Below are 51080 nucleotides of genomic sequence, written 5' to 3' on the forward strand. Positions count from 1 at the left end.
CCTTGCCAAGGTTGAGGTCACGAGTTCGAACCTCGTGTGTCGCTCCAGCTTTATAGCTTTCATTGTGCTTAACAGTGAATTGCGACACTCGCTCGTTTATAGAGCAAAAACTTGCCAAGGTTGAGGTCACGCCTTTCTATTATGAATAGGGAACCTCGTGTGTCGCTCCAATTCTTATTACTGCAAAAGCAGTGATACACGGACGCGGGATGGAGCAGCTTGGTAGCTCGTCGGGCTCATAACCCGAAGGTCGTCGGTTCAAATCCGGCCCCCGCAACCAATTCACATCGCTCTTTTCATAATGCTGCGAAGCATGAACCCCTGAAAAACAATATTTAATCCGCATCACTCGATGTCGGACGATTTCGTTTGTGTTTTAAACATGAGACGACTTGTCTGAACAGCGAATAATCTGGTGTTCGGGCCCCTTTCTGCTCTTTAATTAACAGAGTTATCCACATATGTCATTCTGTGGATAAGTTGGTTGATAAAGTGTTCTCAGCTTCAATTTGAAGGACTGTAAAGAAAGATCTTTTCTTTGTGAGGGGACAATAAAAGTTTCCTGTAACTGCGTAACTGCTTGTTTTATATAGTAAAGCTTGCTTTTATTGCGGATCGGATGCGTTAAATTAGGATCATTAATTTGTGTTTTTTTGATCCTAGTCATTTCTTCAGGTTGTGTTTAACTTTTTTATCTTCCCCGAATTCCTTCGACTCTATAATTTTTTTCCACATTACAGAATTGAGAACAAGGTCATGAATTGATCGTGCAAAAAGAGTTTTCAATCTCTTGCATATGAGCTACGCATTATGCGTCTCTTGGAAGTCCTTTTTCTACGATTCTGATTAAACGCTTTTTCTTGGTCTCAATAGAATCCGATTTATTTGCTGGAAGTTGGTTGAATTGTTGTGCAAGAGCCCATTCAATGTGTTCATCGAGCAGTTCACTTTCACCGCGTCTTGCTTCTAGGGCATCAATTGTTCTCTGGCTGTATTCTGCATTGCCAAGTGCGACAGAAATATTACGTAGCCATTGCAGGTGTCCAATTCTACGAATTGCTGACCCTTCCATTTGTTTTAGGAAGGTTGCCTCATCCCAGTTGAACATGGTAACGAGATCTGGGTCTTCAAAACTCTCGCGGCGATGAAAATCCTCTTGCTCAGTGATTTCTGCATATCGGTTCCAAGGACAAACTAATTGGCAATCGTCGCATCCATAGATACGGTTTCCCATCGGTTTGCGGAACTCTTCTGGGATCACACCATCAAATTCAATCGTGAGATATGAGATACAGCGCCTCGCATCCACGACTTTTTCATCGACAATCGCTTGTGTCGGACAAGATGTGATGCAAGCTTTACATTTGTCACATTGATCAACGCTTGGTTCATCAACAGGCAAAGGTAAGTCGATAAGCAGCTCACCAAGGAAAAACCAAGAGCCGCAATCTTTATCCAAAATCAGAGAGTGTTTGCCAGTCCAGCCTAATCCGGCTTTTTGCGCCAATGGACGTTCAAGGATCGGGGCTGAGTCGACAAAAGGGCGATAGCCAAATTGTCCGACTTCTTGCTCAATAAGTTTGCCAAGTTTATTAAGCTGTTTTCTCACCAATTTGTGATAGTCACGCCCGAGCGCGTAACGGCTGATATAAGCGTGGTTTTTGTTTGCCAGATTGGAAGCAAACTTTGCTTCGGGTGGCAAGTAATCCATACGTACGCTAATCACTCGCACGGTTCCCGGCAAAAGTTCATTTGGTCTGGCGCGCATCATGCCGTGACGAGCCATCCAGTCCATTGAACCGTGGTAGCCTTGATCAAGCCATTTTTGCAGAGCCGCTTCATGTTCACTAAGATCAACATCGCAGATACCGACTTTCTGAAAGCCGAGCTCTTTACCCCAAATTTTGATTTGTTGAGCGAGTTGTTCGAAGTTCATGTTTTATCACCGAGATAAAGGGGGGCGGATCTTACCGGATCTTATGAATTGGTGCTACCAGAAAGTCTAGACATAAAGTCGAGAAATAGATTTTGAAACAAAGTCATCAAAAGTTGACGCAGGCATGAGCAATTTTGTTTATGCATTCAATAGAATCAGGTAATTAGGTTTTGCCTTATTGGCTACTTTTTTCGCACATATGACATTTGAAAGCTTGTCTCTCAAAACCAACACAGTTTACTATTCCTGTTCTTTTGATTTTTATATAGTCAACGATCATTAGTTAGAGAAACATCAATGAGCACGAAACAATTTAACCTGAAAGATGAGCATGAAACGGTAGCACTAGGTACCGCGTTGGCTCAACTTTGTTCCCAACAAACCACTATTTATCTGCATGGCGATCTGGGTGCGGGTAAAACAACCTTTAGTCGTGGTTTTGTCCGTGCTCTTGGCCATCAAGGAAACGTAAAAAGCCCGACCTATACTTTGGTTGAACCTTATCAGCTGGATAAGTGGCAAGTTTACCACTTTGATCTATACCGACTGGCAGATCCTGAAGAGTTAGAATTCATGGGGATTCGCGATTACTTCACGGATGATGCGATTTGTTTGGTTGAATGGCCAGAAAAAGGGCAAGGAATGCTGCCACAACCGGATCTTGATGTGGATATTCGCTACCAAGGCGAGCAGCGCGTAGCCGAACTTACGGCAAATAATGAATATGGTGTGCAGTTACTCAGTCGATTGGAGCTATGTTGAGTCTTTCAAAATTTAGAGTAGTGGCGGCATTTGTCGCCACTTTTCTCCTTATCATCCCCAATTTAGCATTTGCTAACGTCGTTAAAAGTTTCCGAGTTTGGCCTTCACCAGATGAGACTCGTGTTGTCATCGATTTAAGCGCGGAAGCTGACTATTCCTATTTCTCTTTATCTGAACCGGATCGCTTGGTCGTGGATATTAAAAACACGTCTATGCAAGCTAAGTTGCCTGTTACGGTAACGAACAGTCCTGTGTTGAAGCGTGTTCGTAAAAGCTCTCCGCCAAACAAAAGCACATACCGTTTGGTTTTTGAGTTGAAGAAGAGCGTCAAAGCTGAACTGTTTACGCTAAAACCAACGCCAGGTGGTCAGTATGGTCATCGTTTGGTGATTGATTTGCCACATGGGGCGAAAACATCAGCGGCGGCGAGTAATACTTCTAAGCCGAGCAAACCGGCAAAACCAAGCAAAGACATGAGTACGGTCCAACGTGCACAAGAGATTCTGATCGTGATCGACCCAGGCCACGGTGGTGAAGATCCTGGTTCAATTGGTCCATCACGTCGAAAGTATGAAAAAGACGCGGTATTGAGCATCTCTCGTAAGCTTTCTGCTCAGCTAAATGCAGTACCTGGCATCAAAACTCGCATGACTCGTACTGGTGACTACTTCGTCAACTTGAATCGCCGTGTTGCGATTGCTCGTGAACATGACGCACACTTATTAATTTCGATTCACGCCGATGCGTTTACTTCTCCTAAACCTCGTGGTGGTTCGGTGTTCGTGTTAAATACTCGTCGTGCCAATACCGAAATTGCACGTTGGGTAGAGAATCACGAGAAACAATCTGAGCTACTTGGTGGCTCTGGAACGGCATTTGTGAGCAATTCAAATGACCGTAACGTCAACCAAACTTTGTTAGATCTTCAGTTCAGCCATTCGCAAAAAGAAGGTTATAAGTTAGCGACAAACATTTTAGGTGAGATGGGCAAAGTTGCTCGCCTGCATAACTCGAAACCAATCAATACCAGCTTGGCAGTTTTGCGTTCTCCGCAGATTCCTTCTGTTTTGGTTGAAACGGGCTTTATCTCGAACCCAACGGAAGAGAAGTTACTATTCCAACGCTCTCACCAAGATAAGCTAGCGCGTGCGATCACTAAAGCTGTCGTACAGTACTTGAAAGATAATCCTCCAGAAGGCACGGTGTTCTCGTCTTCTGCGAAACCTGTTGTTCATACCGTGAAGCGTGGTGAATCGCTTTCTGTGATTGCACAGAAATATGGCTCGTCGACCAAAGCGATCATGAGTGCGAACAAGCTCAAATCAAGCGGTTTAGCCGTCGGTCAGAAGCTGAAAATCCCGGGTACAGGTGCCGTTTCAGTATCCATCCCGAATAAACCTAACACGGTAGAAACTGAGACAATTACGCACACTGTTAAATCTGGCGAGTTCCTCGGTAAGATCGCAAGCCACTACAAAGTGAGGATTGCTGATATCCGCCGTGAAAATAATTTGAAATCAGATACGCTTTGGGTCGGTCAGAAGTTGAAGATCACCGTTGCGGTGAAAGACAAACCAATTCGCAAACACAAGGTTGCTCGTGGAGAATACCTAGGCAAGATTGCGTCGAAATATGGTGTCAGTGTCTCTAGCATTCGCAAAGCGAACAACTTGCGCTCTGATGAGCTTGCCGTCGGGCAGGTACTGATTATTCCAAACAAGTAAGTGAACTGATAACTCATCATGACCATTAAGATTTTGCCAGCACGATTGGCAAACCAAATCGCGGCAGGGGAGGTAGTTGAAAGACCTGCCTCTGTCGTGAAAGAACTGGTAGAAAACAGTCTCGACTCTGGTGCAACCCGTATCGATATTGATATCGAGAAAGGTGGCGCTAAGCTAATTCGTGTGCGCGATAACGGCAAAGGGATTGTGAAAGATGAGTTAGGTTTGGCGCTAAGTCGCCATGCTACGTCTAAGATCCATACATTGGACGATCTCGAAGCCATCATGAGTTTGGGGTTCCGCGGTGAGGCGTTAGCGAGTATTAGCTCGGTGTCGCGCTTGACCATGACTTCTCGTCCAGCCGCACAGGAACAAGCGTGGAGTGCCTATTCTGAAGGGCGTGACATGAAGGTCAAACTCCAACCGACGGCGCATCCAATTGGTACCTCAGTTGAAGTCTTAGACCTGTTCTTTAATACGCCTGCGCGCCGTAAATTCCTCCGCACGGAAAAAACCGAATTTGCTCACATCGACGAGCTGCTAAAGCGTATTGCGTTAAGTCGCTTTGATGTCACTATCAATGTTCGCCACAACGGTAAAATGATTCGCCAGTACCGCGCGGCAAAAAATCAGCTTCAAACAGAAAAACGCATTGCTGCGGTATGTGGTAATGCTTTTGTGCGTAATATGCTGCGCATCGAACTGGAACATCAAGGGCTCAAGCTTCATGGTTGGATTACAACGCCAGAAGGGGCTAGGCAGCAAAGTGATCTACAATATTGCTACGTGAATGGCCGCATGATGCGTGACAAATTGATCAATCACGCGATTCGTCAAAGTTACGAAACCAGCCTCAAACCTGATCAATTCGCGGCGTATGTATTGTTTATTGAGCTCGATCCGCACCAAGTGGATGTTAACGTGCACCCTGCAAAGCATGAAGTGCGTTTCCATCAAGCACGTCTGGTGCATGATTTCATCTATCAAGCGTTGGCAGATGCCCTTGCGCAAAGTTCAGTGATTGATAAGCCACATGTGAATGAATCTGCATTCCACCACGCAGATCCTGTTGAGGCAGCAGAGTCACTTGAGGCAATGACGTCTCTCCCTGAACCAGAAAGTTCACCTGAGGCAACTAGCACTCCAGAACTAACTGGTGCTCCAGAGCATATCGCTTCCCCAGTGCCAGAACGCGTGTATCAAGCGATTGATAATACCCCAGCCTATCCGGGGCGCTCAGACTACGAAACGAAACCTCGCGATCGTATGCCAAGCGATTCCTCTGTGCGAGAAGCGCGCGTAGCGGACTCGTTCAAGAGAACAGATTGGATTGAATCAAAACCTGCGCCTAAACCGAGTGTACACAAAGAACAGCGTCATGCTGAGCCAACACCAAGCAAACAAGAGGTGCGTGCGTATCATGAATTGCTACAGACACCTGATTTTGAACCTCGAAGCGAAACCAGTGCGGCTGCGCTCACTAATCAAGCAGAGGCAGCTTTAACCTCAGTGATGGCGCTGAGCAAAGCTTTAGCTGTGGTCGATGAGCAGTACGTATTAATGAGCAGCGACAGTGGTGTGGCTTTGGTTGCGCTACCAAGAGCTGAGTTCTATCGAACCAAAGGGCAACTCACACCAAGTGATGGTGCATTAAAAGCGCAACCACTACTGGTACCATTATCGGTGAAATTGGAACCGGAGTTGGTTCAACTTGCGCAGGATTACCAACAAGATTTTGCTCAGTTAGGCATTCAGCTAAAAGCTCGAAATGATAAAGCCTTGATGGTCATGGGCGTACCTTCACCATTGCGTCAACAAAACTTACAAAATTTGATACCAGATCTGTTATCTTACGCGCAAACTCGCGTGACGAGGGAAGTGGCAACGGCTCAGTTATTATCTGAGCTGATAGATTGGCTTGCTTTGCAGGTCACCACAGTTAAGAGCAACTATACTCTTTCCGAAGCCATCCAAATTATTGCGGAACTTGAACAGCTAAGACATGGTCAATTGCCATTAGAAGACACGAAATTTGTGTCTGCTGTTGATTTCTCTGCCACGATTGCCAAATTAAGACCATGACAGACAAACTACCTTTGGCGCTATTTTTAATGGGGCCAACTGCATCAGGTAAAACAGAGCTAGCGATTCGTCTTCGCCAGAAATATCCGGTTGAGATCATCAGCGTGGATTCGGCGTTGATCTACAAAGACATGAACATTGGTACGGCGAAACCTGATGAGCGCGAGCTGAGTCTAGCGCCGCATCGTCTCATCGATATTCTTGACCCGAGCGAATCGTACTCTGCGGCGGACTTCCGTCGTGATGCACTACAAGCAATGGATGACATTGTTGCAGAAGGAAAAATTCCGCTCTTGGTTGGCGGTACAATGCTGTATTACAAAGCGTTACTTGAAGGCTTATCACCTCTTCCTGCTGCAAATCCTGAAATTCGTCAGCAAATTGAGCAAGAGGCATTGACTAAAGGTTGGTCGGTGTTGCACGATGAGCTGAAAGAGATTGATCCTGTATCAGCTGCGAGAATTCATCCAAACGATCCTCAACGTTTATCGAGAGCGTTGGAAGTCTTCCGTATTTCAGGTAAAACTCTTACTGAGTTGACTCAAACTAAAGGCGACAGCTTGCCTTACCGAGTCAAACAGTTTGCAATAGCTCCCAAGGACAGGGCAGAACTTCACCGTCGAATTGAACTGCGTTTCGATAAGATGATGGAAGCGGGTTTTGAAGAGGAAATGAAAGCGTTGTATGCGCGCAAGGATCTTCACCCTGATCTTCCTTCTATCCGTTGCGTTGGCTACAGACAGATGTGGGAGTACTTAGATGGGGACTGCACACGCGACGAAGCCGTTTTTCGTGGCATTTGTGCAACTCGTCAATTGGCCAAGCGTCAAATCACCTGGTTACGCAGCTGGAATGATTTAACTTGGTTGGATAGCGATAACATTGAACAGGCACTTGAAACCATGTCAGAAGCAATAGCATCTGATTGAGATAGCTGTGTATAATGTGATCGTTTTTGCGTGAACGCACTCTCAAAGGATCTGTTATTGGCGGTTTTTATACTATGCTGCTAATTACTTAGGGTGCATTTTTGATTCGTTTAGCTCAGATGCAAAAAGCAGTACCTTTTGCATTGCACCACTAGCTAAATAATTACAACTACAAATTAAATAAGGAAAATAAAATGGCTAAGGGGCAATCTCTACAAGACCCATTCCTAAATGCGCTACGTCGTGAGCGTATCCCGGTATCTATCTACCTTGTGAACGGTATCAAACTGCAAGGTCAGATCGAATCTTTCGATCAATTCGTGATCCTATTGAAGAACACTGTTAACCAAATGGTGTACAAGCACGCAATCTCTACAGTTGTGCCGGCTCGTCCAGTAAGCCACCACAGCGGTGATCGTGCTCAAGGTGATCGTCCACAAGAGAAATCTGAAGATTAATTCTTCATTTAGTATTTTTACAATAAGGAGTTGATTGCTTGTTTGACCGTTATGAATCCGGTGAGCGAGCCGTACTTGTTCATATCAACTTCACGCAAGAAGGTGAATGGGAAGATCTAGCTGAATTCGAAATGCTGGTTTCTTCCGCTGGGGTAGAGACGCTACAAGTTGTGACTGGTAGTCGTCAATCCCCACACCCGAAATACTATGTCGGAGAGGGTAAGGCACAAGAAATTGCTACTGCGGTGCAATTAACTGGTGCTGAAATTGTGATTTTTAATCACTCCCTCTCTCCTGCCCAAGAACGTAACCTCGAAGCACTGTGCAAATGTCGAGTTCTCGACCGCACCGGTCTCATCCTCGATATCTTTGCTCAACGAGCACGAACACACGAAGGTAAGCTACAAGTTGAGCTAGCCCAACTTCGCCATATTTCTACTCGTTTGATTCGCGGTTGGACGCACCTTGAAAGGCAGAAAGGCGGTATCGGTCTACGTGGTCCAGGTGAAACCCAATTAGAAACCGACCGTCGTTTATTGCGTGACAGAATCAAAGCTATCTTGCGTCGACTTGAAAAAGTGGCCAAGCAGCGTGAACAAGGACGCCGTGCCCGAAACCGAGCTGAAATACCAACCATTTCTCTCGTGGGCTACACCAACGCGGGTAAGTCGACACTCTTCAACCGTATTACAGAAGCTGGCGTTTACGCGGCAGATCAACTGTTTGCTACTCTTGACCCAACTTTACGTAAGATAGAGTTAGCAGATGTAGGACCTGCAATACTTGCAGATACTGTTGGTTTTATCCGACACCTGCCTCACGATTTGGTTGCTGCCTTCAAAGCAACCTTGCAGGAAACGCAAGAAGCTGACATTTTGTTACATGTTGTTGATGCCAGTGACGAGCGTTTTCGTGAGAATATTCAAGCTGTTCATGAAGTCTTAGAAGAGATCGATGCACATGAAGTGCCGACGCTCGTAGTAATGAACAAGATTGACAATCTAGAAGAGCAGAAACCACGTATAGAACGAGATGAGGAAGGCGTGCCTCGCGCGGTCTGGGTTTCTGCAATGGATGGATTAGGCATTGATCTTCTGTTTGACGCGCTGACCGAGCGTTTAGCGTCGCAAATGGTTGAGCATCAGTTGCGAATTCCTCCACAGTATCAAGGACGATTCCGTAGTACATTCTTCCAAATGAAGTGTATTCAACGTGAGGAATATGACCAGGAAGGTAACTTGTTGATCGATATTCGAATGCAACAGGTAGATTGGTCTAGACTTGAAAAAAGAGAAGGGGCAGTTTTAGTCGACTTTATAGTCACTTAAAGGACTGCTACAGTATAACGTCATATCAAATGATGGAGCTTTCTAATGGCGTGGAATGAGCCTGGAAATAACAACGGCAACAATGGCCGCGATAATGACCCTTGGGGTAATAATAATCGTGGTGGCCAGCGTCCTGGTGGCCGAGATCAAGGTCCGCCAGATTTAGATGAAGTGTTCAGCAAACTGAGTCAAAAGCTGGGTGGCAAGTTTGGTAAAAAAGGCGGCGGTGGTTCTTCTATCGGCGGTGGCGGTGGCGCAATTGGCTTCGGCGTAATTGCGGTTATTGCGATTGCGGTGTGGTTCTTCGCTGGTTTTTACACCATCGGTGAAGCAGAACGTGGTGTTGTGCTGCGTTTAGGTAAATACGACCGTATCGTAGACCCAGGTCTGAACTGGCGTCCTCGTTTTATCGACGAATACGAAGCGGTTAACGTGCAAGCGATTCGTTCGCTACGTGCATCTGGTTTAATGCTGACAAAAGATGAAAACGTAGTAACAGTAGCAATGGACGTTCAATACCGTGTTGCTGACCCATACAAATATCTATACCGCGTAACCAATGCAGACGACAGCTTGCGTCAAGCAACAGATTCGGCGCTACGTGCGGTAATTGGTGACTCACTGATGGATAGCATCCTAACAAGTGGTCGTCAGCAAATCCGTCAAACGACACAAGAAACGCTAAATCAAATCATCGATAGCTACGATATGGGTATCGTGATTGTTGATGTGAACTTCCAGTCTGCGCGTCCGCCAGAGCAAGTTAAAGATGCGTTTGATGATGCAATCGCTGCGCGTGAGGATGAAGAGCGTTTCATCCGTGAAGCAGAAGCTTACAAGAACGAAATCTTGCCGAAAGCAACAGGTCGTGCAGAGCGTTTGAAGAAAGAAGCGCAAGGTTACAACGAGCGTGTAACCAACGAAGCTCTTGGTCAAGTAGCTCAGTTTGAAAAACTACTGCCTGAATACCAAGCGGCACCTGGTGTAACTCGTGACCGTCTGTACCTAGACGCGATGGAAGAGGTTTACTCAAGCACATCGAAAGTGTTGATTGACTCTGAATCTAGCGGCAACCTTCTTTACCTTCCAATCGATAAACTGGCTGGTCAAGATGGTCAAACAGACACTAAACGTAAATCGAAATCGACTTCAACGTACGATCACATCCAATTGGAATCTGAGCGTTCGCAAGAAGACACTTCGAACACGCAGTCTCGTTCAACTGGTACACGTCAAGGGAGATACTAAGAATGCGTAAGTTAATGATCCCTGTACTGGTCATCGCACTGGCATTAATGCTGATGTCACTGTTTGTGATTCCTGAAGGTGACCGCGGTATTGTGGTTCGATTTGGTCGTGTCTTGAAAGACAACAACGACATCACTCGTATTTACGAGCCGGGCCTGCACTTCAAAATGCCTTTGTTTGACCGCGTAAAAACACTTGATGCGCGTATCCAAACAATGGACGGCCGTGCTGACCGTTTCGTAACGTCTGAGAAAAAAGACGTAATCATCGATACCTACGTGAAGTGGCGTATTGAAGATTTCGGTCGTTACTACCTAGCAACTGGCGGCGGTAACACGCTGACTGCTGAAGCGCTTCTTGAGCGTAAAGTAACAGACGTTCTACGTGCAGAAATCGGTTCTCGTGAAATCAAGCAAATCGTATCTGGTCCACGTAATAACGACGTACTTCCAGAAGACGCAAGCAGTGATGAAGTGAGCACAGAGGCAGCTCGTGAAGCATTGGAAATCGATGGCGAACGTGACCTAATCATGTCTGAAGTGTTGAAAGACACGCGCGACAGCGCAATGAAAGACTTGGGTGTTCGTATCGTTGACTTCCGTATGAAGAAGATCAACCTACCAGATGAGATCAGTGAATCTATCTACCGTCGTATGCGCGCAGAGCGTGAGTCGGTAGCTCGTAAACACCGTTCTCAAGGTCGTGAGAAAGCAGAAGTTATCCGCGCACAAGCTGAGCTTGAAGTAGCGACGATTCTTGCTGAAGCAGACAAAACAGCTCGTGTAACGCGAGGTGAAGCGGATGCAGAAGCAGCGAAGATCTACGCAGATGCGTACAACAAAGATCCTGAGTTCTTCAGCTTCCTACGTTCTCTAAAGGCTTACGAGAAATCGTTCAGCTCTAAGAGTGACATCCTTGTTCTGGATCCGAAGAGTGAATTCTTCCAATACATGAACAACGCGAAAGGCGCAGAAGCGAAATAACCTAAGCGTTACTGCAAATTGAAAAGGCTCCGTTATGGAGCCTTTTTTGTATCTTTTGTTTCTAACGGTATCTGCTAGACAAATTCAAGATAGAGTCAGAAGCGTGATTAACTCATCATGATAGCGATGACAGCCCCTGCTACCACTAAGCAACCACCAATGCGGCGTAATTGGTTATCTGGCTGCTCACTCAACTGAGCCACCATGTTGCGCCAGCCATTTGGGGCGACCAATGGTCCAATACCTTCAACAATCAATACTAGCCCTATCGCTAGCCAAATAGACTCAGACATCATGATTCCTAGTTGAATTCTGAAAAGTAAATATTATCAGCGATGTAGTGATTTCGAAATGAGCAGGGGTGGCGAGTTTGCATTCTAGTATCAACTCTGTGAACAAAAAATGACTGCAAGAAGAGTGATTCGGTGCTAGAATCCATTTTTAACTAGCAATCAGACTTGGAAAGATGGGAAATAACGTAGTCGTTCTAGGCACCCAATGGGGTGACGAAGGTAAAGGTAAAATCGTAGACCTTTTAACTGAAGATGCAAAATACGTGGTACGCTACCAAGGCGGTCACAACGCAGGTCACACACTTGTAATTGACGGTGAAAAAACCGTTCTTCACTTAATTCCATCAGGTATCCTTCGCGATAACGTAAAATGCGTTATCGGTAACGGTGTTGTACTATCGCCTGAAGCTCTAATTAAAGAAATGAAACCTCTTGAAGAGCGCGGCATTCCAGTACGCGAACGTCTTTTCATTTCTGAAGCATGTCCTCTAATTCTTCCTTACCACGTTGCAATGGACCAAGCTCGCGAAATCGCTCGCGGTAAAAAAGCTATCGGTACAACGGGTCGTGGTATCGGTCCAGCATACGAAGATAAAGTTGCTCGTCGCGGTCTACGCGTTGGCGACCTATTCGATATGGCTACTTTTGCAGAGAAACTAAAAGAAGTAATGGAATTCCATAACTTCCAACTAGTTAACTTCTACAAAGCTGAGCCAGTAAGCTACGAAGAAGTACTTGAGCAAGCGAAAGGCTACGCTGAACTACTAACTTCAATGGTTATCGACGTAACTGACGAACTAGACGCAGCACGTAAGCGCGGCGACAAGATCATGTTCGAAGGTGCACAAGGTACTCTACTTGACATCGACCACGGTACTTACCCGTACGTAACTTCTTCTAACACGACTGCTGGTGGTGTTGCTGCAGGTTCTGGTTTCGGTCCTCGTCACATCGGTTACATCCTTGGTATCGCGAAAGCTTACTGTACTCGCGTTGGTGCAGGCCCATTCCCGACTGAGCTATACGACGGTCTAGATAAGCAAGATCCAGTAGGTAAACACCTAGGTGAAGTTGGTCACGAGTTCGGTGCGACAACAGGTCGTCTACGCCGTACTGGTTGGTTCGATGCTGTAGCTATGCGTCGTGCAATCCAAATCAACTCTGTATCTGGTTTCTGTCTAACTAAACTAGACGTACTAGATGGTCTAGAAGAGCTAAAAATCTGTACTGGTTACAAGATGGAAGATGGCTCTACGCTAGAAGTTTCTCCGATGGCTGCTGAAGCATTCGAAAAAGCAACGCCTATCTACGAAACAATGCCAGGTTGGTCTGAGAACACATTCGGTGCGAAATCAATCGAAGAGCTACCACAAGCTGCTCTAGATTACATCAAGCGTATCGAAGAGCTAACTGGCGTGCCAGTAGACATCATCTCTACAGGTCCTGACCGTAACGAAACTATCATTAAGGTTCACCCATTCGAAGCTTAATCGATACTCGTTAGAGATTATAAAAACCGGCTTTTATAGCCGGTTTTTTTGTATCTGTGAGTTGGGTTCACTGCCGAAAAATGCGACTCGCCGTGGCAAATATTTGCCGTTAAGCTTAAGTAGGAGGCAAAAATTGCCTAAAGCTTAACTGACCTTTGCCGATAAGGTTATCAAGCAGAGGAGATCCTTGGCTGATCTTTGGTTTCTTAGATACCTTAAAGAGTACATTTATGAAGTTACGAACAGTGGCTGCTTCACTGTTATTGATGCTGAGTGCGACATCGGCTTGGGCAGATGTTGCCGATGTAGGGGCGCCTGTCCCCATCTACACCGAAGCAGAGCTTATTAAGCTTATTGAGCAGAATAAGCACTTAGAACGCGTGCGCGCTGATAACTGCCAGCTAGTGGAAGATATCGTGGCACGTGCGACGCGCATTAACTTGCCGTCTTATGAATTCCTTTATGGCGATATGTTGGCGTGGGGCGTATGTGTAGAGCAAGACGTAGAGCTCGGTCTGTACTACATGGAAAACGCAGCCCACCAAGGCTTGCCAGCTGCACTAGAGCAGCTAGGTCGCTATTACTCTCGCGGTACTTTAGTCCAACAAGATAAAGAACGTGCAATCCCATACCTGCGAGAAGCGGCGGCAATGGGCAACTTAAATGCGCGTATTCATCTTGCTGAGCTATTGCTGCGTGATTACGGTAGCCCTTTGGATTACGAAGATGCCTACCGTTGGCTTTATAATTCGGTGACTGCCGATCAAAGAAAGCACAAACGTATTGCGATGCTGAGAAACGGTCTTGAGCAACGCATGCCACAAAACATTATTGCGCGCGCTAAGCGCCGCGACACCTTCTGGTAGGTGTACTTTTAAAACACCAGTAACTTCATAAAGCTCTGCCAATACATACAACAAAGCCCACATCATGTGGGCTTTGTTGTTTTTCCCGAAGCGTAATTGCAGGCGATTAAACGACTTTGTGTGGACCAAAGCACTCGTAATGGAACTGCTCTTGCGCTACGCCAAGCTCAAGTAATTGTTTCGCGACGTGCTGCATAAAGCCAACAGGACCACAGAAGTAGACTTGTACGTTGTCTTGCTTGAGGGCTGCTTCAATTTCAGTTAAGTTGACGAAACCAGTGAAGTGGAAGTCTTCACCAATCTTGTCTTCTGCTGTTGGTTGGTTGTACCAAACCAACGAGTTCATGTTCTCTTTAGCATTTACGAGCTGGTTTACGTGCTGTTTGAATGCGTGTTGTTGACCGTTTTCTGTAGCATGTACCCATGTGACTGGTGCTTGGTGCTCAGAAAGGCTCTCAAGCATTGATAGAGTCGGAGTTAGACCAACGCCCGCTGATACCAAAACAACCGGTGTAGCCGCGTCCACATCCATAAAGAAATCACCCGCAGGTGCTGCAAGTTGCACCTTATCGCCGATGCTCAACTCATCGTGAAGGAAGTTCGATACTTTACCGCCTTCTTCGCGTTTTACCGAGATACGGTAAGTGTTCTCTTGAACCGCAGAGGATAGGCTGTATTGGCGAATCTCTTGGTTTTCGAACTTATCACTGTTGATGTAGATACCTAGGTATTGACCAGGTTTGTACTCAGAAACCACTTCACCATCGGTTGGTTTGAAAACAAAGCTACAGATGTTTTCGCTCTCAAGCTGCTTGCCCACCAACTCAAATTCACGCAGGCCACGCCAGCCACCTTGCAGTGCTGCATTCTCTTGGTAGATTTGCTCTTCACGCTGAATAAATACATTGGCTAGCACGCCATAAGCTTCTGCCCATGCATCAATCACTTCCTGACCCGGAGAGAACAACTCGTCGATCGTCGCAAGTAGATGTGTGCCAACGATTTGGTACTGATCTTTGGTGATCATAAAACTGGTGTGTTTATGGGCGATTTTTTCTACTGCACCAAGCAGTGCTGGTAGGTTATCGATGTTGGTTGCGTAAGCGCAGATTGCATTAAATAGAGCTTCACGTTGGTCACCATTACGCTGATTGCTCATGTTGAAAATATCTTTCAACTCAGGGTTATGGGTGAACATACGATCGTAAAAGTGTGCCGTTAACTTCGGACCAGTTTCAGCAAGAAGTGGTGCGGTTGCTTTCACGATATCAATGGTTTGGTTGCTGAGCATAATGGCTTCCTATTTAAAGTTGTATTTGTAATGCATGTTTAAAGTTGTATCTCAAATGTATCTTTCGATCAAGAAAAGAATTACAATTTTGCTACTACAGAGGATAGCAACATGCAGTTAACTAGCTTTACCGATTATGCGCTCAGAACCTTGATTTACTTGGCTTCATTGCCAAAAGATGAGCTGACAAATATTACCGAAGTGACTGATTTATTTGGTGTATCACGTAACCATATGGTGAAAGTGATTAACCGCCTTGGCCAGCTTGGTTATGTGCATACGGTGCGCGGTAAAAATGGTGGTATCCGTTTGATGAAAGCGCCGCAAGAAATCACTGTCGGTGGTGTGGTGCGTGATTTAGAGCCATTAGATTTGGTGAATTGTTCTGTGGAATTTTGCCATATCACGCCGGCATGTCGTCTAAAAGAAAAGCTAGCGAAAGCGAAAATGGCGTTTTTGGCTGAATTAGATGGCTGCACGATTGAAGAGCTATTAAGTGATAATTCTGAACTGCTGATCTTACTTACCCGTCCTTAGCCTTCTTAACGTTCTATAAATCTTCTCACTGACACTCTTTTTTAAAGCAATTTCTGTAGCTTATCGAGAGACTCGGATATACTAGCTCTATACCTTCCTTGCTAGATAGGCGTGCCTATGTCAGACAATATTCCAAACGATCCTTTCGCAGATCGTGAATCCAAAAATTACGAAAATCCAATCCCAAGCCGAGAGTTCATTCTTGAGTTTCTAGAAGAAGCGGGCGTACCGATGAATCGCAATGATTTGTTTGAAGCGCTAAAACTTGAAGGTGAAGAGCATTACGAAGGTTTACGCCGTCGACTGCGCGCAATGGAGCGTGATGGTCAGCTCGTATTTACGCGCCGTCAGTGTTACGCGTTGCCAGAAAAACTTGAGATGGTGAAAGGTTACGTAATTGGTCACAAAGATGGTCATGGTTGGGTTCGTCCAGAAGGCAGTGTCGGCAAGGATAATGACATTGTACTGCCGCATCACCAGATGAAGCACATCATCCACGGTGACTACGTGTTGGTGCAACCAACTGACAACAGCAAGCGTGGTCGTCGTGAAGGTCGTCTTGTTCGTGTTTTAGAAGAGCGTAACACGCAGATCGTGGGGCGTTTCTTCCTTGAATACGGCTACTCATACGTTGTGCCAGATGACTCTCGCATTAGCCAAGATATTCTGATCCCAAATGAGCACAAAGCAGGTGCTCGTATGGGTAACGTGGTCGTTATTGAGATTACTGATCGCGGCTCTCGCTCACGTGGCATGATGGGTAAAGTGGTTGAAGTTCTTGGTGAGAACATGGCGCCGGGCATGGAAACGCAAATAGCAATCCGTACCCACCAAATTCCACACGATTGGCCAGCAGCCGTCGATAAACAGATCGAAAATCTGGGCGAAGAAGTTCCAGAAGAAGCAAAAGAAGGTCGTGTCGATCTACGTGACTTGCCGCTAGTAACCATTGATGGCGAAGACGCTCGTGACTTTGATGATGCTGTTTACTGTGAGAAGAAAAAGAGTGGCGGTTGGCGACTATGGGTCGCAATTGCTGACGTAAGTTACTACGTGCGTACAGACTCTGCGCTGGACAAAGAAGCCATCAACCGTGGTAACTCGGTATACTTCCCATCGCAAGTTGTGCCAATGCTACCTGAAGTGCTATCAAATGGTTTGTGTTCACTTAACCCTCAGGTTGATCGCTTGTGTATGGTATGTGAGATGACCATCTCTGACACCGGTAAGCTATCAGGCTATAAACACTACGAAGCTGTGATGAACTCGCATGCGCGTCTGACTTACAACAAAGTGGGTGCGATTCTAGAAGGGGATGAAGAGCTGCGCATGCGTTATCACGCTGTCGTTCCTCACCTTGAAGAGCTGCACGCGATGTACAAAGTACTTAAAGAAGCGCGTGATAACCGTGGTGCGATTGAATTCGAAACCGTTGAAGCTAAGTTCATCTTCAATGCGGATCGTAAGATTGAAAGCATCGAGCCGGTAATTCGTAACGACGCACATAAGATCATCGAAGAATGTATGATCCTAGCGAACATCGCTTCAGCGTCTTACGTTGAGAAAGCAAAAGAGCCAGCGTTGTACCGTGTTCACGAATCTCCGGGTGAATTGCGCCTGCAGGGGTTCCGTGATTTCCTCAGTGAACTAGGTCTGGATCTGAAAGGTGGTTTAGAGCCATCACCAACTGATTATGCAGATTTGGTAAAACAAATTGCAGAACGTCAGGACAAAGAACTGATTCAAACCATGTTACTGCGCTCAATGAAGCAAGCGGTATACAACGCAGACAATGCCGGTCACTTTGGTCTAGCGCTGAAACGTTACGCGCACTTCACGTCGCCAATTCGTCGTTACCCTGACCTGTTGCTGCACCGCGCAATCAAGTACCTGATTGCTAAAGAAGAAGGTCGCAACCAAGATCGTTGGACACCAACTGGTGGTTACCATTACTCGTTTGACGATATGGACTTCTACGGTGAGCAATGTTCGATGACAGAGCGCCGTGCAGACGACGCAACTCGTGAAGTGGCAGATTGGTTGAAGTGTGAATACATGCAAGACCATGTTGGCGACGAGCTGGATGGTGTTATTGCCAATGTAACCAGCTTTGGTTTCTTTGTTCGTCTGACGGAACTGCATATCGATGGTTTGGTGCATATTTCAACGCTAGCGAACGACTACTACCAATTTGATCCTATTGGTCAAAGACTTATCGGCGAAAGCTTCGGTAACATCTATCGCCTAGGCGATGCGGTAAAAGTGAAAGTGCTTGCGGTTAACTTAAATGACAAGCAAATTGACTTTGAATTAATCGAAACAAGCCGTAAGCTACGCGGCAAAGGTAAGACTGCGAAGAAACGCGCAGCGGATGCCAAACGCAAAGCGAAAGAGAAAAAACGTGCGGCAACCAAAGGCGGAACTCGCGCGAAGCCGATTATTGAACCTACCAAGCACCCAGAACCTGCGGAAGCAGGCAGTGCTCGCAAAGGTAGCGCGAAACGCGGTGACGCAGAAGGTACGAAAAAGCCGAAGAAAGCACGCAAGAAAAAGCCACACAGTAAGCCGAGAAAGACTAAGCGTACTAAGAGCGACGCTGAGTAGGCTGAATCGCCAATCTAGTCTGGATTTAAAGGGGGAGATTGGCGCAGGCAATACGACCAGAACAACAGGTTAAACAATGAGTAACGAATTTATCTACGGCATTCACGCAGTGAAGGCGGTATTGGAGCGCGAACCAGAGCGTTTTATCGAAGCATTTGTACTAAAAGGTCGTCAAGACGATCGCCTAATGCCAATTTTAAATGACCTTCAGGTATGTGGTGTTTCGATTCAGCAAATGACACGTAAAACCTTGGATGACAAAGCGCGTGGCGCAAACCACCAAGGCATCATCGCTCGCGTGAAGCCAGCGAAACAGCTGAACGAAAACGACATCGATGGCATCCTAGCGCAGCACGAGTCACCGCTACTATTGGTATTAGATGGCGTGACGGATCCGCATAACCTAGGTGCTTGTCTACGTAATGCCGACGCAGCTGGCGTAGCAGCGATCATCGTACCGAAAGATCGCTCTGCACCGATGAACGCAACTGTAAGCAAAGTAGCTTGTGGTGCAGCAGAAGTCGTGCCATTGATCCGAGTGACCAACTTGGCTCGTACTATGCGTACACTGCAAGAGCAAGGCATCTGGTTTGTTGGTACGGCGGGCGAAGCAACGCACGATATTTACCAAGCAAAACTAACGGGTCCTCTTGCTATCGTAATGGGTGCAGAAGGTGACGGCATGCGTCGTCTGACTCGCGAAACCTGTGATGATTTGATTAAGATCCCAATGGCAGGTAGCGTTTCAAGCTTGAACGTATCTGTGGCATCTGGCATTTGTTTGTTTGAAGCGGTTCGTCAGCGTATTGCTGCAAAGTAATTGCTAAATAAATTTATAATAAACAAATAGTTAATATAAAGTTAGACACGATGACAAAAACAAAGGATGGGGTGCCATCCTTTGTCGTTTTCACCGATTTATAAATAAAAATCTTCAGGGAAGTTATGACTCAACAAGACATTAAATTCATCGCCTTCGATCTTGATGGTACGTTGCTTGATAGCGTGCCAGATCTCGCGGTAGCGGCTGACCAAGCAGTACAAGCGCTTGGCTTTCCATCGGTTTCAGAAGAACAAGTTCGTGACTATGTTGGCAACGGCGCAGATGTGCTGATTGGACGCTCATTAAGCCAAAGCCTGATCATCAACCCTGAATTGAGCGAAGAGCTTCGTGCAAAAGCGCGTGTACTGTTTGATGATTACTACGAGCAAAGCGGTCACAAGCTAAGTCACCTTTACCCAACGGTAAAAGAGACACTGGAAGAGTTACACAAAGCCGGCTTTGTTATGGCATTGGTAACCAACAAGCCTTCGAAGTTTGTGCCTGATGTTTTAGAAAAGCACGACATCGCAAAATACTTTGTTGATGTTCTTGGCGGTGATGCATTTCCAGAGAAAAAACCAAACCCAGTCGCACTGAACTGGCTGATGGAAAAACACCAAATCCAACCTAGTGAAATGTTGATGGTCGGCGACTCGAAGAACGACATTCTCGCGGCAAAGAATGCAGGCTGTGCCTCATTTGGTCTGACTTATGGTTACAACCACGGTGAGTCTATCTCTGCATCAAATCCAGATTTTGTCGCTGACAGTTTGGCAGAATTATTGGACGTTGTAGCGGTTTCTGCATAACGGCTACAAAAGAGCTTCCAAAATACTCGTTAATGAGTACACTGAGTAAACCGTGCACCTATTACTGCACGGTTTTTTTCATTTAATTAGATTAAGAAGTCAAAGGAATCATTCTAATGAGCAAACCCATTGTATTGAGTGGTGTTCAACCTTCAGGTGAACTAAGTATCGGTAACTACTTGGGTGCTCTACGTCAATGGCAGCAGATGCAAGACGATTATGATTGCCAATACTGTGTGGTAGACCTTCACGCGATTACGGTTCGTCAGGACCCTAAAGCGCTGCATGAAGCGACTCTAGACGCACTGGCGATCTGTCTGGCAGTTGGTGTTGACCCGAAGAAGAGCACGCTATTTGTTCAGTCACACGTACCAGAGCATGCTCAACTTGGTTGGCTTCTTAACTGTTACACCCAAATGGGTGAACTGGGTCGTATGACGCAGTTTAAAGACAAATCTGCACGTTACTCAAACGACAGTTCGAGCCAGTTTGGTGATGTAAACGTTGGTCTGTTTGACTACCCAGTACTGATGGCGGCAGACATCCTGCTGTACGGCGCACACCAAGTGCCTGTAGGTAGCGACCAGAAGCAACACCTAGAGCTAGCGCGTGATATTGCTAACCGCTTTAACAACATCTACTCACCAGAGCAGCCAATCTTCCAAGTGCCAGAGCCTTACATTCCGACGGTAAATGCGCGTGTAATGAGCCTTCAAGACGCAACCAAGAAGATGTCTAAATCTGATGACAACCGTAAGAACGTTATCACGCTGTTGGAAGAGCCTAAGTCGATCATTAAGAAGATCAACAAAGCGCAAACCGACACAGAAACGCCACCGCGTATCGCTCACGACTGGGACAACAAGGCAGGTATCTCTAACCTAATGGGTCTGTACTCTGCGGCAACAGGTATGAGCTTTGAAGAGATTGAAGCAAAATACCAAGGCGTTGAAATGTACGGTCCATTCAAGAAAGACGTTGGTGAAGCGCTGGTGACTATGCTTGAGCCAATTCAGGCTGAATACCACCGCATTCGTGCTGACCGTGCTTACATGAACGAAGTGATGAAGCAAGGCGCTGAAAAAGCATCGGCACGTGCGGCTGAAACGTTGAAGAAAGCGTACGAAGCTGTAGGTTTTGTCGCTCGCCCATAGATAAAATTCGAATACAAAAAAGCTCCACCATTAGTGGAGCTTTTTTTATGCTTATTTTCTGGAAGAGGCTTCTTCCTCGCAACGTGCCATATTGTAGTACTCGGCACGTCCTCGTGGTCCTGCAAACCATGCTTTTATAACAAAACCGCGTTCCGTGAAGTAACGCAGATCCTCGCATGCGATTTGATAGCTTGATTCGGTAATCGAAACTGGATCCCAAGCGTAACGCGAGAATCGCGGCAACTGAGCGGTGAAAGTAATCATCCCCTCATCACTTACATCAAAGTGTTCATACTGGTTAAGCTCGGCTTTAGCGTTCTCAATTAAGTGTTGAGTTGTGTTCGGCTTTAATGGTTGGCTTGTCTTGAGTTCGTCTGGGATGGCTTGGCATCCAGCAAGAAATACCGAGCAAGCGAGAGTTAGCGCAACTGGTTGAAATCGTCTCATTTTCTGTCCTGTTTGTAATATGAGTTTTTATGGATATCCTGCTGCGTTGTTATAACCCCTGATTATCAAATTGACTAGGTGTTAGTGTCGAAAATAATGATTAATTTATAAAATCAGCCATTAAAAGGAGAATGATTCGCAATAAAATAAAGAAAATGAACCACTAAATTAGCAAGTGTTGATGTTTATTGCTCGGAAAATGACCTAAGTAATATACGAAACAGCCTTGTTAAAACCATTATTAATATTTTGCTTAACATTATAGGAAATATAAAACTGAGTAATTGATCTAATTTTACATATTTAAAGTTATTGTTAATTCTGTTAACAACAAAATCTGTTGAATGTATAAAACACCTCATAATAATAACTAAATATTTGTGAAACATTTCTCAATTAGCATGCCTTTTACTTTTCTTTTTGCATAAAAAAGAGAGATTTATCTAGTTAATAAATGAATCAAGTTGAACTGTGATCTTCCTCACAAGGAATAGGTCAGGAGACTTTTCGCGCTCAAAACTTACCGATTAAACACTCAATAGTAGTGGTTAAATAAACGCCAGAGCCCAGTTTGACATATAGAACGAAATTCCATTTGAAATTAAATACAACAAGGAAATAGGCATGCTGAAAAGAAATGCAGTGGCTATAGCGATCTCTTCGCTATTTATGGCGACAGCGGTCAATGCTGCGACCATATATGAAGATGACAACGGAGACTTTCTAAAACTGTATGGCGAAGTGGGTGTTGGCGGACATGTTGGCGCAAACTACGAATACGGTGAATTTTACACTGATGAAAAAAGCTACATCGATGACTCTTTCGCTACGTTAGGCGTCAAAGGTAAGCGAGACAAAATGCACTACCGTCTAGAGCTAGATTATGAACGTGAGAATTGGAAGCACGGTTCTGGCGATCTAGTTCTAACCATCGATAAATTATTTGTTGGCTACGATGTGTGGGAAAACCAGTACATTGAAGCCGGTCTGACGGATACAGCATTTGATGATTACGATAAGTGGGGTGACTTCACTTTTGATACAACTGTAGAAACTGGTGAAGCTGGTGACCAAGACGTAACAATCAAATACGAAGGTCGTTACTTTGATGATGTAAAAGTCGGTGCTTCATACACTTACGGTGGTAAGTCTTCATCTGGTTCTGAGCTGGGTGACATTGTGAACGGCTACATTGGCTACTTTGGCGATAGCTTCTCAGCTGTTGTTGGTTTAGAAGGGCGCGGTGGTTCTGATGGTAAGTCGAAGTACGGTGAACAACGTTTGGTTGGTTTTGGTATGCGTTACGCAGTTAATGACACCATTCACTTAGGCTTCAACGCGTTCTACGAAGAAGAAGATATTGCTCGCAAAGAAACGGTTATCGATAACACCGATAAAGAGAACAAGCAAAGCATCTTCAATGATTACCAAACCCAAGAAAACCAAGGTGCTTTGGTTTCTGCGAAATACATTTTCACCAAGCAGTGGGAGCTCGTGGGCTCTTACAACTACGAAGAATATGAAGCGTGGGATCCAAGCAGTGATGTTTGGGATGGTAAGCGATACAGCTGGGGTACAAGCCGCACATGGGGCACGCTAGGCGTGAACTACAAACCAACCAGCTCAAGCATTATTGCGCTTGAAATGAACGCTGGTGATGCTGCTCAAGACGCTTACGCTTATGCGCGCGTTTACTTCTAACCCACGATAGAGAGATTTCCCATGAATAAAAAAATGACCCTACTCGCGGGTGCGATTAGTAGTGTGCTAAGTGGCGCAGCATTTGCGGATATTAACGACATCATTATTTCTGAGTATGTTGAAGGCTCGGCATCAAATAAAGCCGTCGAAATTACCAACATAGGCTCTGCAGCACATACCTTTGACGGTACACTGTCGCTGTACTACTCGTCTTACAAAAACCAGATTAAAGATAAAGATGGTAACAACGTACTGAAAGGTAAGGACGGTAGAACTTTACAACCTGGTAAGAGCATCGTTGTTATTAATGGTGACGCGGGTGCTGAAATGCGAGCGTTCATTGAACGTTTGGGCGGTAAGGACGTGACAGTTGTTGCTGGTACTTACGATGAAGTAAAACACTCAGCAATGAACTTCAACGGTGATGACGCAGTGTGGTTGGGTACAAGCTCAGCGGAAGCGGACATTAAGGATATCTTTGGTACTTACGGTTACAAGGGCGATAAGCTTTGGGATGACCGAACCATGCGCCGTAAAGCAGGTTCAACACAAGCGACGACATATGATGAATCTCAGTGGGACAAGTTTGCAAAAGACGACTTCGGTGGTCTTGGTGATCCTACTGCAGTAAATAACGATCCAATTACACCACCAGAAAACACGCCATGTGCTGATGCTGCAGGCAGCCTTTCTTACAAAACCATTGGTGAAGTGCAAGGTGAAGGTTATTCATCGCCTCTGATTGAGTCTGGTTACGAGTCGGCAGATGAGTACTTAGTGACAGGTGTTGTGAGTGCGGTAACTACGAATCTAGTGAAGGGTTTCTTCCTTTACGACAACAATGCTGATGGTAATGTTAAGACATCAGACGGTGTGTTCGTTCAGACGAAAGGCGAGCTGTCTCAAGACATGGTTGGTCAACAAATCTGTGTTCGTGCCAAAGTAAAAGAGAACTATGGTGTAACAACACTGATTCCAACGAATGACATTTGGGAAGTAGAAAACGCTTCTCAGGTACCACCAACGCCAGTTGATATGGTTCGTATCGATAGCGATGATGAAAACTTCCGTTCGACACTGGAACGTCTAGAAGGCATGCCTGTTCGATTGGTGAAAGATATGGATGCAACTGAAGATGGCGAGCAGAACATGCGTGTTTCTCGTTCGTTCAGCTTTGATTTTGGTAGCTTCCGTAACAACATGGTATTGGCATACAAGCGTCCAAACCCACAGCCAAACCAAGATCATGTAGCAGGCAGCGCAGAATCTCTGGCACAAAAAGCAGAAAACAACGACTTCCGTGTTTATGTTGATACCGATGCTAAAGCACCAAATGGTCAAATTCCTTACTACCCAGATTTCTTTGCTGATCCAAAGAAAAACTACATCCGCATCAACGACTCTGTCGTTGGTTTAGAAGGTGTTCTGCATTACTCGTACAACGAGTTCCGTTTGATCCCAACGAATACGGTTGATAGCAAAGCGTTCATCCACAATACCGATCGAACTAAAGCGCCTTCGATCAAGGAAACAAACGATGCGTACTCTGAAGCTGATTCATTCAACATTCGTATCGCAACACAAAACGTACTGAACTACTTCAACTCACCATATGGCGGTTCTGATAACAGCTTTGGTGACAACCGTGGTGCTGAATCACAGCTGGACTTTGATCGTCAACAAGCCAAGATTGTAGAAGCAATTTACGGTCTAGATGCGGATATCGTTGGTTTGATGGAAATCGAGAACAACGGTTTCGGTGACTTTGGTGCAATCAATGAATTGCTTGCCGCAATCAATGCGAAGTACGACGACGAAGATTACGGTGACCGTAATAAGTCAAACTCTATCCACAACCGTTACGTGTTCGTTGGTTTTGATAAAAACGGCGACACCATTCTGGATGACCAAGATACGGTCGGCTCTGATGCGATTACTACAGGTATTATTTACCGCCCATCAAAAGTCTCTGTGATCTCTGGTCAAGTTATCCCGATGCCAAGTCAACATGCACCAATGATCGTCGATGAAAACGGTGCTCCAATCACAGACAGCAAAGGTGAAATCCGTGAGAGCGGTGATAACTACCAACGTAATACGGTAGCGGCTACTTTCCAAGTCTTGAACACAGGTAAGCGTCTAACGGTTTCGGTAAACCACTTGAAATCTAAAGGTTCGACTTGTTACGAAGATTGGAAAGGTTGGGAAACATGGGAAAAATTCGATCCTTCAAAAGATAATGTGAAGAGCGATGGTGACTTCCAGGGTTCTTGTGAGAACTTCCGTGTTGCTGCGGCTTACCACCTAGGTGAAGAGATGGCGAAGATCGAAGGTGACAAAGTAGTTCTTGGTGACATGAACTCTTACGCACACGAAGATCCAATGCTGGTTCTAACGTCTAACCCAACAGGTAAAACTCTGACTGCAGCGGGTTACACCTTCATTGGTAAACTGCCTCAATTTGGTCCAGAAGGCAAAGTCATTACTAAGACTTACGGTTACATCAACGCGGTTGATCGAATGATGCCTGCAGGCGAAACGGCTTGGAGTTACTCATACAATGATGAAGTGGGCTCGTTGGATCACCTATTGATCTCTGGTTCACTAGATAAGCGCTTAATTGATGCTGTTGATTGGCACATTAATGCGCCAGAGTCGTCACTGTACGATTACAACAGCAAGTACAAGGGCGGTGATACGAATGAACCAAACCCATTCTACTCACAAGACCCATACCGTTCGTCTGACCACGATTCTGCTCTCGTTACACTAGGCTACAAGTACGGTGAGGCTGGTGAGCGACTTGTGACAATCGCAACGAAGAGCGGTCGCGCAGATATCGGTTACGCAGTTCCAGCGACGGCTCAAAAGGGTGATGTAGCAACCTTGTCTATTTCTCCTGTTCCGGCTGATGCTCCAGCACTACCAAAAGTGACACTGGATAAAGATGGTGCGCAAATGGTGATGTTTGATTCAGCAAAACTACCAGTTGGTAAGTATGAGCTGACGATGACTCTGAACAACGAAACTTCAGGTGTTGTTAACCAGAAAGTGACGGATGTGGAGTTTATTAAACGTGATTCAAGCAATGTGAAACCTGTTCACCCAGAAAAAGATGGTTCTGGTGGTTCATTTGGCTTTGGCGCGCTACTTGCGATGCTAGGTCTAGGCTTCCTACGCCGTCGTCGCTAAGCGAATTTATTTCCTGACAAACAGTTCCTAAATAGCTGTAAAGACCAAAGGCCAGCCTATGCTGGCCTTTTTATTCAGCAAAAACTTGCCTTTCTTGCTTGGTATAGCAAAATACCGCCCTTGATTGTCACGAACGTGGCGATTCACCACTTAAGCATTGCCAAAACGGATTGGAGCAACCGACCTTTTATGTTGTTGATCATCGATAACTACGACTCTTTTACCTACAACCTTTACCAATACTTCTGCGAGCTTGGTGCAGACGTAAAGGTGGTGCGTAACGATGAAATCGACATCCAAGGCATTGAGGCGCTCAACCCAACTCATTTGGTGATCTCTCCAGGTCCCTGTACCCCTAACGAAGCGGGTATCTCTCTACAAGCTATCGAATGCTTTGCTGGTAAGTTACCAATCTTAGGCGTTTGCCTTGGTCATCAGGCGATTGCGCAGGTGTTTGGAGGGGAAGTGGTACGTACTCGACAAGTGATGCACGGCAAGACATCACCAATTCGTCACAACGGTCGCAGTGTGTTTAAAAACCTTAATAACCCACTTACGGTAACCCGCTACCACTCTCTCGTGGTGAAAAACGGCACATTACCTGATGTGTTTGAATTGACCGCTTGGACTGAACTGCCTGACGGAACCATGGATGAAATCATGGGTTATCAGCATAAAACCCTGCCAATTGACGCGGTACAGTTCCATCCTGAGTCGATTAAGACAGAACAAGGTCACGAACTGCTTGCGAACTTTCTTGCGCGCAAAGCGATCTGATCGCGATCACCTTTCTTAACAAATTCTTCATGTTTTTCGCCTGAGAATGGGAATGCAAAACTATGCGTTCTGCCTATTTGGTGGCGGCTATTCATTTTTCTCCTTTCTTTCTAAACCTTGCTATACATAACTTTTATAAAAAATCGCTTCTCTATTTGCGTTTCTTGGTGCATAAATAATCATAGATAGTGAGTATGGGTAGTCGTGCTCGGAAGCGAAAAGAATAAATCACTATTGAAATGGTTAATTAAATGTAAATACAATGCCGCAATAGCTTAAATGCAAAACATTATTTGCTGGCAAAGAGTGCCGGTTAAATTCGCTTATCTGCTAGGCATGCGGTATCAAGAAGGAATGTGCAATGACAACGGAAAACAAAGTAGAGCGCGGTTTATTCGATGAGGTAATGGTACCTTGCTATAACCCGATGGAAATGATCCCTGTAAAAGGTGAAGGTTCACGCATTTGGGATCAGAACGGAAATGAATACATCGACTTTGCTGGTGGTATTGCGGTGAGCTGTCTTGGTCATTGTCACCCAGTTATGGTGAACGCATTGACTGAGCAAGGTAACAAGCTTTGGCACCTAAGTAATGTTATGACTAACGAGCCAGCACTGCGATTGGCGAAGAAGTTAACAGAAGTTAGCTTTGCTGAGCGGGTGTTCTTCGCTAACTCTGGCGCAGAAGCAAACGAAGCGGCACTAAAGCTAGCACGTCGTTACGCAGCAGACGTTCATGGTACAGAGAAATCTGAAATCATCGCATTCAAACAAGGTTTCCACGGTCGTACTTTCTTCACGGTAACAGTAGGCGGTCAAGCGGCTTACTCAGACGGTTTTGGTCCTAAACCTGGCGATGTGACACACCTTCCTTACAACGATATCGAAGCACTTCAAGCACACATGTCGGATCGCACTTGTGCCGTAATGATGGAGCCTCTGCAAGGTGAGGGCGGCATCATTCCACCAACTCCTGAATTCGCTCAAGCGGTTCGCGAGCTGTGCGACAAGCATAACGCACTGTTGATCTTCGATGAAGTGCAAACTGGTAACGGTCGTACGGGTCACTTCTACGCATACCAAGGTCTAGGCATTACGCCAGACATTCTAAGCACAGCGAAATCACTGGGTGGCGGTTTCCCTATCGGTGCCATGCTAACGACGGCAAAATTGGCTGAGCACATGAAAGTGGGCACGCACGGTTCAACTTACGGTGGTAACCCACTAGCGTGTGCAGTTGCAGAAGCAGTTGTTGAAGAAGTGACAAAACCAGAAGTACTGGCTGGCGTACTAGAGCGTGAAGCCATGTTCCGTGAAGGTCTGGAGAAGATTAACGCGAAATACAACATCTTCTCTGAAGTGCGCGGCAAAGGTCTACTGCTTGGTGCTGCACTGAATGAAGAATGGCAAGGTCGTGCGCGTGACGTACTGGTTGCTGCAGGTAAACAAGGTCTCATGGTATTGGTTGCGGGTGCCAATGTCGTACGTTTCACACCATCACTCGTTATCACACAACAAGAAATCGAAGAAGGTTTGGCGAAGCTAGATAAAGCGATCGCAACGCTGGTTTAAGCGCGATCTCCGCTTATCGTCAACCTAGACACCCCCATCAAGGATCTCTGATGGGGGTATTGTTCCTACAATATAGTTAGGATCTTCTTGCATCTGGAGGGAGTATTGATGCTAGTAGTTCGCCCTATCGCAATGTCGGATTATGACGCGCTGCACACCTGTGCGGTTGAGTCAGGTCATGGATTTACATCTCTACCGGTTAACGAAGAACTGTTAACCAATCGAATCAAACACTCAGAATACAGTTTTGGCAAACCTGACGTTAAGGAAGCCGGTGATGAAGGCTACCTAATGGTGGGTTTTGAATCTGAAACTGGTGAAGTGGCAGGTACCACAGGTATTGAAGCTTCGATCGGCTGGGATGTGCCTTTTTATTCTTACCACATCAGCAAAGTGGTGCACTCGTCACCAAAGCTTGGCGTAAACAACGTGGTGAAGCTGCTGACGTTTGGTAATAACTACACGGGTAACAGTGAAATCTGTACCTTGTTCCTACGTGAGAAATTCCGTGGTGGCTTGAACGGGCGTCTGATGTCCAAGTGCCGTTTCTTAATGATGGCAGAGCACCCAGAACGTTTCTCAGAAACCATCTTTGCTGAAATGCGCGGCGTATCAGACGAGAACGGTAACTCGCCATTCTGGCAGTGGCTTCAAGAGCATTTCTTCTCTATCGATTTTACGCTTGCGGATTACCTAACTGGTATCGGCAAGAAGGGCTTTATCGCCGACTTGATGCCGAAGTTGCCAATCTACATCAACCTACTGAGCCCAGAAGCGCAAGCTGTGATTGGTAAAGTGCACGACAACACACGTCCAGCATTGAAGCTGCTTGAGCGTGAAGGTTTTACCAACCGTGGATACGTCGACATTTTCGATGGTGGTCCAACGGTGGAATGTGACTTACGTAATATCGAATCGGTACGCCACTCATTCCGCGCGCAAGTCAAAATCTCGGAGCACGCCAGCACACAAGACTTCTTGATGTGTAACTCATCATTCGAGAACTTCCGTGCAGCCGCAGCAAAAGCAGCGTATGACGCAGAAACGCAAAGCGTAGTGCTTGCACCAGAATTGGCGGATGCACTCTTGGTTGAGGAAGGGGATTTTGTTCGCCTTCTTCCGCAGTAACTGACGACAGAATTTAAGGATAGAAACAATGACACATTGGATTGCAGGTGAATGGGTACAAGGTCAGGGTGAAGCATTTACGTCTCTGTCGCCTTACAACCAAGAAGTGATCTGGCAAGGCAACGGCGCAACAGCAGAGCAGGTTAACCAAGCGGTATCTGCGGCGCGTGAAGCGTTTGTTGATTGGAAGAAGCGCCCATTTGCAGAGCGTGAGGCGATCGTGTTGGCTTTTGCTGAGAAAGTAAAAGAGAACAGCGAAAAAATCGCTGAAGTGATTGCCAAAGAAACCGGCAAGCCAATCTGGGAAACACGTACCGAAGCGGCAGCGATGGCAGGTAAAATTGCGATTTCTATTCGTGCTTACCACGAGCGTACGGGTGAAGCGACACGTGAAGCCGCAGGAAACCAAATTGTATTGCGTCATCGCCCATTGGGTGTGATGGCGGTGTTTGGTCCTTATAACTTCCCGGGTCACCTGCCAAATGGTCACATCGTGCCAGCACTATTGGCTGGTAACACCGTGGTCTTCAAACCGTCTGAGCAAACGCCATGGACGGGTGAACTCGCTATGAAGCTGTGGGAAGAGGTCGGTCTACCAAAAGGTGTGATTAACCTAGTCCAAGGCGCGAAAGAAACCGGTATTGCGCTGGCGGATGCGAAAGGTATCGATGGCGTGCTGTTTACTGGTAGTGCAAACACAGGTCATGTTCTACATCGTCAGTTTGCTGGTCAGCCGGGCAAAATGCTGGCGCTTGAAATGGGTGGCAACAACCCGATGGTTATCTCGGATAACTACGGTGACTTAGACGCAACGGTTTACACCATCATCCAATCTGCCTTCATCAGTGCAGGGCAACGCTGTACCTGTGCTCGTCGACTATACATTCCATTTGGCGACAAGGGTGATGCAGTCATTACTAAGCTGGTGGAAGCGACACGCAATATTCGTGTAGGCCAACCATTTGCAGAGCCTGCGCCTTTCATGGGACCGCAAATTTCGGTAGCGGCGACCAAGTTCATTCTCGATGCACAAGCGAACTTGCAATCACTGGGTGGCGAAAGCTTGATTGAAGCAAAAGCAGGCGAAGCGGCGTTTGTTTCTCCGGGCATCATCGATGTGACGAACATTGCCGAGTTGCCAGATGAAGAGTACTTCGGCCCACTTCTGCAAGTGGTGCGCTATGAAGGGCTAGAGAAAGCAGTAGAGCTGGCGAACGATACGCGCTTTGGTCTATCTGCAGGTCTGGTTTCAACCGATGACCAAGAATGGGAATACTTCGTGGACCACATTCGTGCTGGCATCGTGAACCGCAACCGTCAGCTGACGGGCGCAAGTGGTGATGCGCCATTTGGTGGTCCGGGTGCGTCGGGTAACCTACGCCCTAGTGCTTACTACGCAGCAGACTACTGTGCGTACCCAATGGCATCAATGGAAGGACAAGAGACGGTCTTACCTGCCACATTGAGCCCGGGTGTAAGCCTGTAATAGAGAAACACGAAGTGGTGACAAAGTATCGCCGCTTCTCTCTGCCGGAGCTATTTACCAAGTTAGGATTCTGGTAAGCGCGCTGGCAAACGCCAAAGGCGAGCTTAAGACTCTCCAGAGCGTGTTGACTGACTGGCACTTATGCCACACATACCGTCACAGGTTGATGACCGCTCGTTCGTGATTCTGGACAGCCCACGGGCTGTGAACGAGCGGTCAACTTCCTCTTACCCCTAACTCTACATTTCATAACAAGGAGTCGTTATGACGCCCGATGTGTTATTTGAATCGCTATGGCAAGACTACATTCAACGTCTTTGCCCTTCTGCTGCTAAAGTTCATCAGCTTCTTCAAGAAGATGAGCCTCTGATTAATGACCATATTGCGCTACGTACGTTTAATGTCGCTCCCCTAGGCATTGAAACGTTAGCGAAGCCATTCCTAGCGGTGGGTTACAAAGCCTGTGGTGACTACGTATTTGAAAGCAAAAAGCTGGTGGCAAAACATTTTGAGCACCCAGATCCGAAACAGCCAAAAGTCTTCATCAGTGAATTGAAAGTGGATGAGTGCTCACCAGAGCTACAAGCCATCGTTCATAAACTGGTAGAGCAGGTTGATGCTTCTAAATTGACCAGCAGTGACTTCTTGTACGGCGGACGTTTGTGGGACCTTAGTTATGCTGACTTCCAAATCTTAGCGAAAGAGAGTGAGTACGCCTCTTGGCTTGCTGCGCACGGTTACGGAGCGAACCACTTCACGGTGAGTGTGAATCAACTCAATCAGCATGAAGAAGTGAAGCAAGTGAACGACCACCTACGCACCGTAGGCTTTATCATCAACGAGAATGGCGGTGAAGTAAAAGGCACGCCAGAGGTGTTACTAGAGCAATCATCGACCATGGCAGACAAAGTGCCAGTGACCTTTACTGAAGGCGTTGAGGTGATTCCTGGAGGCTTCTACGAGTTTGCTAAGCGCTACCCAATGGATAACGGTGAGTTGTACCCAGGATTTGTAGCTGCATCGGCAGATAAGATCTTCGAGAGTACCAACGGTTAATAGATACAAGACGAGAGCCGCTTCGCTTCGAGAGGGTTTTTACTTGGAATCTGAGAAGGCTTCATCTCAAAGGATGAAGTCCGTTGTGAAGTGCAGTGCTCTCGACTCTCAATGTCTAACTCCCAAAAAAGAAAAAGCCACCAAACTTGCATTTGGTGGCTTTTAAATTTTTTAAACGTTAATCGAGATTAACGAGTCCCGTAAACAACGATAGTCTTACCGTGCGCAGAAATTAGGTTCTGCTCTTCTAGCATCTTCAAGATACGACCTACTGTCTCACGAGAACAGCCAACGATTTGACCGATTTCTTGACGAGTGATCTTGATTTGCATGCCGTCTGGGTGCGTCATCGCATCTGGTTGTTTAGCAAGGTTCAGAAGAGTCTGAGCGATACGACCAGTTACGTCTAGGAACGCTAGGTCACCCACTTTTTGGCTAGTAACTTGTAGACGACGAGCCATTTGCGCTGAAAGACGCATTAGGATGTCTGGGTTAACTTGGATAAGTTGACGGAATTTCTTGAAAGAAATCTCTGCCACTTCACAAGGAGATTTAGCGCGAACCCAAGCTGTACGCTCTTGGTCTTCTTCGAATAGACCAAGCTCACCAATGAAGTCGCCTTGGTTTAGGTAAGAAAGGATCATTTCCTTACCTTCTTCGTCTTTGATAAGAACCGCAACAGAACCTTTAACGATGTAGTACAAAGTCTCTGCTTTTTCACCCGCGTGAATTAGCGTGCTCTTTGATGGGTACTTATGAATATGACAGTGTGAAAGAAACCACTCTAATGTTGGGTCGGTTTGAGGTTTACCTAGAACCATAATATCTCACTTCCTCTGCAGGGTACGCTTGCGCTATCCATATTTTAGCTAAGCCTGAATTGGCTTACTAGAATAAGAGCACTTTTTATATGCTGCAAGCTCTCTTGTGTTTCGGTTAGAAATAGTATCCTTTTTCGGAAACGATTTCTTGATTTTAATCGTGCCATGATTGAGATTTTGTAAGCAAAACTGTGCACATGATCACGGTATGAAAAGTAAACACTCAATTAACGAGGTTTTTAGCCAATTTTCCCGGTTTCGATGAGTTGCTGCAGAATCGGTCTCACTATGAGCTCCATTGCAAAGCTCATCTTACCGCCAGGAACCACAATGGTGTTATGGCGAGACATGAAGGAGCCATCAATCATCGCCAACAAATACGGGAAGTCGACATTCTTGATACCGCGCAGGCGGATCACCACGAAGCTTTCATCCAAGCTAGGGATGCCTTTAGCGTTAAGTGGGTTAGAAGTATCGACGGTTGGTACGCGTTGGAAGTTGATATGTGTGCGAGAAAATTGCGGGGTAATGTAGTTCAGGTAATCGTCCATCGAGCGCACGATCGAATCCATCACCGCTTCTCTTGAATGACCACGATCGCGCGTGTCACGAACAAACTTTTGGATCCATTCCAAGTTCACAATCGGCACCATGCCAATTAGAAAGTCGACGTGACGCGCCACATTGACATCACCATCTACCACGCCACCGTGTAAACCTTCGTAGAACAGCACATCGCTGTTTTCTGGCAGATCTTGCCAAGGCGTAAAGGTGCCCGGCATTTGGTTGTATGGAACGGCTTCATCAAAAGTGTGCAGATAGCGGCGCACGCTGCCAGTGCCATCTTCACCGAACTTACGGAAGAACTCTTCTAGCCCCGGAAAGTCATTGGCTTGTGGACCAAAGTAGCTGATGTGTTTGCCTTGCTCACGCGCTTTGCGGATTTCGACATCCATCTCTGGACGTGTAAAGCGGTGGAAGCTGTCACCTTCAACCCACGCTGGTTTGACGTTCATCATATTGAACATCTTGCGGAAGGCTTCAGAAGTGGTGGTAGTGCCGGCACCGGACGAACCAGTAACCGCAATGATTGGGTGTTTCGCTGACATGACAAACCTTGTCGAAAATTACTTACCTGTAAAGTGCAGCACACGTATGCTGCACGGTCGATAACCCACTATAGCACGTAACAAGCCCTTGTCATCGAGTGGGATACGGTAAAATGTGAAGGGTCTAAAACTTTGCTTTTAGTTGGATATCAACCGTTTCATGAAGCTCAGAAAATACGATGACCGCTTCGCCTTTCTCTAATTGGGTTTTGACCTGATCGATTTTACTCTGCAGTGAAACTTCGACTGAGCCGTAGTCGGTGCCTTCACGTAGCACGAATTCGCGGATCAGGTTTTCTAGTGTCTCTGGCGCAATGTCTTGCCATGGAATGATCATAAATACCTCAAACTTTTATGATGTTTAAGCGCGCCTCTTAGGTTATTGATGTCTGGCGCGCCTAGGTAGTTTACTGTGTTCGTGGCACGGATACAGCAGAAAGGTACTCAGCGGCGATACTTTCGTAATAAGCCGGTAATGCTTCTTCTAACCAGAATTTAGGTTTTAATGCCGTGCCCGTCAGGAAGCCAACGTGTCCACCATGTTCATAAAGCCGATAATCAATGTTGTCTGGCAATACGAATTTTGGGATAACCTCTTCGGTCATAAACGGATCGTCTTTGGCGTGGATGATCAAGGTTGGCAAGGTGATCTGTTGCAACTTACTTAAGCCTGAACATTGATCGTAATAATCTTGTGCGTCTTTAAAACCATGCAGAGGCGCGGTGATCAAGTCATCAAATTCATACAAGCGAGTCACGCGTTTGATCGAGTTATACGACAAGGCGAGTTCACCTTGGATTAAGTCGTGCTTTTGCAGTGCATTGCGTTTGAGTGAAGAGAGCAAGTAACGTCGGTAAACTTTCGAGAAGCCCTGCTCAATACGATTGGCACATGCTGCCAAGTCCAGTGGTGCAGAGACAATGGTTGCGGCACTTAATATTGGGTCGTCTTTATACTCAGCCAAGTAGTTCGCCAGCATGTTACCGCCAAGGGAAATGCCGACCGCAACTTTAGGGTTGTTAGGGAATTGCTGATTGAGTTGCTGAAGAAAGAAACGAGCATCCGTTACTTCGCCAGAATGATAGGCGCGGGCTTTCTTGTTTGGCTTACCGCTGCAACCACGAAAGTGCATCATCACTGACAGCCAACCCGATTTAGAGAAGGCGTTCATCAAACCATTCGCATACGGACTATAGAAGCAGCCTTCTAAGCCATGAAAGAGGACGAAGATTGGTTTGTTGTGAGCGGCTTCAAAATCTGGCTGTTGTGACCACGCCAAATCTAAGAAGTCACCATCCGGTGTATCGAGTGTTTGCCAAATAGGCGTAAACAACGCTTTCTTGCGGATAAAGCGTGGCAATAGCGTCTGAAGATGCGGGTTCTTAATCCCGGCGGCTGCGAAAAATTGTGTCATACCTAACTGCTCTTATATGGTCCTTCAATGTTCGCTGAAGAACTTATTAATATAATCCTTTATAGCTTTAGTATAGATATTTTACTGGTTTATGACTGATTTATGGATATTGAATGTTTGGAACTGGAATGGAGAATGCCTGTTGCAAATGCTCTCCACCTAACTGGCGACAGTATCTCAGCGTCAGTGGTTCGCCATCATTCTTGACTAATTTGAGTGAGTTGACGCAGTCGACGAGGTCGGACTGTTGCTGTTTTTCGAGCTGCAATTCGAACTGCAATGCTTCACGATAAAGTGCGTCGTTAACTTGCGCTTTGAGGTGGCGACGAAGTTCGCGGTAAGAGTGGAGTAGGGTTTCGCTTCGACCAAGACAGCCTTGAACTAAATGCCAGTCTTGCTCTTGGAAAATCACCTGCTGCTCATCGAGCCATCTGAGCAGCAGTAATAGGTTCACGTTGCCGTGGTAGTTGTTTTGCAATGATAAGCACGCTTCCTTCACTTCTCGCACACCATAAAATTGCAGACTGAACTGCCAAAGGTGTTCTAGGGTAAGAGTGTATTCTGCGTGCTCGTTTGTCATTGATTAAACTCTAGTTCCATCTGCTCGAGTGTTTCTTGGGCAGACATCCATTCCATTTCTACTTCTTCAAGATCTGCTTTACTAGAAGCTTGAAGCGCCAACACTTCGTTAAGTTTAGCCTTGTTTTCGGCTTCATACAGCGAGTTATCCGCTAATTGCTCTTCTGCTTTCGCTAGAGCTTCACCTAACTTATCCATTTTGTTTTCTAACTGTGTCAGCGTTTTGCGAATTGGTGCGGTCTGCTTACGAAATTCTGCTTCGCGTCGCTTTTGCTCTTTTTTCGCCGCTGCACTGTTGGCGTTATCTTTAACTGGCTGAGCCGCTTGTGCTTCTTTACGCTCGGCTTTTTGTTGCTCGGTCAACCACTTGTAGTAATCGTTCAAGTCACCGTCGAATGGTGCGACTTGGCGATCGTGCACAAGGTACAAATCATCTGTGGTTGCACGCAATAGGTAGCGATCGTGCGAAACAATCACCATCGCACCTTCGAATGTTTGCAGTGCCATGGTCAGTGCTTGGCGCATGTCCAAGTCCAAGTGGTTGGTCGGTTCATCGAGTAGCAATAGGTTCGGTTTCTGCCACACAATTAATGCCAATACCAAACGTGCTTTCTCACCACCTGAAAACGGTGCGACTTTCTCAAGCGCTTTATCACCTTGGAAACCAAAGCTACCTAGATAATCACGCAGCTGCTGCTCGGTTTGATCTGGTGCGATTTGCATCATGTGCTTCAGCGGTGTTTCTTCTGGGTGCAGTGTTTCTAGTTGGTGCTGAGCGAAGTAACCGATCTTCACGCCTTGTGAATAAGTGAGATCGCCGCCTTGCGCTTTGAGCTCACCAGACAGCAATTTGATCAAGGTTGATTTACCCGCGCCGTTACGACCAAGTAGACCAATACGGCTGCCCGGCACTAAGTTAAGGCGGATCTTCTCTAAGATCAGGTTGTCACCGTAGCCTGCCGATACTTCATCCATCATCATGATTGGGTTTGGTAGGGCTGCAGGATCGCGGAACTGGAAACTAAATGGGTTATCGAACTGCGCTGGCAGTACCTTCTCCATACGCTCCAGCGCTTTAATACGGCTTTGTGCTTGGCGCGCTTTTGATGCTTTGTAACGGAAGCGGTCAATGTAGCTTTGCATGTGCGACATCTGTTTCTGTTGCTTCTCGAACATCGCCTGTTGCAGCACCATCTTTTGTGCGCGTTGGTTTTCGAATGACGAGTAGTTACCCGTGTATTCGTTCAACTGCTGGTTCTCGATGTGAATGATGCGACCAACGATCGGGTCCAAGAAGTCACGGTCGTGCGAGATCAGAATCAGCGTACCAGGGTAGTTTTGTAGCCAGCGCTCTAGCCACATTACCGCGTCCAAATCCAAGTGGTTGGTTGGTTCGTCGAGTAACAGTAGATCAGAACGACACAATAGCGCTTGAGCCAAGTTAAGGCGCATACGCCAACCACCCGAGAACTGAGTCAGGTTCCAACTCATTTGCTCTTGGCTAAAGCCCAGACCATCAAGCAGTTCGGCAGCACGTGCGCGAATGCTGTAACCGCCAATGGTTTCAATTTTGCCGTGGATCTCCGCAACTAGGGTGCCGTTGTCTTTCTCTTCGGCGATCGCCAGTTGAGCTTCAAGATCGCGGAACTCACGATCACCATCAATCACGTATTCCAGTGCACTACGGTCGAGTGCTGGCGTTTCCTGTGCAACCCAAGCCAATTCCCAATGTTGAGGTTGGCTAAATGAGCCTGCATCAATCGACAGTTCATCTTTTAGTAGGGCAAACAGAGTTGATTTACCACAGCCATTTTTACCAACCAGACCCACTTTGTCGCCTGGGTGAATGGTTGCAGATGCTTGGTCTAAAAGAGGTTTACCGCCACGCAGTAACTGAATATCAGAGAAGGTAATCATAGAGTTTTAATTCACTTTGCGCAGTGCGCGTTTCTTGGTCGTTGATCTCGCGGTGAATAGTAGGGGTATTGGCGGGAAAAGTCGATCTCTGCGCTTTAATTGCATTATGCTATACAAAAAAGTATAACAAACTGATAACGATAATTTTCCCTGAGAAATCAACACAAGGACGACCATTTGGCTGTTGCTACGCCCATTCCTCCGAGGGTTCTGGTTATTTATGCTCACCCAGAACCGCAAAACTCCATTGCCAACCAAGTGATGATTAAAAAAATCGAATCACTGGGTCATGTCACCGTGCACGATCTTTATGGCGCGTACCCTGATTTCTTTATTGATGTGAACTACGAACACGATCTGCTGATGTCGCATGATGTGATCGTTTTTCATCATCCTCTCTATATGTATTCCTGTCCTGCACTGTTGAAAGAGTGGATGGATCGCGTGTTGGGCAAAGGCTTTGCGTTCGGTGATGGTAGCGCATTAGCGGGTAAGTACTGGCGCAGTGTGATCACTACTGGCGGTAAAGAGGATGCGTTCAGCCCGATGGGTTACAACAAATACCCACTTGAGCAAATTCTACAACCGTTTGAACTGACTGCCGCTTTATGTCAGATGCATTGGATTGAGCCTTTAGTGCTGTACTGGTCGCGCAATGTATCGGACATCGAACGTTATCAGCATGCTGAACAATATCGTCAATGGCTGAACAACCCCCTGAGAGAGTGGGATGAGCAAGGAGGTTGCCATGGCGATAACCAGTGAGTTTCTTCAAAGTAGTGTGGTATTCCTTTCTGCTGCCGTTATTGCAGTGCCGATTGCCCAGCGACTTGGTCTGGGCTCTGTGCTTGGCTACCTGATTGCAGGCGTTCTAATTGGTCCTTGGGGGCTGGGGTTAATCAGTGATGTGGACGCGATTCTCCACTTCGCCGAACTCGGGGTGGTGTTGCTGCTGTTCTTAATTGGTTTGGAACTCAACCCTAAAAAGTTATGGCAGATGCGCGGACCAATCCTCGGTCTGGGTGGCGCTCAAGTTATTGTCACCACGGCGGTGATAGGCAGCATCGTCAGCCTGTTTGGATTGAGCATGCAAGTGAGCTTAGTGATCGGTATGGGCTTGGCACTCTCGTCCACCGCGATTGCACTAAAAGTGATCGAAGAACAGGGGCAAGCCGGCACGGAAACCGGACAATCTGGTTTTGCTGTGTTGCTGTTCCAAGATATTGCCGTCATCCCGATGCTCGCCATGCTGCCATTACTCGCCGGTGGTCAAAGCGGTGGTGATTGGTTAGATGCTATTTGGGTATTAGGCAGTGTGGCTGCGTTATTAGTTGGCGGTCATTTCCTCTTACGTCCTTTGTTCCGTTTTGTGGTGATGAGTGGTGTGCGAGAACTCTTCACCGTTGCCGCCCTCCTAGTCGTACTTGGCATTTCTGTTGCGATGCAAAAGCTGGGGCTGTCGATGGCACTCGGTACTTTCTTAGCGGGTGTGTTACTGGCAGAAAGTGAATACCGTCATGAACTAGAAATCGCGATTGAACCGTTTAAAGGTCTGCTGCTTGGCTTGTTCTTTATTGCTGTGGGTATGGCAGTGAATCTTGGTTTATTAGCCTTGCAACCGTTCGCAATTATTGGTGCCGTGATTGCTCTTGTGGTGGTCAAAGGTTTGGTTCTGTATGTTTTGGCTCGCACTGCTCGAGTTCGTGCGAAGTCGCGCAGTCGTATGGCAGCGATTTTGAGCCAAGGTGGTGAGTTTGCGTTTGTGATTTTCACCGCGGCAAGCCAAGAAGGTATCTTAACCAAGGAGCAAGTTGCCTTTTTGTTGGTGGTGGTGAGCTTGTCGATGGTGACCACGCCGCTGCTGCTCATGGGACAGAAAAAATGGTTTGCGCACACGCTTAACCAAGAAGAAGAGAGCGTCACGACCAATGTGGTGGATCGTCGACCACGAGTGATCATCGCAGGCTTTGGTCGTTTTGGTCAGATTGTTGGACGCCTGATGTACGCCAACAAGATCAAAGTAACAGTACTAGAAAGTGACGCGAGCCAAATCCACTTGCTGCGTAAATACGGTTATAAGGTGTTTTATGGTGATGCGACTCAGATTGATTTGTTACGCGCCGCGGGAGCGGATAAAGCAGAAGCCTTAGTGATCTGTACCGACTCACCAGATGAGGTGATGGCGATTGTCGACATTTGCCGTGCGCACTTTCCGAAGTTGAAGATCCTTGCCCGTGCTCGCAGCCGCGTAGAAGCCTACCAGTTAATGAACCACGGCGTGCAAAATTACTCGCGAGAAACCTTTTTAGGCGCATTAGATCTAGGTCGCCAAGCGCTCGTAGAATTAGGCATGCACCCGTATCAAGCAAAGCGGGCAGAAGCACATTTTCGCAAGCTAGATAATGCTATGCTCAAAGACTTATTGCCTCAGCATAATGAGGATAAAGAGCTCGCTCAACGCTCGAAAGAAGCACGTAAAGAACTAGAAGAAATCTTCGGTCGTGAAATGGAAAGCGACCAACAGTCGCCAAATCATTGGAAGTAGTACCCGCGCAGCATTAGGCGGGAAAAGGAACAAAAGTGAAAGCCAAGAAACGTTTTATCGCGGGTGCAAGCTGCCCGCAATGCAGTCAGCAAGATACTCTGCGCTGGTGGATTGATAACAACATTGAGCTGGTTGAGTGTGTCGACTGCGATTATACCGAGCAGCGTAAACCGCAATCTGTAGAAAAAAATAAACACTCAGAACAAGAAATGATCGGGATTTTTAAGCCTGAGTAATTGAACTTCGTTAATTGATCCCCATAATACTATCATCTCGGTACTTAACCCCATTCTGGTTAGGTCAATTAATCTCCCTGGAGTTAGTATGAAAATTGAAAAGAACGTTGTTGCAAGCCTTGCATACAAAGTAATGTTGGAAGACGGTGTTGTTGTTGATCAATCAACTTCTGAAGCACCTCTTGATTACCTTCACGGTCACAACAACCTAATCACTGGTCTTGAGAAAGAACTAGAAGGTAAAGTGGCTGGCGACAAGTTCTCAGTAACAGTAGCTCCTGAAGATGCGTACGGCGACCACAACGATGCACTAGTGCAACGTGTTCCTGCAGACGTATTCCAAGGCGTTGACCAAATCGAAGTTGGCATGCGTTTTCTAGCAGATACTGACCAAGGTCCAATCCCTGTAGAAGTAACTGAAGTAGACGGCGACGAAGTTGTTGTAGACGGCAACCACATGCTAGCTGGTCAAACACTAACTTTCGAAGTAGAAGTTATGGCTACTCGTGAAGCGACAGCTGAAGAGATCGAACACGGTCACATCCACCAAGGTGGTGGCTGTTGTGGCGGTCACGACCACGATCACGAAGGCGGCTGCTGCGGTGGCGAAGAAAAAGCTGACGACCACGAATGTTGTGGCGGCGGCGGTTGCGGTTCTCACTAATCGCACGCTCTTCACTAGATAACGCTATCTAGCAAAGCTTTAAAAAGCGCAAGTTGAGGTTTCAACTTGCGCTTTTTGTCTATCTGGGGTGTAGTGCCAATCATACAAGGAATAACAGTTGGACAAAGCGATGATGAAACCTTTCTCGATTGCCATTCATGGCGGTGCAGGCACTATCTTGCGTGAACAGATGAGTGACGAACTGCAACAATCCATCTTGGCGGATTTAGAAGCTGCGGTAAAAGCGGGGCATCAAATCCTAGCAACAGGTGGTGAAGCCATAGATGCGGTCGTGGCGGCAGTGAAAGTGCTGGAAGACTCTCCTAATTTTAATGCGGGTAAAGGCTCGGTACTGACCCATAACGAGATGGTCGAAATGGATGCCTCTGTGATGGATGGTCGACATCAAGCCGCAGGGGCAGTCGCTGGGGTGCGTCATATCAGAAACCCCATTGAACTCGCTCGTGACGTGATGCGAAACAGCAACCATGTATTGTTGGTGGGCGAGGGCGCAGAGAAGTTTGCTTTTGAACAAGGTCATGAGTACACCGAGCAGGATTACTTCTTTACCGATCGCCGCTATGAGCAGTTGCTGTCTATGCGTGAGAAAGGACTGTTTGCTCTGTCGGAATCTCGTTACCCAGATGATCGTAAGCACGGTACGGTTGGTGCGGTGGCATTGGACCAACAAGGCAACTTAGCCGCTGCCACCAGTACTGGTGGCGTGACCAACAAGAAATACGGTCGAGTGGGAGACTCCGCTCTGATTGGTTGTGGTACGGTGGCAGAGAATGGTGTCGTCGCGGTTTCCACTACGGGCGTCGGTGAGTTCTTTATTCGTAAACGTGTTGCGGAAGACGTTGCTGCACGCATGCGTTATTTGCAAGAAGACGTTCATACGGCGTGCGAACACATTATTCAGGGTGATTTAAAAGCAATGGGCGGCGAAGGTGGTTTGATTGCAATTGATGCTAAAGGTGAGCTGCACTTTGCGATGAACAGTTCTGGCATGTACCGAGCTGGCATCAATACGCAAGGCGAGCTGACCGTTAAAATCTACGCAGACGAATAATTTCGTCCCGCTCATTCCTAAGCAACATTTTTAAGTAGCGAATACAACAAAGCCCAGAACACGTTCTGGGCTTTATGCTATTTGAACCTGCATTTTAATAATGCGGTGGTGGGGTTTCTTCTGACGGATCGGCTAAATTCGACGAGTCCATATTTTTCACTTTACCTACCACATATTTCATCTGATCGAGCATCTTGGTAATTTGCAGTTGTTGCTGCGACAAGGCGCCGTTCAGATCTTCAATAGTCTGTTCTTGGAACGCAAGCTGACATTCTAAGTCATTGATGCGAGCTTCCAATTGCTGAATGATTTTATCTGTCATGATCCGTTCTCTAGCTGCCAAGCTTGGGCAATGCCCGCAGAAGTGGCAGTAATTACACGTTGCTTGGAATCAAAGGCTGCATCATACACGACCGCGCGGGGAGGGCGAGTATCTTTTTTCGGCTCAACTTCAAATCCATCGACGCGTTTGCCGGTCTGGGTATCCCACACCATCACACGACCTGAAGGTGTGCCAGTTACTAACAAGCTGCCATCATCGGAGAAGCGCGCCGTCGAAAAGATTAACTGACGAGACCAACTGCTCAGTTGCGTGACTTCTTCACCCGTCTCTAAATTCCAGATGATGGCTTGGTTGCCACCGTCTGAGGTCATGGCCAGTTTGCCATCTCTCTGTAAAGCGACTCTGACTACGCGTTGGTCGTGCTCAAAGGTACGCAATACCAGCCCTGTTTCGGTATCCCACAGATACGCTTTGTAGTCGTTGCCACCCGTGAGAGCGAAGCGACCGTTGGGCGAAATAGCGACAGAATTGACTTTTTCTTGGTGCGCAAGGAACTCTAGCCGACGACCAGTGACTAAGTTGACGTAAATTGCTTTACCGTTGGACAGTCCAAGTAATACCTGTTCACCGTTACTGGTGATATCAACGTCTCGAATCAGCGCGTCATCGATAGACCACAGCCCTTCAGCTTGAGTCCATCCGAGATCCCACACAGCGAAGTTCATTTGGCTTGCTGTGACTGCATAACGACCATTGTCTGAAATGCGAATATGGGAGACCACGTTGGCGGCTTGATCGAGTTCACCCAGCTTTGCGAGTTGTTTGTTTTGCTCCAAATCCCAAAGAACCAATTGGTGCTCTTTGGAGTACAGCAGCGCAAATCGACCATCTCGGCTGAGCGCAAAGCTGGTGGAACCTTGTGGTTCGAGTGACCAACGTTGAACATCACGATCGGTAAAAAAGCATCCATTTAACGTGGTGATGACAATTAAATATAGGAATAAATGAGAAATTCTTTGCATCACATCTAATAATCCGGTTTGTGTCTTAAGACATATAGCTAGTATATTGGTATAACGATTGTCTTCACTAGTCTCATAGAAGATTTGTGCACAACAACCAGTGGCTAAGCCATTATTGGGAGAATTTAATGAAATCAGTTTTAAAAGTGTCGCTACTTGCTGCAACAGTAATGCTAGCGGTAGGTTGTCAAAAAGAAGAAACAAAACCAGAAGCAGCACCTCAAGCAGAACAAGTTCAAGCAGAGACTGGTAAAGCAGTTCACTTTAAAACAGACGATGACAAAGCGGCTTACGCGATCGGTGTTTCATTTGCTAACTACCTAAGCACTAGCATTGAAAAACCAAGCGAAATTGGCATCAACCTAAACAAAGACCTAGTTCTTAAAGGTATCGAAGACGTATTTAAAGATAAAGCAGCGCTAAACGAAGAAGAAACTCGTGCCGCTCTAGAATCTCTAGACAAGCGTGTTGCAGAAACTATGCAAAAGCAAGCGGCTGAGAAAGCAGCTGAAGCGAAGAAAGCTGGTGATGACTTCCGTGCGGAATTCGAGAAGCAAGAAGGCGTAGTGAAGACAGAATCTGGTCTTCTATACAAAGTTGAAACACCGGCTGAAGGCGAGAAGCCAAAAGACACCGACACAGTTCAAGTACACTACAAAGGTACTCTGATCGACGGTACTCAATTCGACAGCTCTTACGATCGTGGCGAACCAGCAACGTTCCCACTAAACCGCGTAATCCCAGGTTGGACTGAAGGTGTTCAGCTAATGCCTGTAGGTTCTAAGTTCAAATTCGTTATCCCGCCAGAGCTAGCATACGGTGACCAAGACACACCGAGCATTCCTGCTAACTCAACACTAGTATTCGAAGTTGAGCTACTAAAAATTGAGAACGACAACGCTGCTCAATAATTATCCTTAGCGATAACTCGATGAAAAAAGGTCCGTTTTACGGGCCTTTTTTGTTCTAGGTCACTAGTTGGTGAGTTTGCTAGGTTGCCTTTCAAATTTTCTGATAAACTTACACCAATTTGTTGATTTTTCGCTCGAAGGCTTATGACAACTACAGAAACAATAAATGCGGAAATGTTGCTCGAAATGGAATCTGTCAACGTGATGCCATTTACCGAGCACGATAAAATCATCTTGAGATCTTACGAAGCGGTCGTTGACGGCATTGCCAGTCTTATTGGTCCGTTCTGTGAGATCGTTCTTCACTCACTGGAAGACCTCAATACCTCTGCAATCAAAATCGCTAACGGTGAGAACACCGGTCGTCAGGTAGGTTCTCCTATCACTGACTTAGCACTTAAGATGTTGAAAGACATCGAAGGTTCTGAGCGTAACTTCTCACGTTCGTACTTCACCCGCGCTAAAGGCGGCGTATTAATGAAGTCGATCACCGTTGCTATTCGTAACGGCGAAAACCGTGTGATTGGTTTGCTTTGTATCAACGTCAACCTTGATGCGCCTTTCTCTCAAGTGCTGCAATCTTTCATGCCAACGCAAGAAGCGAAAGAAGCGGCGTCATCCGTTAACTTCGCAAGTGATGTTGAAGAACTCGTAGACCAAACGGTTGAGCGTACGATTGAAGAGATCAACGCCGATAAATCGGTATCGAACAATACCAAGAACCGTCAGATAGTGATGGAACTGTACGACAAAGGTATTTTCGATATCAAAGACGCTATCAACCGTGTCGCAGATCGCCTGAATATCTCTAAACACACCGTTTACCTATACATTCGTCAGCGTAAGACTGAGGACGAATAAGCGTGAGTGGATTAACTTACACGCTGGTAGTGAACGGACCGGTTTACGGCAGTCAATCGGCGCGCAGCGCATATCAATTCGCACAAGCAGTAATTGAACAAGGACATACTTTGGTGAGTGTGTTCTTTTACCAAGATGGCGTCACCAATGGTACGGCTTTGAGCGTGCCTGCCAACGATGAGTTTGACCTAACCAAAGCATGGCAATCACTCGCACAGCAACACGATGTTCGTCTGGAAACCTGCGTAGCAGCCGCTTTGCGTCGCGGCATCATCAGCGAAGATGAGGCGAATCAACATGGTCTTGAGCAGAACAACCTAGCGACAGGGTTCGAGCAAGCCGGTTTGGGGAGCTTAGCTGAAGCCATGTTAACGCAAGATAGAGTGGTGCAGTTTTGAGTCAGTTAACTTACCTATTTCGTAGCGCGCCTCATGGTAACAATGCAGGGCGTGAAGGTGTGGATGCGCTGTTAGCAGCGTCTGCGTACTGTGAAGACATCACCGTTCTATTTGTTGGGGATGGTGTGTATCAGTTACTGCTTGGACAAGAGCCTAAAGGTATCTTAAGCAAAGACTACGCACCAATGTTGAAGTTGTTCGACTTGTACGACATTGAGCAAGTGTTTGTTTGTGCCGATTCGCTTGCCGAGCGTGGCTTGGCTCAAGCCGATTTAGTCATTGATGCAGAGGCGCTAAATACAGAGCAACTAAAAGCTCAACTGCAACAAGCGGGCAAACTGCTGTCATTCTGAGGAAGCCATGTTACATATCATCAAATCCGTAGCTGCATTAGACGATGCAATGGCACTGTACAGTGAGCAAGATGATGTCTTGTTGATTGAAGATGCCGTGTACGCTGCGAACCCTCAGCATAAGGCATTCAGCAAGGTAAAAGGTCCATCAATGTTTGCGCTGCAAAGCGATATTGAAGCCCGCGGCATGAGCAATCGTATCAGCCCATCTATTGAGGTGATTGGCTATGCTGGCTTTGTTGAACTAACAGCAAAACAAGCCAAATCTCTGACTTGGGATTAACCCTTCTTTCCTGTCGATTGAGCTTTACGGATTAATTGCCCTAATTGAACAAAAAAGATCCGTATATTTCTTGACACACCTCTCACTGCTGCATAGAATTTTGCGTCCCTAACTGCCAACCGCTGTTAGGGATAGATTTTTCACAAAGCTTACTTTCAAGTAAATCAGGAGCTAGTTAATGGCAACTATTAACCAGTTGGTACGTAAGCCACGTGCAAAGCAAGTTGTTAAAAGCAACGTGCCTGCACTAGAAGCGTGCCCACAAAAACGTGGTGTATGTACTCGTGTTTACACTACTACACCTAAAAAACCTAACTCAGCACTTCGTAAAGTTTGTCGTGTACGTCTGACAAACGGCTTCGAAGTTACATCGTACATCGGCGGTGAAGGTCACAACCTTCAAGAGCACAGTGTTGTACTAATCCGTGGCGGTCGTGTAAAAGACCTTCCGGGTGTACGTTACCACACTGTTCGCGGTGCACTTGACTGTGCTGGCGTTAACGACCGTAAACAAGGTCGTTCTAAGTACGGTGTGAAGCGTCCTAAGTCTTAATGGATTCCGTTAAGTAAGGCCAAACACTAAATTATTTTTAATTTTTTGAAAAAACTGAAAAGTTTTGGATAAAACCTGAAGAAGACAACGGAGAAAATCCATGCCACGTCGTCGCGTCATTGGTCAGCGTAAGATCCTTCCAGATCCAAAGTTCAAATCTGAACTGCTGGCAAAATTCGTTAACATCCTAATGGTTGACGGTAAAAAATCTACTGCAGAAAAAATCGTTTACACTGCACTAGATTCTATGGCTGAAAAGTCTGGTAAAGACCACTTAGCTATTTTTGAAGAAGCTCTTGAAAATGTTCGCCCAGCGGTAGAAGTTAAATCTCGCCGTGTAGGTGGTTCAACTTACCAAGTACCTGTAGAAGTACGTCCGGTTCGCCGTAACGCACTTGCTATGCGTTGGTTGGTTGAAGCTGCGCGTAAGCGTGGTGAAAAATCTATGGCTCAACGCCTAGCTGCTGAAATGCTAGACGCGTCTGAGAACAAAGGTACTGCGGTTAAGAAACGTGAAGACGTTCACCGCATGGCTGACGCAAACAAAGCGTTCGCTCATTACCGTTGGTAATACCTTTTCAGTGCTGCAAGGTTCCTTGCAGCACTTCTTTAGTTCCTATGCCTATGCTAGGAACTATTGCTATATCTAGGGGATAGCATTTTTTAGTTATAGCAATAGTCCCTATCTCTAAGTTAAGAGGATTCAATCGTGGCTCGCAAAACTCCTATTGAGCGCTACCGTAATATCGGTATCTGTGCTCACGTAGATGCAGGTAAAACAACCACTACTGAACGTATTTTGTTCTACACTGGTCTGTCTCATAAAATCGGTGAAGTTCACGATGGCGCAGCAACCATGGACTGGATGGAGCAGGAGCAAGAACGTGGTATCACAATCACGTCTGCCGCGACTACTACCTTCTGGCGTGGTATGGAAGCACAATTCCAAGAGCACCGCGTTAACATCATCGACACCCCTGGACACGTTGACTTTACTATCGAAGTAGAGCGTTCTTTACGCGTACTTGATGGTGCAGTTGTTGTGTTCTGTGGTTCATCTGGTGTTGAACCTCAGTCTGAAACTGTATGGCGTCAAGCTGACAAGTACCACGTTCCACGTATGGTATTTGTAAACAAGATGGACCGTGCAGGCGCTGACTTCCTACGCGTTGTGGACCAAATTAAAAACCGTCTTGGTGCGAATCCTGTTCCAATCCAACTAAACGTTGGTGCAGAGGATGATTTCCGTGGTGTTATCGACCTTATCAAGATGAAGATGATCAACTGGAATGAAGCCGATCAAGGTATGTCGTTCACATACGACGAAATTCCAGCTGACATGCAAGAGCTTGCAGAAGAATGGCGCAACAACCTAGTTGAAGCGGCAGCAGAAGCAACTGAAGAGCTAATGGACAAGTACCTTGAAGAAGGTGAACTGTCTGAAGCAGAGATCAAACAAGCTCTACGTACTCGTACACTAAACAACGAAATCGTACTGGCTACTTGTGGTAGTGCGTTCAAAAACAAAGGTGTTCAAGCAGTACTAGACGCAGTGATCGAGTTCTTGCCATCGCCAATCGACGTACCTGCAATTAAAGGTATCGACGAAAGAGAGAACGAAGTTGAGCGTCACGCAGACGACAACGAACCGTTCTCAGCACTAGCATTCAAGATCGCGACTGACCCATTCGTGGGCACGCTAACTTTCATGCGCGTTTACTCAGGTGTTGTGAACTCAGGTGATGCTGTTTACAACTCAGTAAAAGACAAGAAAGAGCGTTTCGGTCGTATCGTTCAGATGCATGCGAACAAGCGTGAAGAAGTAAAAGAAGTTCGCGCTGGTGATATCGCAGCTGCTATCGGTCTGAAAGACGTTACAACAGGTGACACACTATGTGACCAGAACCACAAAGTGATTCTAGAACGCATGGAATTCCCTGAACCTGTAATTCAGATCGCTGTAGAACCTCGTTCTAAAGCAGACCAAGAGAAAATGGGTATCGCGCTAGGTAAACTGGCAGCGGAAGACCCATCATTCCGCGTGGAAACGGATGACGAAACAGGTCAGACTCTGATCTCTGGTATGGGTGAGCTTCACCTAGATATCATCGTTGACCGTATGAAGCGTGAATTCAGCGTTGACTGTAACGTTGGTAAACCTCAGGTTGCTTACCGTGAAACCATTCGTGGTAAAGCGGAAGTAGAAGGCAAGTTCGTTCGTCAATCTGGCGGTCGCGGTCAATACGGTCACGTATGGATCAAACTTGAACCTTCAGAGCCTGGTGAAGGTTTCGTATTCGTAGACGAGATTGTGGGTGGTGTGGTTCCTAAGGAATACATCAGCTCGGTATCGAAAGGTATCGAAGAACAAATGAATAGTGGTGTTCTAGCGGGTTACCCTGTTCTAGATATTAAAGCAACACTATTTGACGGTTCTTACCACGATGTTGACTCAAGCGAGATGGCGTTCAAGATCGCTGGCTCGATGGCATTCAAGAAAGGTGCACTAGAAGCACAACCTGTGATTCTAGAACCAATGATGAATGTTGAAGTAACTACGCCGGAAGATTGGATGGGTGACGTTGTTGGTGACCTAAACCGCCGCCGCGGTATGATCGAAGGTATGGATGAAGGTGTGGCTGGTCTTAAGATCATTCGTGCTCAAGTTCCACTATCTGAGATGTTTGGTTACGCAACTGACCTACGTTCTGCAACTCAAGGCCGTGCGTCTTACTCTATGGAGTTTAACGAGTACGCTGAAGTACCGAAAAACTTCGCAGATAAAATCATTGCAGACCGTGGTTACTAATTAAAACGCTTTGAGCTGAAAAAAAGTCCAGCTTTTTTTAAAGATCAATGCGTCCAAATATTGCGCTAACAGGCGTTGGCGCATAAAATAACAATTTCTGGCGCGTCGAGATCAATAATGATCACGGCGAATCATAACTAGGAAGGAACACGATTGTGTCTAAAGAAAAATTTGAACGTGTAAAACCGCACGTAAACGTTGGTACTATCGGCCACGTTGACCACGGTAAAACTACTCTAACTGCAGCTATCTGTACAACACTTGCTAAAGTATACGGCGGTGCTGCTCGTGACTTCGCATCTATCGATAACGCTCCAGAAGAGCGTGAGCGCGGTATCACAATCGCTACTTCTCACGTAGAGTACGACACTCCAACTCGTCACTACGCACACGTAGACTGTCCAGGACACGCGGATTATGTTAAAAACATGATCACTGGTGCTGCACAGATGGACGGTGGTATCCTAGTTGTTGCTGCGACAGATGGTCCAATGCCACAAACTCGTGAGCACATCCTACTAGGTCGTCAGGTTGGTATCCCATACATCATCGTATTCATGAACAAATGTGAC

48 protein-coding genes and 1 tRNA gene are annotated in these 51080 nt (G+C 46.4%); 37 read left to right on the plus strand and 12 right to left on the minus strand.

The genetic code is table 11. From position 1 onward, the window contains the following. Window positions 1-203: 203 nt before the first annotated feature. Window positions 204-280: transfer RNA gene (locus AACR11_RS07270), tRNA-Met, on the plus strand. 528 nt (window positions 281-808) lie between these two features. Here AACR11_RS07270 and queG read toward each other — a convergent pair. Next, window positions 809-1936, minus strand: a complete 1128-nt coding sequence (gene queG / locus AACR11_RS07275) for a tRNA epoxyqueuosine(34) reductase QueG (RefSeq protein ID WP_029789508.1) — start codon at window positions 1934-1936, stop codon at window positions 809-811. A 297-nt stretch (window positions 1937-2233) separates the two neighbouring features. Between queG and tsaE the strand changes: the two genes are divergently transcribed. From tsaE to hflC, 8 genes are all read left to right on the plus strand, one after another. Further along, complete coding sequence (gene tsaE, locus AACR11_RS07280) at window positions 2234-2698, plus strand: tRNA (adenosine(37)-N6)-threonylcarbamoyltransferase complex ATPase subunit type 1 TsaE (RefSeq protein WP_005438321.1); 465 nt, start codon at window positions 2234-2236, stop codon at window positions 2696-2698. Then, the gene (locus tag AACR11_RS07285) at window positions 2692-4422 is read left to right on the plus strand and encodes a LysM peptidoglycan-binding domain-containing protein (RefSeq protein ID WP_029789506.1); all 1731 of its coding nucleotides are present in this window, start codon (window positions 2692-2694) and stop codon (window positions 4420-4422) included. Before tsaE ends, AACR11_RS07285 begins: the two co-directional genes overlap by 7 nt. 18 nt (window positions 4423-4440) lie before the next feature. After that, complete coding sequence (gene mutL / locus AACR11_RS07290; RefSeq protein WP_079324605.1) at window positions 4441-6504, plus strand: DNA mismatch repair endonuclease MutL; 2064 nt, start codon at window positions 4441-4443, stop codon at window positions 6502-6504. Beyond that, window positions 6501-7433, plus strand: a complete 933-nt coding sequence (gene miaA, locus AACR11_RS07295; protein ID WP_005451402.1) for a tRNA (adenosine(37)-N6)-dimethylallyltransferase MiaA — start codon at window positions 6501-6503, stop codon at window positions 7431-7433. The genes mutL and miaA overlap by 4 nt, the downstream gene beginning before the upstream one ends. A gap of 194 nt (window positions 7434-7627) precedes the next feature. Next, window positions 7628-7891 (plus strand): RNA chaperone Hfq, encoded by a 264-nt coding sequence (gene hfq / locus AACR11_RS07300; protein WP_005451405.1) that lies wholly within the window; start codon window positions 7628-7630, stop codon window positions 7889-7891. A gap of 38 nt (window positions 7892-7929) precedes the next feature. Then, entirely contained in the window at window positions 7930-9219 is a 1290-nt protein-coding gene (gene hflX, locus AACR11_RS07305) for a ribosome rescue GTPase HflX (protein WP_005451407.1), read from the plus strand. Between the two features lie 45 nt (window positions 9220-9264). After that, the gene (gene hflK / locus AACR11_RS07310; RefSeq protein ID WP_005451415.1) at window positions 9265-10467 is read left to right on the plus strand and encodes an FtsH protease activity modulator HflK; all 1203 of its coding nucleotides are present in this window, start codon (window positions 9265-9267) and stop codon (window positions 10465-10467) included. Between the two features lie 2 nt (window positions 10468-10469). Further along, window positions 10470-11450, plus strand: coding sequence for a protease modulator HflC (gene hflC / locus AACR11_RS07315; RefSeq protein WP_005438334.1), 981 nt, complete (start codon window positions 10470-10472; stop codon window positions 11448-11450). Between the two features lie 107 nt (window positions 11451-11557). Here hflC and AACR11_RS07320 read toward each other — a convergent pair whose 3' ends face one another. Continuing rightward, window positions 11558-11743 carry a DUF2065 domain-containing protein gene (locus tag AACR11_RS07320; RefSeq protein WP_005451416.1) on the minus strand — a complete coding sequence of 62 codons (186 nt, stop codon included), beginning with the start codon at window positions 11741-11743 and terminating at the stop codon, window positions 11558-11560. 173 nt (window positions 11744-11916) lie between these two features. Between AACR11_RS07320 and AACR11_RS07325 the strand changes: the two genes are divergently transcribed. Beyond that, window positions 11917-13233, plus strand: coding sequence for an adenylosuccinate synthase (locus tag AACR11_RS07325; RefSeq protein ID WP_005451418.1), 1317 nt, complete (start codon window positions 11917-11919; stop codon window positions 13231-13233). Between the two features lie 230 nt (window positions 13234-13463). Further along, a complete protein-coding gene (gene motX / locus AACR11_RS07330) occupies window positions 13464-14099 on the plus strand; it encodes a flagellar protein MotX (RefSeq protein WP_005451422.1) in 636 nt (211 codons plus the stop codon). 106 nt (window positions 14100-14205) lie between these two features. Here the strand turns inward: motX and hmpA are convergent, their stop codons facing one another. Next, window positions 14206-15390, minus strand: coding sequence for an NO-inducible flavohemoprotein (gene hmpA / locus AACR11_RS07335; protein WP_029789504.1), 1185 nt, complete (start codon window positions 15388-15390; stop codon window positions 14206-14208). 111 nt (window positions 15391-15501) lie between these two features. Between hmpA and nsrR the strand changes: the two genes are divergently transcribed. The 5 genes from nsrR to trpS all read left to right on the plus strand — a co-directional run bounded on the left by nsrR (window position 15502) and on the right by trpS (window position 21317). Further along, window positions 15502-15927 carry a nitric oxide-sensing transcriptional repressor NsrR gene (gene nsrR, locus AACR11_RS07340; RefSeq protein ID WP_005451426.1) on the plus strand — a complete coding sequence of 142 codons (426 nt, stop codon included), beginning with the start codon at window positions 15502-15504 and terminating at the stop codon, window positions 15925-15927. Between the two features lie 117 nt (window positions 15928-16044). Beyond that, window positions 16045-18531: a ribonuclease R gene (gene rnr, locus AACR11_RS07345; RefSeq protein WP_029789503.1), complete on the plus strand. Its 2487-nt coding sequence runs from the start codon at window positions 16045-16047 to the stop codon at window positions 18529-18531. Window positions 18532-18607: 76 nt separating this feature from the next. Beyond that, the gene (rlmB, locus tag AACR11_RS07350) at window positions 18608-19351 is read left to right on the plus strand and encodes a 23S rRNA (guanosine(2251)-2'-O)-methyltransferase RlmB (RefSeq protein ID WP_005451431.1); all 744 of its coding nucleotides are present in this window, start codon (window positions 18608-18610) and stop codon (window positions 19349-19351) included. Window positions 19352-19476: 125 nt separating this feature from the next. Then, a complete protein-coding gene (locus tag AACR11_RS07355; RefSeq protein ID WP_029789502.1) occupies window positions 19477-20163 on the plus strand; it encodes a phosphoglycolate phosphatase in 687 nt (228 codons plus the stop codon). Window positions 20164-20279: 116 nt separating this feature from the next. Next, window positions 20280-21317 (plus strand): tryptophan--tRNA ligase, encoded by a 1038-nt coding sequence (gene trpS / locus AACR11_RS07360; protein WP_005432761.1) that lies wholly within the window; start codon window positions 20280-20282, stop codon window positions 21315-21317. A gap of 51 nt (window positions 21318-21368) precedes the next feature. On the opposite strand, the gene AACR11_RS07365 is transcribed toward trpS, so the two are convergent. After that, complete coding sequence (locus AACR11_RS07365) at window positions 21369-21764, minus strand: hypothetical protein (RefSeq protein WP_005451435.1); 396 nt, start codon at window positions 21762-21764, stop codon at window positions 21369-21371. Between the two features lie 624 nt (window positions 21765-22388). On the opposite strand from AACR11_RS07365, the gene AACR11_RS07370 reads away from it, so the two are divergent. The 7 genes from AACR11_RS07370 to AACR11_RS07400 all read left to right on the plus strand — a co-directional run bounded on the left by AACR11_RS07370 (window position 22389) and on the right by AACR11_RS07400 (window position 32677). Then, window positions 22389-23465, plus strand: coding sequence for a porin (locus tag AACR11_RS07370; protein WP_017819683.1), 1077 nt, complete (start codon window positions 22389-22391; stop codon window positions 23463-23465). A 21-nt stretch (window positions 23466-23486) separates the two neighbouring features. Beyond that, window positions 23487-26657 (plus strand): ExeM/NucH family extracellular endonuclease, encoded by a 3171-nt coding sequence (locus AACR11_RS07375; RefSeq protein WP_029789501.1) that lies wholly within the window; start codon window positions 23487-23489, stop codon window positions 26655-26657. A gap of 189 nt (window positions 26658-26846) precedes the next feature. Further along, entirely contained in the window at window positions 26847-27434 is a 588-nt protein-coding gene (locus AACR11_RS07380) for an aminodeoxychorismate/anthranilate synthase component II (RefSeq protein ID WP_029789500.1), read from the plus strand. 361 nt (window positions 27435-27795) lie between these two features. Beyond that, the gene (locus tag AACR11_RS07385; RefSeq protein ID WP_005438347.1) at window positions 27796-29007 is read left to right on the plus strand and encodes an aspartate aminotransferase family protein; all 1212 of its coding nucleotides are present in this window, start codon (window positions 27796-27798) and stop codon (window positions 29005-29007) included. A gap of 108 nt (window positions 29008-29115) precedes the next feature. Further along, window positions 29116-30135, plus strand: coding sequence for an arginine N-succinyltransferase (gene astA, locus AACR11_RS07390; RefSeq protein ID WP_029789499.1), 1020 nt, complete (start codon window positions 29116-29118; stop codon window positions 30133-30135). A 28-nt stretch (window positions 30136-30163) separates the two neighbouring features. Next, window positions 30164-31621, plus strand: a complete 1458-nt coding sequence (gene astD / locus AACR11_RS07395; RefSeq protein ID WP_029789498.1) for a succinylglutamate-semialdehyde dehydrogenase — start codon at window positions 30164-30166, stop codon at window positions 31619-31621. A gap of 264 nt (window positions 31622-31885) precedes the next feature. Beyond that, window positions 31886-32677, plus strand: coding sequence for a DUF1338 domain-containing protein (locus tag AACR11_RS07400; protein WP_005451448.1), 792 nt, complete (start codon window positions 31886-31888; stop codon window positions 32675-32677). A gap of 188 nt (window positions 32678-32865) precedes the next feature. Here the strand turns inward: AACR11_RS07400 and crp are convergent, their stop codons facing one another. The 6 genes from crp to AACR11_RS07430 form a co-directional block, all read right to left on the minus strand. Next, window positions 32866-33498, minus strand: coding sequence for a cAMP-activated global transcriptional regulator CRP (crp, locus tag AACR11_RS07405; protein WP_005381432.1), 633 nt, complete (start codon window positions 33496-33498; stop codon window positions 32866-32868). 239 nt (window positions 33499-33737) lie between these two features. Further along, the gene (locus AACR11_RS07410; RefSeq protein ID WP_005438358.1) at window positions 33738-34607 is read right to left on the minus strand and encodes a phosphoribulokinase; all 870 of its coding nucleotides are present in this window, start codon (window positions 34605-34607) and stop codon (window positions 33738-33740) included. 124 nt (window positions 34608-34731) lie between these two features. Then, a complete protein-coding gene (locus AACR11_RS07415; RefSeq protein ID WP_029789497.1) occupies window positions 34732-34944 on the minus strand; it encodes a YheU family protein in 213 nt (70 codons plus the stop codon). 70 nt (window positions 34945-35014) lie between these two features. After that, window positions 35015-36022, minus strand: a complete 1008-nt coding sequence (locus AACR11_RS07420; protein ID WP_029789496.1) for a hydrolase — start codon at window positions 36020-36022, stop codon at window positions 35015-35017. Window positions 36023-36122: 100 nt separating this feature from the next. Continuing rightward, window positions 36123-36602: a TIGR02444 family protein gene (locus tag AACR11_RS07425; RefSeq protein WP_029789495.1), complete on the minus strand. Its 480-nt coding sequence runs from the start codon at window positions 36600-36602 to the stop codon at window positions 36123-36125. Continuing rightward, complete coding sequence (locus AACR11_RS07430) at window positions 36599-38518, minus strand: ABC transporter ATP-binding protein (RefSeq protein ID WP_029789494.1); 1920 nt, start codon at window positions 38516-38518, stop codon at window positions 36599-36601. The genes AACR11_RS07425 and AACR11_RS07430 overlap by 4 nt, the downstream gene beginning before the upstream one ends. Window positions 38519-38695: 177 nt before the next feature. Between AACR11_RS07430 and kefG the strand changes: the two genes are divergently transcribed. The 5 genes from kefG to AACR11_RS07455 all read left to right on the plus strand — a co-directional run bounded on the left by kefG (window position 38696) and on the right by AACR11_RS07455 (window position 43035). Beyond that, window positions 38696-39283, plus strand: a complete 588-nt coding sequence (gene kefG, locus AACR11_RS07435; RefSeq protein ID WP_029789493.1) for a glutathione-regulated potassium-efflux system ancillary protein KefG — start codon at window positions 38696-38698, stop codon at window positions 39281-39283. Continuing rightward, a complete protein-coding gene (kefB, locus tag AACR11_RS07440) occupies window positions 39267-41063 on the plus strand; it encodes a glutathione-regulated potassium-efflux system protein KefB (RefSeq protein WP_005451461.1) in 1797 nt (598 codons plus the stop codon). Before kefG ends, kefB begins: the two co-directional genes overlap by 17 nt. A gap of 35 nt (window positions 41064-41098) precedes the next feature. Then, a complete protein-coding gene (locus AACR11_RS07445; RefSeq protein ID WP_005432753.1) occupies window positions 41099-41299 on the plus strand; it encodes a YheV family putative zinc ribbon protein in 201 nt (66 codons plus the stop codon). Between the two features lie 88 nt (window positions 41300-41387). Further along, entirely contained in the window at window positions 41388-41963 is a 576-nt protein-coding gene (slyD, locus tag AACR11_RS07450; RefSeq protein WP_005432768.1) for a peptidylprolyl isomerase, read from the plus strand. A 130-nt stretch (window positions 41964-42093) separates the two neighbouring features. Beyond that, the gene (locus AACR11_RS07455; protein ID WP_029789492.1) at window positions 42094-43035 is read left to right on the plus strand and encodes an isoaspartyl peptidase/L-asparaginase family protein; all 942 of its coding nucleotides are present in this window, start codon (window positions 42094-42096) and stop codon (window positions 43033-43035) included. 94 nt (window positions 43036-43129) lie between these two features. On the opposite strand, the gene AACR11_RS07460 is transcribed toward AACR11_RS07455, so the two are convergent. Both AACR11_RS07460 and AACR11_RS07465 read right to left on the minus strand, forming a co-directional pair. Next, window positions 43130-43357: a SlyX family protein gene (locus tag AACR11_RS07460; RefSeq protein ID WP_005451463.1), complete on the minus strand. Its 228-nt coding sequence runs from the start codon at window positions 43355-43357 to the stop codon at window positions 43130-43132. Further along, window positions 43354-44340 (minus strand): WD40 repeat domain-containing protein, encoded by a 987-nt coding sequence (locus AACR11_RS07465; RefSeq protein WP_005451464.1) that lies wholly within the window; start codon window positions 44338-44340, stop codon window positions 43354-43356. The genes AACR11_RS07460 and AACR11_RS07465 overlap by 4 nt, the downstream gene beginning before the upstream one ends. A 128-nt stretch (window positions 44341-44468) precedes the next feature. On the opposite strand from AACR11_RS07465, the gene fkpA reads away from it, so the two are divergent. The 9 genes from fkpA to AACR11_RS07510 all read left to right on the plus strand — a co-directional run. Further along, window positions 44469-45251 carry an FKBP-type peptidyl-prolyl cis-trans isomerase gene (gene fkpA / locus AACR11_RS07470; protein ID WP_005451465.1) on the plus strand — a complete coding sequence of 261 codons (783 nt, stop codon included), beginning with the start codon at window positions 44469-44471 and terminating at the stop codon, window positions 45249-45251. 144 nt (window positions 45252-45395) lie between these two features. After that, window positions 45396-46112 carry a helix-turn-helix transcriptional regulator gene (locus AACR11_RS07475; protein ID WP_005438378.1) on the plus strand — a complete coding sequence of 239 codons (717 nt, stop codon included), beginning with the start codon at window positions 45396-45398 and terminating at the stop codon, window positions 46110-46112. Between the two features lie 2 nt (window positions 46113-46114). Then, the gene (gene tusD, locus AACR11_RS07480; protein ID WP_005438379.1) at window positions 46115-46510 is read left to right on the plus strand and encodes a sulfurtransferase complex subunit TusD; all 396 of its coding nucleotides are present in this window, start codon (window positions 46115-46117) and stop codon (window positions 46508-46510) included. Further along, window positions 46507-46863, plus strand: a complete 357-nt coding sequence (gene tusC / locus AACR11_RS07485; RefSeq protein WP_005451467.1) for a sulfurtransferase complex subunit TusC — start codon at window positions 46507-46509, stop codon at window positions 46861-46863. Before tusD ends, tusC begins: the two co-directional genes overlap by 4 nt. Window positions 46864-46870: 7 nt before the next feature. Next, on the plus strand, window positions 46871-47146 hold the full coding sequence (gene tusB / locus AACR11_RS07490; RefSeq protein ID WP_029789491.1) for a sulfurtransferase complex subunit TusB: 276 nt from the start codon (window positions 46871-46873) through the stop codon (window positions 47144-47146). Between the two features lie 178 nt (window positions 47147-47324). After that, a complete protein-coding gene (rpsL, locus tag AACR11_RS07495; protein WP_004399892.1) occupies window positions 47325-47699 on the plus strand; it encodes a 30S ribosomal protein S12 in 375 nt (124 codons plus the stop codon). 100 nt (window positions 47700-47799) lie between these two features. Further along, entirely contained in the window at window positions 47800-48270 is a 471-nt protein-coding gene (rpsG, locus tag AACR11_RS07500) for a 30S ribosomal protein S7 (RefSeq protein WP_005438390.1), read from the plus strand. 138 nt (window positions 48271-48408) lie between these two features. After that, entirely contained in the window at window positions 48409-50508 is a 2100-nt protein-coding gene (gene fusA, locus AACR11_RS07505) for an elongation factor G (protein WP_005451470.1), read from the plus strand. 155 nt (window positions 50509-50663) lie between these two features. After that, window positions 50664-51080: GTP-binding protein (locus tag AACR11_RS07510; protein ID WP_114145632.1), on the plus strand; the 417-nt coding region annotated here is incomplete at its 3' end.

The organism is Vibrio sp. L85, assembly GCF_963871815.1.
Classification (GTDB): domain Bacteria; phylum Pseudomonadota; class Gammaproteobacteria; order Enterobacterales; family Vibrionaceae; genus Vibrio; species Vibrio harveyi.

Bases quoted from the DNA above. Each gene is read 5' to 3' on its own strand.
- trpS (WP_005432761.1), top strand. From the start codon at position 20,280: ATGAGCAAACCCATTGTATTGAGTGGTGTTCAACCTTCAGGTGAACTA.
- queG (WP_029789508.1), bottom strand. From the start codon at position 1,936: ATGAACTTCGAACAACTCGCTCAACAAATCAAAATTTGGGGTAAAGAG.
- AACR11_RS07325 (WP_005451418.1), top strand. From the start codon at position 11,917: ATGGGAAATAACGTAGTCGTTCTAGGCACCCAATGGGGTGACGAAGGT.
- AACR11_RS07385 (WP_005438347.1), top strand. From the start codon at position 27,796: ATGACAACGGAAAACAAAGTAGAGCGCGGTTTATTCGATGAGGTAATG.
- AACR11_RS07400 (WP_005451448.1), top strand. From the start codon at position 31,886: ATGACGCCCGATGTGTTATTTGAATCGCTATGGCAAGACTACATTCAA.
- AACR11_RS07425 (WP_029789495.1), bottom strand. From the start codon at position 36,602: ATGACAAACGAGCACGCAGAATACACTCTTACCCTAGAACACCTTTGG.
- tsaE (WP_005438321.1), top strand. From the start codon at position 2,234: ATGAGCACGAAACAATTTAACCTGAAAGATGAGCATGAAACGGTAGCA.
- hfq (WP_005451405.1), top strand. From the start codon at position 7,628: ATGGCTAAGGGGCAATCTCTACAAGACCCATTCCTAAATGCGCTACGT.
- AACR11_RS07415 (WP_029789497.1), bottom strand. From the start codon at position 34,944: ATGATCATTCCATGGCAAGACATTGCGCCAGAGACACTAGAAAACCTG.
- AACR11_RS07285 (WP_029789506.1), top strand. From the start codon at position 2,692: ATGTTGAGTCTTTCAAAATTTAGAGTAGTGGCGGCATTTGTCGCCACT.
- mutL (WP_079324605.1), top strand. From the start codon at position 4,441: ATGACCATTAAGATTTTGCCAGCACGATTGGCAAACCAAATCGCGGCA.
- astA (WP_029789499.1), top strand. From the start codon at position 29,116: ATGCTAGTAGTTCGCCCTATCGCAATGTCGGATTATGACGCGCTGCAC.
- rpsL (WP_004399892.1), top strand. From the start codon at position 47,325: ATGGCAACTATTAACCAGTTGGTACGTAAGCCACGTGCAAAGCAAGTT.
- hmpA (WP_029789504.1), bottom strand. From the start codon at position 15,390: ATGCTCAGCAACCAAACCATTGATATCGTGAAAGCAACCGCACCACTT.
- kefB (WP_005451461.1), top strand. From the start codon at position 39,267: ATGGCGATAACCAGTGAGTTTCTTCAAAGTAGTGTGGTATTCCTTTCT.
- AACR11_RS07380 (WP_029789500.1), top strand. From the start codon at position 26,847: ATGTTGTTGATCATCGATAACTACGACTCTTTTACCTACAACCTTTAC.
- astD (WP_029789498.1), top strand. From the start codon at position 30,164: ATGACACATTGGATTGCAGGTGAATGGGTACAAGGTCAGGGTGAAGCA.
- AACR11_RS07465 (WP_005451464.1), bottom strand. From the start codon at position 44,340: ATGCAAAGAATTTCTCATTTATTCCTATATTTAATTGTCATCACCACG.
- miaA (WP_005451402.1), top strand. From the start codon at position 6,501: ATGACAGACAAACTACCTTTGGCGCTATTTTTAATGGGGCCAACTGCA.
- crp (WP_005381432.1), bottom strand. From the start codon at position 33,498: ATGGTTCTAGGTAAACCTCAAACCGACCCAACATTAGAGTGGTTTCTT.
- AACR11_RS07410 (WP_005438358.1), bottom strand. From the start codon at position 34,607: ATGTCAGCGAAACACCCAATCATTGCGGTTACTGGTTCGTCCGGTGCC.
- AACR11_RS07475 (WP_005438378.1), top strand. From the start codon at position 45,396: ATGACAACTACAGAAACAATAAATGCGGAAATGTTGCTCGAAATGGAA.
- rpsG (WP_005438390.1), top strand. From the start codon at position 47,800: ATGCCACGTCGTCGCGTCATTGGTCAGCGTAAGATCCTTCCAGATCCA.
- fkpA (WP_005451465.1), top strand. From the start codon at position 44,469: ATGAAATCAGTTTTAAAAGTGTCGCTACTTGCTGCAACAGTAATGCTA.
- hflC (WP_005438334.1), top strand. From the start codon at position 10,470: ATGCGTAAGTTAATGATCCCTGTACTGGTCATCGCACTGGCATTAATG.
- AACR11_RS07370 (WP_017819683.1), top strand. From the start codon at position 22,389: ATGCTGAAAAGAAATGCAGTGGCTATAGCGATCTCTTCGCTATTTATG.
- AACR11_RS07365 (WP_005451435.1), bottom strand. From the start codon at position 21,764: ATGAGACGATTTCAACCAGTTGCGCTAACTCTCGCTTGCTCGGTATTT.
- motX (WP_005451422.1), top strand. From the start codon at position 13,464: ATGAAGTTACGAACAGTGGCTGCTTCACTGTTATTGATGCTGAGTGCG.
- hflK (WP_005451415.1), top strand. From the start codon at position 9,265: ATGGCGTGGAATGAGCCTGGAAATAACAACGGCAACAATGGCCGCGAT.
- AACR11_RS07430 (WP_029789494.1), bottom strand. From the start codon at position 38,518: ATGATTACCTTCTCTGATATTCAGTTACTGCGTGGCGGTAAACCTCTT.
- tusB (WP_029789491.1), top strand. From the start codon at position 46,871: ATGTTACATATCATCAAATCCGTAGCTGCATTAGACGATGCAATGGCA.
- AACR11_RS07420 (WP_029789496.1), bottom strand. From the start codon at position 36,022: ATGACACAATTTTTCGCAGCCGCCGGGATTAAGAACCCGCATCTTCAG.
- rlmB (WP_005451431.1), top strand. From the start codon at position 18,608: ATGAGTAACGAATTTATCTACGGCATTCACGCAGTGAAGGCGGTATTG.
- AACR11_RS07460 (WP_005451463.1), bottom strand. From the start codon at position 43,357: ATGACAGATAAAATCATTCAGCAATTGGAAGCTCGCATCAATGACTTA.
- AACR11_RS07375 (WP_029789501.1), top strand. From the start codon at position 23,487: ATGAATAAAAAAATGACCCTACTCGCGGGTGCGATTAGTAGTGTGCTA.
- AACR11_RS07455 (WP_029789492.1), top strand. From the start codon at position 42,094: ATGATGAAACCTTTCTCGATTGCCATTCATGGCGGTGCAGGCACTATC.
- nsrR (WP_005451426.1), top strand. From the start codon at position 15,502: ATGCAGTTAACTAGCTTTACCGATTATGCGCTCAGAACCTTGATTTAC.
- AACR11_RS07320 (WP_005451416.1), bottom strand. From the start codon at position 11,743: ATGTCTGAGTCTATTTGGCTAGCGATAGGGCTAGTATTGATTGTTGAA.
- AACR11_RS07355 (WP_029789502.1), top strand. From the start codon at position 19,477: ATGACTCAACAAGACATTAAATTCATCGCCTTCGATCTTGATGGTACG.
- rnr (WP_029789503.1), top strand. From the start codon at position 16,045: ATGTCAGACAATATTCCAAACGATCCTTTCGCAGATCGTGAATCCAAA.
- slyD (WP_005432768.1), top strand. From the start codon at position 41,388: ATGAAAATTGAAAAGAACGTTGTTGCAAGCCTTGCATACAAAGTAATG.